Origin of the sequence: Desulfobaculum bizertense DSM 18034 (assembly GCF_900167065.1) — a bacterium.
Lineage (GTDB): Bacteria > Desulfobacterota > Desulfovibrionia > Desulfovibrionales > Desulfovibrionaceae > Desulfobaculum > Desulfobaculum bizertense.
Window position 1 is genome coordinate 1 of the sequence record NZ_FUYA01000012.1, and the last position, 55,620, is coordinate 55,620.

General features: G+C 45.1%; 47 protein-coding genes. 12 read left to right on the top strand and 35 right to left on the bottom strand.

Features of this window, described 5'->3' with window-relative positions; translation table 11 throughout:
• Nucleotides 1-76: 76 nt before the first annotated feature.
• Nucleotides 77-1,609, bottom strand: coding sequence for a hypothetical protein (locus B5D23_RS13815; RefSeq protein ID WP_078686045.1), 1,533 nt, complete (start codon nucleotides 1,607-1,609; stop codon nucleotides 77-79).
• A 3-nt stretch (nucleotides 1,610-1,612) separates the two neighbouring features.
• Complete coding sequence (locus tag B5D23_RS13820) at nucleotides 1,613-2,425, bottom strand: ParA family protein (protein WP_159446015.1); 813 nt, start codon at nucleotides 2,423-2,425, stop codon at nucleotides 1,613-1,615.
• Between the two features lie 326 nt (nucleotides 2,426-2,751).
• On the opposite strand from B5D23_RS13820, the gene B5D23_RS13825 reads away from it, so the two are divergent.
• The 4 genes from B5D23_RS13825 (at nucleotide 2,752) to B5D23_RS13840 (ending at nucleotide 6,722) form a co-directional block, all read left to right on the top strand.
• Nucleotides 2,752-3,249: a GNAT family N-acetyltransferase gene (locus tag B5D23_RS13825; RefSeq protein ID WP_078686047.1), complete on the top strand. Its 498-nt coding sequence runs from the start codon at nucleotides 2,752-2,754 to the stop codon at nucleotides 3,247-3,249.
• 693 nt (nucleotides 3,250-3,942) lie between these two features.
• Entirely contained in the window at nucleotides 3,943-4,605 is a 663-nt protein-coding gene (locus tag B5D23_RS13830; RefSeq protein WP_144012633.1) for a hypothetical protein, read from the top strand.
• Between the two features lie 6 nt (nucleotides 4,606-4,611).
• Entirely contained in the window at nucleotides 4,612-5,283 is a 672-nt protein-coding gene (locus B5D23_RS13835; protein ID WP_078686049.1) for an RluA family pseudouridine synthase, read from the top strand.
• Between the two features lie 224 nt (nucleotides 5,284-5,507).
• Nucleotides 5,508-6,722, top strand: a complete 1,215-nt coding sequence (locus B5D23_RS13840) for a dicarboxylate/amino acid:cation symporter (protein ID WP_200803676.1) — start codon at nucleotides 5,508-5,510, stop codon at nucleotides 6,720-6,722.
• Nucleotides 6,723-6,822: 100 nt separating this feature from the next.
• On the opposite strand, the gene B5D23_RS13845 is transcribed toward B5D23_RS13840, so the two are convergent.
• Complete coding sequence (locus tag B5D23_RS13845) at nucleotides 6,823-8,238, bottom strand: multiheme c-type cytochrome (protein ID WP_078686051.1); 1,416 nt, start codon at nucleotides 8,236-8,238, stop codon at nucleotides 6,823-6,825.
• A gap of 24 nt (nucleotides 8,239-8,262) precedes the next feature.
• Nucleotides 8,263-8,820: a cytochrome c3 family protein gene (locus tag B5D23_RS13850; protein WP_078686052.1), complete on the bottom strand. Its 558-nt coding sequence runs from the start codon at nucleotides 8,818-8,820 to the stop codon at nucleotides 8,263-8,265.
• Nucleotides 8,821-8,918: 98 nt separating this feature from the next.
• Here B5D23_RS13850 and B5D23_RS13855 point away from each other — a divergent pair, with 98 nt between their 5' ends.
• A complete protein-coding gene (locus tag B5D23_RS13855) occupies nucleotides 8,919-9,308 on the top strand; it encodes a prenylated flavin chaperone LpdD (protein ID WP_078686053.1) in 390 nt (129 codons plus the stop codon).
• A 109-nt stretch (nucleotides 9,309-9,417) separates the two neighbouring features.
• Here the strand turns inward: B5D23_RS13855 and B5D23_RS13860 are convergent, their stop codons facing one another.
• From B5D23_RS13860 to B5D23_RS13945, 18 genes are all read right to left on the bottom strand, one after another.
• On the bottom strand, nucleotides 9,418-10,944 hold the full coding sequence (locus B5D23_RS13860; protein ID WP_078686054.1) for a lipid II flippase MurJ: 1,527 nt from the start codon (nucleotides 10,942-10,944) through the stop codon (nucleotides 9,418-9,420).
• Nucleotides 10,925-12,019, bottom strand: a complete 1,095-nt coding sequence (locus tag B5D23_RS13865; RefSeq protein WP_078686055.1) for a glycosyltransferase family 2 protein — start codon at nucleotides 12,017-12,019, stop codon at nucleotides 10,925-10,927. The genes B5D23_RS13860 and B5D23_RS13865 overlap by 20 nt, the downstream gene beginning before the upstream one ends.
• A 37-nt stretch (nucleotides 12,020-12,056) precedes the next feature.
• Nucleotides 12,057-13,007, bottom strand: coding sequence for a glycosyltransferase family 2 protein (locus B5D23_RS13870; RefSeq protein ID WP_078686056.1), 951 nt, complete (start codon nucleotides 13,005-13,007; stop codon nucleotides 12,057-12,059).
• 3 nt (nucleotides 13,008-13,010) lie between these two features.
• Nucleotides 13,011-15,749 carry a hypothetical protein gene (locus tag B5D23_RS13875; protein WP_078686057.1) on the bottom strand — a complete coding sequence of 913 codons (2,739 nt, stop codon included), beginning with the start codon at nucleotides 15,747-15,749 and terminating at the stop codon, nucleotides 13,011-13,013.
• A 2-nt stretch (nucleotides 15,750-15,751) separates the two neighbouring features.
• Entirely contained in the window at nucleotides 15,752-16,936 is a 1,185-nt protein-coding gene (gene neuC / locus B5D23_RS13880) for a UDP-N-acetylglucosamine 2-epimerase (RefSeq protein WP_078686058.1), read from the bottom strand.
• Entirely contained in the window at nucleotides 16,933-18,084 is a 1,152-nt protein-coding gene (locus tag B5D23_RS13885; RefSeq protein ID WP_078686059.1) for a LegC family aminotransferase, read from the bottom strand. Before B5D23_RS13885 ends, neuC begins: the two co-directional genes overlap by 4 nt.
• A gap of 20 nt (nucleotides 18,085-18,104) precedes the next feature.
• Nucleotides 18,105-19,100 (bottom strand): NAD-dependent epimerase/dehydratase family protein, encoded by a 996-nt coding sequence (locus tag B5D23_RS13890; protein ID WP_078686060.1) that lies wholly within the window; start codon nucleotides 19,098-19,100, stop codon nucleotides 18,105-18,107.
• Nucleotides 19,101-19,130: 30 nt separating this feature from the next.
• Complete coding sequence (locus tag B5D23_RS13895) at nucleotides 19,131-20,540, bottom strand: nucleotide sugar dehydrogenase (RefSeq protein ID WP_078686061.1); 1,410 nt, start codon at nucleotides 20,538-20,540, stop codon at nucleotides 19,131-19,133.
• Between the two features lie 47 nt (nucleotides 20,541-20,587).
• Nucleotides 20,588-22,372: a thiamine pyrophosphate-binding protein gene (locus tag B5D23_RS13900; protein ID WP_078686062.1), complete on the bottom strand. Its 1,785-nt coding sequence runs from the start codon at nucleotides 22,370-22,372 to the stop codon at nucleotides 20,588-20,590.
• A gap of 22 nt (nucleotides 22,373-22,394) precedes the next feature.
• Nucleotides 22,395-23,414, bottom strand: coding sequence for an N-acetylneuraminate synthase (gene neuB / locus B5D23_RS13905; RefSeq protein ID WP_078686063.1), 1,020 nt, complete (start codon nucleotides 23,412-23,414; stop codon nucleotides 22,395-22,397).
• A gap of 11 nt (nucleotides 23,415-23,425) precedes the next feature.
• Entirely contained in the window at nucleotides 23,426-24,058 is a 633-nt protein-coding gene (locus tag B5D23_RS13910) for an acetyltransferase (RefSeq protein WP_159446016.1), read from the bottom strand.
• Entirely contained in the window at nucleotides 24,051-25,115 is a 1,065-nt protein-coding gene (locus tag B5D23_RS13915; RefSeq protein ID WP_078686065.1) for a sugar phosphate nucleotidyltransferase, read from the bottom strand. The genes B5D23_RS13910 and B5D23_RS13915 overlap by 8 nt, the downstream gene beginning before the upstream one ends.
• A gap of 24 nt (nucleotides 25,116-25,139) precedes the next feature.
• The gene (locus B5D23_RS13920; protein WP_078686066.1) at nucleotides 25,140-26,207 is read right to left on the bottom strand and encodes an NAD-dependent epimerase/dehydratase family protein; all 1,068 of its coding nucleotides are present in this window, start codon (nucleotides 26,205-26,207) and stop codon (nucleotides 25,140-25,142) included.
• Nucleotides 26,204-26,647 (bottom strand): GtrA family protein, encoded by a 444-nt coding sequence (locus B5D23_RS13925; RefSeq protein ID WP_078686067.1) that lies wholly within the window; start codon nucleotides 26,645-26,647, stop codon nucleotides 26,204-26,206. Before B5D23_RS13925 ends, B5D23_RS13920 begins: the two co-directional genes overlap by 4 nt.
• A 6-nt stretch (nucleotides 26,648-26,653) precedes the next feature.
• Nucleotides 26,654-27,958, bottom strand: a complete 1,305-nt coding sequence (gene rfbH / locus B5D23_RS13930) for a lipopolysaccharide biosynthesis protein RfbH (RefSeq protein WP_078686068.1) — start codon at nucleotides 27,956-27,958, stop codon at nucleotides 26,654-26,656.
• A gap of 2 nt (nucleotides 27,959-27,960) precedes the next feature.
• On the bottom strand, nucleotides 27,961-29,073 hold the full coding sequence (gene rfbG / locus B5D23_RS13935) for a CDP-glucose 4,6-dehydratase (RefSeq protein WP_078686069.1): 1,113 nt from the start codon (nucleotides 29,071-29,073) through the stop codon (nucleotides 27,961-27,963).
• Nucleotides 29,074-29,123: 50 nt separating this feature from the next.
• On the bottom strand, nucleotides 29,124-29,906 hold the full coding sequence (gene rfbF / locus B5D23_RS13940; protein ID WP_078686070.1) for a glucose-1-phosphate cytidylyltransferase: 783 nt from the start codon (nucleotides 29,904-29,906) through the stop codon (nucleotides 29,124-29,126).
• Nucleotides 29,907-30,133: 227 nt separating this feature from the next.
• Nucleotides 30,134-30,562: a DUF4234 domain-containing protein gene (locus B5D23_RS13945; RefSeq protein ID WP_078686071.1), complete on the bottom strand. Its 429-nt coding sequence runs from the start codon at nucleotides 30,560-30,562 to the stop codon at nucleotides 30,134-30,136.
• A gap of 300 nt (nucleotides 30,563-30,862) precedes the next feature.
• On the opposite strand from B5D23_RS13945, the gene B5D23_RS13950 reads away from it, so the two are divergent.
• Complete coding sequence (locus B5D23_RS13950; protein ID WP_078686072.1) at nucleotides 30,863-31,999, top strand: DUF3825 domain-containing protein; 1,137 nt, start codon at nucleotides 30,863-30,865, stop codon at nucleotides 31,997-31,999.
• A 48-nt stretch (nucleotides 32,000-32,047) separates the two neighbouring features.
• On the opposite strand, the gene B5D23_RS13955 is transcribed toward B5D23_RS13950, so the two are convergent.
• The 6 genes from B5D23_RS13955 to fdhF form a co-directional block, all read right to left on the bottom strand.
• The gene (locus B5D23_RS13955) at nucleotides 32,048-33,460 is read right to left on the bottom strand and encodes a sigma-54-dependent transcriptional regulator (RefSeq protein WP_078686073.1); all 1,413 of its coding nucleotides are present in this window, start codon (nucleotides 33,458-33,460) and stop codon (nucleotides 32,048-32,050) included.
• 9 nt (nucleotides 33,461-33,469) lie between these two features.
• Complete coding sequence (locus B5D23_RS13960) at nucleotides 33,470-34,744, bottom strand: PAS domain-containing sensor histidine kinase (protein ID WP_159446017.1); 1,275 nt, start codon at nucleotides 34,742-34,744, stop codon at nucleotides 33,470-33,472.
• A 144-nt stretch (nucleotides 34,745-34,888) separates the two neighbouring features.
• Nucleotides 34,889-35,446 carry a 4Fe-4S dicluster domain-containing protein gene (locus B5D23_RS13965; protein ID WP_078686075.1) on the bottom strand — a complete coding sequence of 186 codons (558 nt, stop codon included), beginning with the start codon at nucleotides 35,444-35,446 and terminating at the stop codon, nucleotides 34,889-34,891.
• Nucleotides 35,439-36,824 (bottom strand): [FeFe] hydrogenase, group A, encoded by a 1,386-nt coding sequence (locus B5D23_RS13970; protein WP_200803677.1) that lies wholly within the window; start codon nucleotides 36,822-36,824, stop codon nucleotides 35,439-35,441. The genes B5D23_RS13965 and B5D23_RS13970 overlap by 8 nt, the downstream gene beginning before the upstream one ends.
• An 11-nt stretch (nucleotides 36,825-36,835) precedes the next feature.
• On the bottom strand, nucleotides 36,836-37,423 hold the full coding sequence (locus B5D23_RS13975) for a 4Fe-4S dicluster domain-containing protein (protein WP_078686076.1): 588 nt from the start codon (nucleotides 37,421-37,423) through the stop codon (nucleotides 36,836-36,838).
• Between the two features lie 11 nt (nucleotides 37,424-37,434).
• On the bottom strand, nucleotides 37,435-39,504 hold the full coding sequence (gene fdhF / locus B5D23_RS13980; RefSeq protein WP_078686077.1) for a formate dehydrogenase subunit alpha: 2,070 nt from the start codon (nucleotides 39,502-39,504) through the stop codon (nucleotides 37,435-37,437).
• A gap of 266 nt (nucleotides 39,505-39,770) precedes the next feature.
• Between fdhF and B5D23_RS13985 the strand changes: the two genes are divergently transcribed.
• On the top strand, nucleotides 39,771-40,238 hold the full coding sequence (locus B5D23_RS13985) for a CreA family protein (protein WP_078686078.1): 468 nt from the start codon (nucleotides 39,771-39,773) through the stop codon (nucleotides 40,236-40,238).
• Between the two features lie 44 nt (nucleotides 40,239-40,282).
• Here the strand turns inward: B5D23_RS13985 and B5D23_RS13990 are convergent, their stop codons facing one another.
• The 5 genes from B5D23_RS13990 to B5D23_RS14010 all read right to left on the bottom strand — a co-directional run bounded on the left by B5D23_RS13990 (nucleotide 40,283) and on the right by B5D23_RS14010 (nucleotide 45,337).
• Nucleotides 40,283-40,852, bottom strand: a complete 570-nt coding sequence (locus B5D23_RS13990; RefSeq protein ID WP_200803678.1) for a recombinase family protein — start codon at nucleotides 40,850-40,852, stop codon at nucleotides 40,283-40,285.
• Between the two features lie 650 nt (nucleotides 40,853-41,502).
• A complete protein-coding gene (locus B5D23_RS13995; RefSeq protein ID WP_234985104.1) occupies nucleotides 41,503-42,192 on the bottom strand; it encodes a helix-turn-helix transcriptional regulator in 690 nt (229 codons plus the stop codon).
• Between the two features lie 106 nt (nucleotides 42,193-42,298).
• Complete coding sequence (locus B5D23_RS14000) at nucleotides 42,299-43,633, bottom strand: L-cysteine desulfidase family protein (RefSeq protein WP_078686080.1); 1,335 nt, start codon at nucleotides 43,631-43,633, stop codon at nucleotides 42,299-42,301.
• Between the two features lie 18 nt (nucleotides 43,634-43,651).
• Nucleotides 43,652-44,863, bottom strand: a complete 1,212-nt coding sequence (locus tag B5D23_RS14005; RefSeq protein WP_078686081.1) for a dicarboxylate/amino acid:cation symporter — start codon at nucleotides 44,861-44,863, stop codon at nucleotides 43,652-43,654.
• Between the two features lie 93 nt (nucleotides 44,864-44,956).
• Entirely contained in the window at nucleotides 44,957-45,337 is a 381-nt protein-coding gene (locus tag B5D23_RS14010; protein ID WP_078686082.1) for a RidA family protein, read from the bottom strand.
• Between the two features lie 253 nt (nucleotides 45,338-45,590).
• Here B5D23_RS14010 and B5D23_RS14015 point away from each other — a divergent pair, with 253 nt between their 5' ends.
• The 4 genes from B5D23_RS14015 to B5D23_RS14030 all read left to right on the top strand — a co-directional run bounded on the left by B5D23_RS14015 (nucleotide 45,591) and on the right by B5D23_RS14030 (nucleotide 51,134).
• Entirely contained in the window at nucleotides 45,591-46,775 is a 1,185-nt protein-coding gene (locus B5D23_RS14015; protein ID WP_078686083.1) for an efflux RND transporter periplasmic adaptor subunit, read from the top strand.
• 2 nt (nucleotides 46,776-46,777) lie between these two features.
• A complete protein-coding gene (locus B5D23_RS14020) occupies nucleotides 46,778-49,921 on the top strand; it encodes an efflux RND transporter permease subunit (RefSeq protein ID WP_078686084.1) in 3,144 nt (1,047 codons plus the stop codon).
• A 207-nt stretch (nucleotides 49,922-50,128) separates the two neighbouring features.
• Nucleotides 50,129-50,764, top strand: coding sequence for a division plane positioning ATPase MipZ (locus tag B5D23_RS14025; RefSeq protein ID WP_078686085.1), 636 nt, complete (start codon nucleotides 50,129-50,131; stop codon nucleotides 50,762-50,764).
• The gene (locus B5D23_RS14030; RefSeq protein WP_200803679.1) at nucleotides 50,754-51,134 is read left to right on the top strand and encodes a hypothetical protein; all 381 of its coding nucleotides are present in this window, start codon (nucleotides 50,754-50,756) and stop codon (nucleotides 51,132-51,134) included. Before B5D23_RS14025 ends, B5D23_RS14030 begins: the two co-directional genes overlap by 11 nt.
• Before the next feature lie 233 nt (nucleotides 51,135-51,367).
• On the opposite strand, the gene B5D23_RS14035 is transcribed toward B5D23_RS14030, so the two are convergent.
• Both B5D23_RS14035 and B5D23_RS14040 read right to left on the bottom strand, forming a co-directional pair.
• Nucleotides 51,368-52,456: a glycosyltransferase family 4 protein gene (locus B5D23_RS14035; protein WP_078686086.1), complete on the bottom strand. Its 1,089-nt coding sequence runs from the start codon at nucleotides 52,454-52,456 to the stop codon at nucleotides 51,368-51,370.
• A 26-nt stretch (nucleotides 52,457-52,482) separates the two neighbouring features.
• Nucleotides 52,483-53,664, bottom strand: a complete 1,182-nt coding sequence (locus B5D23_RS14040; protein ID WP_078686087.1) for a M20 metallopeptidase family protein — start codon at nucleotides 53,662-53,664, stop codon at nucleotides 52,483-52,485.
• A 264-nt stretch (nucleotides 53,665-53,928) separates the two neighbouring features.
• On the opposite strand from B5D23_RS14040, the gene B5D23_RS14045 reads away from it, so the two are divergent.
• Entirely contained in the window at nucleotides 53,929-55,029 is a 1,101-nt protein-coding gene (locus B5D23_RS14045; RefSeq protein ID WP_159446018.1) for a linear amide C-N hydrolase, read from the top strand.
• Nucleotides 55,030-55,620 lie beyond the last annotated feature (591 nt).

The following is a 55,620-nucleotide window of genomic DNA, read 5'->3' on the forward strand; positions in this document are numbered from 1 at the left end:
CCCCTTGCAGAGCACGAGACGGAGTCTCGTAACCCCATCCTCTCCTCCTCCACGAAGAGCAAAACAAAAAGTAATCTTATTTGCCAAACGAATCATTTCGGCGAGACCATTCACGCAAAATCCAGTGAACATTTGGTTCGTGGCCGCCGCCGGGCTGGGCGTAGAGAATTATTTGCTGCTCATCTTCAGAGAGATCGTGAAACCACTCCATGGCCTTCTTGCTTTTTTGGCTGTAGCCATTCTGCGCAGCCTTTTGCTCATAAGCACGAATGCGCTGAGCTTCTTCAGCCTGCTCCCGGGCAAGTTTTTCTGCGGGGGATTCATAGCCAAGAGGCTTGGCGTAGTAGCCTGTTTTTTTCAGGGCAACAAAAAGCCAGGCTACAGGATCGCTGACAGGCTTCTGTGCTTTGTCCCGAACTTCTCCGTGCTCCTTAAGCTCCCATTCGACGTAGTTGAGAGCCTGCCGGACAATGTCGAATGGAATATCCCGAGCGTCGAAAATTGGTTTGAGCTGACTCAGTTGGCTGCGTCCCCATCCCTTCTGGTGAATCAAAGGCCAGGCTGCGGCAATATTTTTTTCAGTGAGGTCCCATTCACTGGCTGCTTGACCATGGATGGGATGCTGCAGCGTAGAGTCAGTCTTTAGCTCTACGTTATTCTCTTTAGTAAGAGAGTATTCTTTCTTTCTTTCTAAGAGGGCAAATCCAACAGTTGGATCCGACAGTTGGATTTGTGTGTTGGATTCGTGTGTTGGATTTGCAAAATGGGGTATTTTGAGGGTGATTTTGAGCCCCTGTCTCCCGTCGGTATCCGCCCACTTTTTCTTTTCGAGAAAGCCTTCTCTTTCGAACTTCCTGAGTATGTCTCTTACTGTCCCTATGGCAACTCCTGTTTCCTTGTGTATCAAGGCATTCGTGGTGATTTGGTCGCCAAATTTTTCGAGATATGCCCAGACTTTTTTCTGTGATTTTGTCCGGACTATTTTTTTGAAATTGAGGAAGTTTTTAGGGGGATTTTGCTGTGTTGGATTTTCGGTCTCGTGTGTTGGATCTGTGTGTTGGATTCGTGTGTTGGATTCGTGTGTTGGATCCAACACACCCCCTGTTGGATTCGTGTGTTGACTTTTAGAATCCAACACTCTTTTCCAACAGTCCGGTCCAACATACCCCCTGTTGGATTCGTGTGTTGGATCTGTGTGTTGGGTTTGTGTGTTGGATTCGTATGTTGGATTCGTACCTGGTGATGACGAATTCTTCTTGTCCCCCAAGCCTTCCTCGTGGTTAAGAGGGACGCTCGTGAGGTGTCGGCGTGTGGTACTCGAAGTAGCCGATTCCTCACTTTTAGTAGGGGGTGTGTTGGATTCGTATGTTGGATTCGTGTGTTGGATTTGCCTGTTGGACTTTTCCGGTGTGTTGGATCGAAAAAGTGCCTTTTGACTCTCAAATTTATTCTGAAGCGCCTGTTCATATGGGTTGGATTCAAGGTCCGCCAAAAGAGAAGCAGTCATGTCATCTTTAGACTGGGCTGCTGTCTTTTTTTTGCGATTCTTTTCCTGCTCAGCAAGCTTCTGGCCTTGCCGGAGCATTTCCGAATATGCGCCGCCAGCCATGAATTACTCCTGTGCTCCAACTCGTTCGAGGAGTTCGCTCGTTACAGCCTGATAATCCTGCGCGCCGTTTGATTTGGGATCTTCTTCGAATATGGTCCTTTGGTTGGACGTCGCCCGGTTTATGGCTGTGTTGTTCCGAATGGCGTGCTGGAATGTCGCCTCCCGGAAATAACTCGCAATTGCGGTACTCATGGACTCAGAAAGATTTGTCCGGTTGTCCCGCATGGTAATAAGCGCACCAAGGATGTTTAAGTTTTTGTTAAACGACTCCCTGATAAAATGGATATGCGCCTGGAGCTGCTGCATGCCTTTGAGGGCAAACCAGTCTTCGCTCTTGACGGGAATAATATAGTAGTCACTGGCTGCCAGCGCGTTATTCAGCGCAACGTTGATGTTTGGCGGGCAGTCAATCAAAATGAAGTCGAATTTGTCGTGGATTTCTTCGGTCAGCTTGTCTCGAAGTGCAAGGAACGAACTCCTTGGGTCACCACTGCCATCAAGCCCAAACATATCCATATTGCTTGGTATCATGGATATGGTAGGGTACTTCGTCTTTTCCGAGTGCTTTGGGTATTTGGTAGGGTAGATGCACGGTTCAAGACTCAGCTTCTCATCACGTATTACACTTGCAAATGTGAGAGGGTAGTCAAAGGGAGACATTGTCCCGTAGATCAGGGTAGTATTATGCTGCGGGTCAGTATCGATTACCAGAACGCGTTTGCTGTGGTATTTCGCAAGGCAGTGAGCAATATTGATCACGCTCGTTGACTTGGCTACACCACCTTTCTGATTGCAAAAGGAAATGACTGTGGCCATAGTGTAATCCTTAGTTTTGGTGATTATGCCTTGTACTTTACCCCACTTTAGGGGAAAGTCAAGGTGGGTGTGTTTACTTGAACTGAGGAGCATATTGGGGTTGGTTTCTTTGCTTTATAGCGGAAAAACAAAGGGTTATCACTGCCTTGGACTTGGGGAAGTCCCCCTTAGGCCTCTTGCTGAAAGACAAAGAATACAGAAGAATTTTCCTCAGGATGCACGCCAGTTGTGTCTTAGCGCTATCTTCCCCCTTGCTAGGGGGAGAGTAGCTCTTTATACAACTCCGTATGTGATTTTTAATTCTCCGTAAGAACAAGGAGCTTACAATGGGTTTTCGTTTTGAAATTCCCACGGATATACCTGAAATTTCAAAGCTTGTTGAAACTGCGTTTTTGGATTTGGAGATTAGCCAGAACAATGAGCATCGGATTTTGGACGCCCTTCGTGACGCCAATGCCTTGAGCCTTTCCATGATTTATGAAGAAAATGGAGAGATTCTTGGGCATGTCGCGCTTTCTCCTGTAAAAATTTCTTCCGGTGATGGAAGTTGTTTTGGACTTGGGCCTATTGCTGTTAAGCGTGAAGAGCGGCATCGTGGTATTGGCAGTGCGCTCGTTATCCGTTGCCTTGAGATGTTACGCACCTCCAATGCTTCTGCGTGTTTTCTTGTTGGTAATCCCGATTTTTATTCGCATCATGGCTTTGTTGCGGACTCTCGCTACACTCTTCCTGGTGTTCCCCCAGAATTTTTTATGGTGCACACCTTTCGCGATGATCTCCCTGCTGGCGAAGTCAGTTTTCATCCTGCCTTTTTTGTGGAGTAGGGCAGAGGGGGCGAGAGTCGGATGTTTCGTTAGGGAAGGGTGGGGTACGAGACTCTGTCTCGTGCTCTGCAAGGGGCGCTGCCCCTTGACCCCGCCCAAGGACGAGGCCCTTGGGAATCCCGCTTTCGCTGAAAAAGAAGGCTGAATGGGATGAAAGCTTCGCTTTCCTCTCCCTCAGCCTTCTTTTTCAGCTAGGGGCATTTCCCGATCGAGTGTTCTTTTGCCTTGTTTACTCGTTTTTTTTCTGAACGCGAGCGTTTAGAAAAAAAGGTGGTGACACGCAGAAGAGAAAGAGGCTCTTAACGCCTTCTCACCCAAGTTTGAATTTGGTTCACGCAAAGCGTGAAACGAATCCAAACTCGTTGAGGATACGTAAGGGAATCATTCCCTTGCGCGGGGGCTTGGGGGCAGCGCCCCCAAATCTTCCCCCATCCAGCCCTTTCCACTTCCAACACAGGAAAGCTAGGCTTGTGAGGTAAGGCAAAAATTGCCTAAGCAATCTTTACGCTCAGGAAGAGTTAAAGGCAATAGGTTTATAGATATAAAATGAAAGAAAACCCACGCTGGCCACAGGACGATTTTAGGGCGTGTTTTGCCTACTGCGCCTCGTGCAAAGTTGAGCATGAGTTGCGCGTTGGACCTGCACGTCGTGTAGCTCAAATACTGTGCTCACAGCTGGAAACGTCAGGACGTATGGATTTTGAATCTACTCAAGCTCACCCTGATTTTTCACTCGAGTATCTCTGGGGCAGTGCTCGCGGACAAATGCTTGGCGTGATGAGCTATGAAGATGCAGCGGGGAAAAGGGGCTGGGCCAAGGCCTTTTCAGGTCAGTACAACGGCCACTGGGAAATTCCTGGCTGGGTTCCACCTGTTTTAGATCCGGAGAGCTTTTGGGATATAAGTGCCCCGGTTGATGCTCAAATCAAAGCGGTGAGCAGGGTGCTGAGGAATGAAGGAAGTGAAGAGGACTGTGTGCTGACAAAAAAGTTGGTTGGTTGGCCTCTCACTACAGAAAGAAAAACGGAGCTTGCTGCGTACCGGAAGCGTCTTTCTCAAGAATTGATGCACGATATTCAGGATTTGTATGTGTTGCGAAATTTCCGAGGTGAGGAAAGCTTGCTTCGGGACGTATTCCTTGCGAAGGGAATACCTACGGGCGCGGGAGACTGCTGTGCGCCAAAACTACTACAGTACGCCGCAAAACATAAACTTCGCCCTTTGGGGCTTTGTGAGTTTTACTGGGGGCGGGAGAATCGTTCTGGTTCACGCCAGCACGGTCATTTTTATGCTGCCTGTAAAGAAAAATGTCAGCCTCTGCTGGGCTTTATGCTCTGCGGGCTGGGAGATGACTAACGATATATGAAAATTTTGCATTCAGACAAAGATATTATTGTGGTGAACAAGCCGAGCGGCCTGCTTTCGGTCCCCGGCAAGGGACCAGAGAATCAGGACTGCGTAACCGAGCGGGTGAAAGAGCTTTTCCCGGACTGTCACCATTACCCGGCGGCTCACCGGCTGGATATGGATACCTCTGGAGTGATGGTCCTTGGACGAACCGAAGAATCGTATAAGCATCTGTGTGCTCAGTTTCGGGAGCGTCAAACAAGGAAGCGCTATTTTGCAGTGCTCCAGGGAGAGCTGAAAGAGCAGGGTGGTGTTGTGGATTTGCCGATTCGAATGGACCCGCTCAATCGTCCATATCAGGTCTATGATCCTGTTGACGGGAAAAAGAGTATCACGCACTGGGATTTGTTGGGGACGCATGGAGGATTGAGTTTTGTGGAGTTTACACCACATACAGGCCGGAGCCATCAGCTCCGGGTGCACTCCTCTCATGAGCTTGGGCTTGGAGCTCCGATTTTGGGTGATCGGCTTTATGGAAACGGAACAGGCCCGGGGCAGCTCTTTTTGCATGCTCATTATTTGTGCTTTTTTCATCCTCAGACCGGGGAGGAAGTAGAGTTTCATGCTGAAATTCCTCGGCGCTGGAGGCACTGGGGCCTCTTTTTTGAGAAAAAATTCCGAAAATAGCTCTCCACCGTTTTGTCAAAAACTGTGTTTTTGATAAGTTAATTGTTTAGAATTTATAAAGAAGTCTATTTTTAGAACAGTTTTACATCGTAAGTCTTCTAAAAAAATGTGAAAAATAAGATTGCCAATCTTGGATTTCTGATAAATGGTTTTTAATACACTCTTTTTTGCTGCGTTTTTTTGCAGTTTTGTGTATGACCATGAAAAATTTTAGGGAGGACGATGTGAAACTTTGGATGAAAATCCTCATAGGCATGATTGCTGGTGTCATCTTTGGGCTTGTTGCACCAACTGCCTCACTCTGGATCGCCCCATTAGGGACGCTTTTCCTGCGCGGAATCAAACTGCTTATTGTTCCGCTTATTTTTGCAACACTGGTATCGGGCATGACCTCGATGAAGGATCTGAGGACTCTTGGGCGAATGAGTCTGAAAACCTTCATGATCTACATCCTGACCACCATGTGTGCAATTACCATTGGTCTGATGGCCGGCCTGATTTTTGAGCCGGGCGCAGGCATGCACCTTCAGGTGACGGGCGTGCAGGAAGCTGCAAAGCACCAGAGCCTGATCGATACGCTGCTCAATATTGTGCCGACCAACCCGGTTGCCGCCATGACCAACGGTCATATTTTGCAGATTATTTGTTTTGCCATTCTGCTTGGCATTTCTATCAATATTGCTGGCGAAAAGGCTGAGCCGGTCCGCAAGATCTGTGATGGCCTCGCTGAAACCATGTACGCCATGACCAATCTGGTCCTCTCCTTTGCTCCTATTGGTGTTTTTGCCTTGATGGCAAAGCTTATGACCCAGTACGGCATGGCTGCCATTTTGCCCCTGCTCAAGGTTATCGGCCTTGCGTATGGTGCGAGTCTTATCCACATTCTTTTGGTTTATGGTGGTAGCATCGCAGCTGTGGCTGGCCTGAATCCGCTGAAGTTCTTCCGCGGCATTTTGGACGCTCAGCTTGTGGCCTTCTCCACCAGTTCTTCTTCCGGCACCCTGCCTGCAACGATGCGTTGCGCAGAAGAGAACCTTGGTGTGTCTAAGCCTATTGCAAGTTTTGTCCTTCCGCTTGGCGCAACTATTAACATGGACGGCACCGCTATTTATCAGGGCGTCTGCGCAATCTTTATTGCTCAGGCTTACGGTGTTGACCTGAATATGACCGCCTATATGACCATCATTTTGACAGCAACGCTGGCTTCTATTGGTACTGCAGGTATCCCCGGAGCAGGTCTGATTATGCTGTCCCTTATCCTGACTTCCACCAATATCCCGATGGAAGGCCTTGCACTTATCGCTGGTATTGACCGTATCCTTGATATGGCACGTACCACGGTGAACATCAGCGGTGACGCAATGACGTCTCTTCTGGTCGCCAAGAGCGAAAAGCAGCTTGATACGAGCATTTATAATCAGGCCAGCGCCAAGTTCTAACGCTGTTTTGATTTCCCCTTTTGGGGGGCAATGCATATAAAAGAGGTTCCGGCCAGTGGCTGGAACCTCTTTTTTTGTCGCTGTTTGTGTCCTCAGGCAGTTACTTCTTGTCGTTCATTTTGCCAAAGATTTCCTCTGGCTTTGTGGTGTCGCCACCAGTGTTTGGGAAGGTCGGATAGATGTATGCCTTTTCGCCAGTTTTGAGCAGGTGGTTTGCTTCTTCCATAAACGCGTTGAAGCGGTGCTTGCACTCATAGGCGCCGTGCCACCATGCGTAGTCAGGAGCCATCATCATGGCGCCCATGCGTGCGCGACGGCCTTCGTGGTGCCAGAGCTCATAGAACTGCACTTCAAGGTGTTCATCAAAGTATGTGGTCTTGTCGAGCAGACCCTTTTCATAGAGCTTGTCGAGCATGGCCTTGGCTGGCTTGTAGTAGCCTTCGTTGTATTCTTCCACGGTCTTGTCGTAGTCGAAGTAGAAGTCGTTGATCCACGTGTCACCGTGGCACTGGCGGCAGACAGCTTTCATCTTGTCGCGCTCGATTTTCCAGCTTGTTTTGGCCGGGAAGGGCTTGAAGTTTTCAGGCCGTACGGTGAGCGGAGCCTGGGTTTCCCAAGAGATTCGTTCGGTGACGTCGTGGCTGGTCATGATTTTGCCAGAACCAGACATATGACATGCGGAACATGTCGGGGCACGGTAATCAACGCCAGCGGTCCATGTCCCGGGAGAAGAATTCCAGTTGTACTGGTCGCCAAAGGTGTCATAGATGTCGCCGTGTTTGGATTCCGTAAAGATTTCGATCTGCGGATGGTCCGGACCGAGATGGCATTGGCCACAGGCTTCAGGTTTACGAGCTTCCATAACGGAAAAACGGTGGCGGGTATGGCAGCTTGTGCAGCTCCCGAGAGAACCGTCGAGATTCACTCGGCCAACGCCAACGTTGGGCCATGTTGTGGGATCAATCTTGCCGTCTTTCATTTTGATAACAGTACCGTGGCAGTAGTAGCAGCCTGTTTTGCGTTCGTTATCCGTGTTCATGCCTTTGTTCAGCCACGGATCAAGCTTCCACATAATTTCAATGGTGTTGGCGTGCTTGGAACGGCTGTACTGTTTTACCTCGTCAGGATGGCAGCGCGAACAGTCTTTAGGGGTGACAACGCTTGCCACGGGAACACGGTATTCAGCTTTGCCCCACTCATTATCTGAGCGGTCGTATTGCTTGGCGTGTTCTGTACTGACGTCTTTGTCCGTCGGGTCTGCCTGGTGGCAGTCTATGCAGGTAATTCCAGCGTGAGCGTGGCGGCTCTGTGCCCAGTCAGAGAACATTCCGGGGTGTTCTGTGCGGTGGCACATAATGCAGGCCTCTGCCTGTTTTGACATGCTTCGTTCCAGACGGAATTCTCGTTTTAGAGTTTTGTCTGACTGTTTGGCTGGTTCTGTTTCTGCAAAAGCAGGAGCAGAAAGCATGCACAGTCCGAGTATGAGACTTAAAAAAACAATGCCCTGTCTTTTCATATTCCCTCCAACGTTAGCCCCAGTTTAAAGTCCTGCCAGCCCCGCATTCAGGCGGTACTGTTTGTAGTCATAGAAAGGCCTTGGGTTATGAACAAGGTTTCTGTGACAGTCGACACACTTCTTTTCGTATCCCTCGCGAGGGTAGAGCACAGCCCTGTGTGCAAGCATTGCCCCGCGGTTGTTTGGGATGTACAGAATATTCCGATGGCATTTCTGACACTGCTCGTTTTTAAACGTGGCATATGCTTTTTCCCGTTGTTCCGCGTTATCATAGGCTTCTGAGCCTTTGATGATATGTGAGCCAACATCACGGATGCCATGTGCAGTCTTCATGTAAAAGAAATTGACCATATCGTGAGGCGCGGGCAAATGGCAGTCCATACAGTCCGCGACGACTCCTTGGCCATTGTTGACGTGGCTTGAGGTGCGCCAAGTGTTATATGCGAAATGGATTTCGTGGCAGGATGCGCAAAACTGTGGCGTAGAGGTCCTCACCATTGTGTAGAAGAGTAGGCTAAAAATGGGGAATGCTAATATAATACCCAACGCAAGGCACAGTAATGATTTGCATAATTTTTTCATCGCGTGTCCTTTTTGCGGCTTTGATGAAAATTTTGATACAAGTATACTGTATTTTTAGAATAGATCGAAGATATTTTCTTTTAAAAAGGTGATAAAGCATGGGCAATGAATCGCATTTTTGTTTTTTTTCTCAAAAAGAAGAATTTTCACGTGGGAATATAGACATTTCCTGTTTTTCTCTTGGTGCAGATGCCTCTGTGCTTATTTCTGGAGGAGAGACTCCGCACATTGGCGCTCTTGCTCTTGCTTCTCCTCACCCTTCTTTAGCAAATCCTGCAGAAGTCAGCTCGACGTGTTCTGTTCTTGCATTGCCGCAGCATCGCGAGGATCAGCTCGCGAGAAGCATTGCGTTACGACTCGCCGCAGCGTGGAACTGTGTCGTGTCGGTCGCGTGTGGTATTCATATTGATGCTGCTTCATCTGAGGAAATTCAGGAAATTCAGATGGTCGTTGAAAGGCTTGTGACTGACGCTGAAAGAAGTCGCTAGGCGTTGGGTGGCGTGTTTTGTTGGGAAGGTTCCAAAATAAGGAAGACGAGACTTTGTATAGTGCCTACAAGGGGCGCAGCGATGAGAAATAGTGCTTGTTACTGTTCGATTACTCTTGTTGCCTCCCTAAAAGGAGGAATTGAAGTGTGTTTATTTGTTTTGATGTAAATAATTTACAGTACCTAATAGTTTTATAATAGATATAAAAGAAAGCAATAAGAGCAGAGAATAAAAGAACTGTTTGAATGAGTGTGCTATCGTAGATAAAGTCAATTGAAGGAAGGAATAGATTTGTTGAGAATATGAATAAACAAAGTATGACCCATTTTGAAGTCGTACTGCTAATAATTGATTCTTTTTTAGAAAGGTAAAACATAAAAAATAAGAGACTTGTCATACCTCCAAATGCATTGTGAAGAATTATTATTGATACGTTTTTTGTTATCATCCCCGTATAAATGCTAACCCCTGCTGTAATAGCCTGGAGAGTTAAACCAAATCCAGCTATCCGTAAGCTATGATTGATAATTATGTATCGTCCAAAAATTAATGAAAGAGCCTGAGGAATAAGCGTCCAGGCAAGTAATTTTAAAAAAGCTGTAGAAACAATAAGTGCTGTTTTTTCAAAATTTCCACGCATAAAAAGAATTTTTACAATTGGGATATTGAAGAGTGTAAAGGTGAGGGTTGCAAACCCAAGTATGAAAGAAATTATTGTAATTGAGTCAATAAATATTCCCCTTTTGTTCTCTTTAGATGCACTACTCCCCCAATAAGACCATAATGCTCCATGTAAAGAAAATGTAATGATATTTTCTGGAATACTATAAATAGAAAATGCATATTGATATCCAGAAACTGCGTTTGGAGAAAGAGATTGAAGAGCGAAACGAAGGAAAAAGGCGACGCCTTGAGTAAGGAATAAATAAAATACAAATGGCAAGGACGCTGTAAAGAGATAGGAGGGAAGTTTTGGAAGTGAGAAAGGGCGATAGCAAATGCCCTTTTTGTGTAGAGCAACTAAGTTTAAAATTGATGCGCAGAGAGCTGCGATTAGAATTCCCCATGCGATGGCTAAGATACCTAACTCTGCGCCGAGAACAATGACAGAAATTATTGAACCTATGACTCCAAGTATTTTCCCTAGTTGTATGTAAACACTTTCACCATAGAGTGTGAGGGTTGCAGTTAATGATTCATTAATTTGTAATAAAATTATGGCAAAACTGAGTATGGGGATGAGCCTTATAAATAATGTTTGTGCTTCGGAATTGTTAGGTGCTAATGTCGTGCTTATATATAATTTAGTTGTTATAAGTGTTGAAATTATTAAAATAGATGCGAAGAGAAGCGCATTGAAAAGAGAAGAAAAGTATTTGCTTTTTTTTATAGAAGAAGACTCTTTTTTTTGATGTATATCAAGAGAGAATGATTCTTTTATTGCGCAGAGAGGCACTGTTATAAGAAGGATAAAGAAATAACATATCCAATATGTATCAAAATTTGTGGATACACCATATCGCCATGAAAGAATTATTTGATTTATTAGTGAAAGAGGATAAATGAGTATTGAGAGCGTCAGCAGTTTTCCTAAATTTGTTCTAAGGAAAAAAAAGTTATGGGCGCTCTTTTTCATGATTTTTTTTATTCCAAAAGCTTTTAATATACTGTTTAGGGGTTGTCCAAGACTTGTATTGCATTTGCAAGAGAGGTGCAAAAGGTAAGCTTACATAATGTAATATATTCCAAATCCATGAAGGAATACTGTTAATTTTTGATATTCTGTAATTATCTTGATTAACCTGTTTCAAAAGTAATGAAAATTCATTCCATGAGTCTGTTTCCGAGAATATTCGCTGCACTAATAGAATGAGAACATTTTCGCTAACATATCGAGAGGTTTCCCTTGCTGCGCATCTAGAAAGGGCAAGCTGAAGTTTTGGTTCTCGTGGGAAAAGTCGTTTGCTAAGTCTATTGTACTCTCTCAAATCCAAGAGTGCCCGTTGAATAAGATTTTGAAATTTTTTGGAGTCATTTCCTTTTATAGAGTAAATTATACTTTCGGTCAGCAGGGTTATCCGAGCTTGGTTTTTGAGTTGAAAGATTCCTCGATAAGTTTGGGGGAAAGAAGAAGCGCGTTCGAGATCAGGAGGCATAGGGACTGAGCTGGCGAGATCCGTCCGTTGGCAAATGTTTGAGAGAAAACTAAAAGAGCCTGCAAGATTGATAATTCGTTCAAGATAGGCAATGAGCTCATTGTCATTTTTGCATTCAAGGCATGTACCATGAGTGTATGGCGGGGAAAAAATTTTTAACGGATCACCATAAAGACCTGAAGTGTTGTATTTTTGGATACCTAAAAGTATTATGTCAGTTCGATTTTTAGCAATCTCTTCTAAAACATCATGTACGAGATTAGGGGAAGGGATTTCGTCATCTCCAATGATCCAGAGCCATTCACCTCGTGCAGCTTCAAAAATATATTTGTAATTACCATTAAAGCCAATATTTCTGTGATGTCGAATAGCCTTTAGTCGCGGACTTTGATTACAATATTCTCTAATGACTTTAGAGGTATTGTCTTCAGATGCATTGTCAGTAATTAGAACTTCAATTTGATCGTTTATTTGGGGCAATAAGTGTTGGAGCAATATTTCAAGATGAACGGCTCTATTGAACGTTGGAATAGCTATTGTGAGCAACGGCAACATGGGACTCCTTCACTCAAACAAAATTGGAAAGACTTTTTTAATGAGGATTCTCATTAAAATTTATTCTTTTTTCTTCGATTACGAGAGGACGCTTTGTTACATGAGTAACTATGAGACCAATATATTCACCAATGAGTCCTAACAGAAGGAAGAGTAATCCCATTAAGAAAAAGAGCCCAATAATAAGAGGGGCTACACCTGCCTGAAAGCTGTTCCAGGCGAGCAGTTTATGAATCATATAATATAAGCCTGCAAAAAAGCTTCCTCCGCTTACAAAAAGGCCCATAATTGTAGCACAGCGGAGTGGCAGGCGGGAATGATTTACAATTCCTAGGAGAGCTGTATCAAGATAAATCATAAAATTCCCCTTTGTGAAACCTCTCGTTCTCTGAGGTTTAAAAAAAGGAATCTCAGCACGTTTCCATCCCATTTCAGTTATTAAACCCCGTACATATGGGTAAGGCTCGTTTAGAGAGCGAAAGACATCCATTGCGGATTTGTCATAGAGACCAAAGCCTGTAAATCCTGAAATTTGATCGACATCCGAAAGTCGTTTGATAAGCCAATAGTATGCTTTTCTCGCAATCGGGAGGATCCCTTTTTCTTCTGTTCCTGTACGGACTGCTAGAGCTAGCGTATAGCCCTCTTCCCATTTTGATATCATTTGAGGAATAAGTTCTGGTGGATCTTCAAGGTCAGAGGCCATAGCAATAACTGCATCTCCTTTTGCAAGAAGAAATGCATGCCATGGGGATCGAATATGGCCAAAATTTCTGACATTAAAAATTGCTCGAAAATTTTTGAAATTATCACAAATTTTAGAAAGTTCAGCACGAGTTCCATCGGTGGAGCAATTATCAATGCATATAATTTCGTAATCATACTGAGGGAACTGGGACATGGCTTTGCGAATTCTGTTGTTGAGTTCTTTGATATTTCCCTCTTCGTTATAGCAGCCAGTCACAATGCTTATAAGTTTTTTGGACATTGTTTAATCCCCTTTTTTCCTTTTATAGACAGAGATGAGAGGTGTTGATTCTACAAGAGTATATGAGCTGCGTATCGAATTGAATATGGATCGCATTGCTTCAAATGTAGAAGGTTTGAACTGCGTTTCAGCCCTAAGCCAAGGGTTTGATGTGTAACCATTGTAAAGAGGTATTATATCAAGCTGATATGGTGAATCGATATCTGAATCGACAAAAATGAATTGAGGTTTTTCTTTTAGAAGTTGTTCCGTTACAAATTTTACTTCCTTCTGGGTGATGAGAAAATCAATAAGTGAAAAGAAGGGGTAAGCTCCATTTTTCTTTGAAAGATAAGTTAAAAAGAAATCATACTGTGAGATAGTATAAATTCTTTTTTGTTTTTTGGGTGTGTACTTTTTAATGAGTTGGATGGGCTTTACAAAAAATTGTGGATTCATTGTAGATACAAAATTAGTTTCCCAACTTTTCCACGTATAGAGGACATGAGAGTGAACGTTTCTATAGTATCTTTCTTTTCCCATCTTGTAGTTTTCATATTTTTCTATTCCCAAAGAGAAAAGAAGTACTAAGATGAGACCATAACATGCAGTTTGTACCCAATCCTTTTTATTTTTTTCATTAAGTATGAAATAAAAATATATAATGAGTGGGATCGAATGGATAAAGATATACATTAAGAAATGAGTTTTGATCCCAGACCATGTATAATAGAGTCCTATTTCCATTGATACAAAAATGGAAAAAAGTAGTGGGGGTGTTAGTTTAGATTTATTTTTTCTCATATGGATGAAAATAAATATATCAATTGTGAAAATAAAGTATAAAAAATAGGACTTCCAAGGTTTCATGGGAATACTGAGCAACCCCTGCAAGTAATAATTGCTAATAGTGTGTTCTCCAATTCTTGAAATGGGATAAATGATCAAAATTAATAAAGACGTCAGTGCTAACCCAATTAGAGATTTCTGTATTCTATACTCACCACTTAAAGTGAGGGTAATTAATACACCACACCATGCGATTGAAAGCATTAACCCAAATTCAAAATTGATAAGGAGTGACAACGCTAGAAAGATAAGAGTTATTACGTGGGCAAGGATTGGATATCGTTTCCAATAATATATAGAGCATAGTAATGGTGCAAAAAAGAGAACTCGAAGTTCTTCAAGACCACGGTAGACAATGAAAATTCCAAATCCTGTCGTTATTTTGCAGATGATCCAATATATACTGCATATTGAAACAATTTTTATATCCTTAAAAAGAATGAGGAGTGAGATTATTGTTATACAAAAACTGAGCAGAGCGATACTGGGCATCATCCTACAAGCGACTCCCCAGTTGAATTTATGTGTAGGTGAAAAGAGACTCACTATTTTTGATCCTAAAACAGTGAATCCAACACCATACTCATGTGTCATTCTTTGAAGTGGTTTGCCATTTTGATACTCAAACATTGGAAGAAAGTGATAAAGTTGATGCGCTAATTCTCCTCCACGAAGAGCCTGTGCTGTAATTTCAAAATTAGCGTTGCGTAAAAATTCTTGTGCAAGGCCCTCAGAAGGGATTTCATCATATTTTGAAGCGAGCTGCTTTGAAGTTTTAGAGAGTTGAGCTTTTCGAAGCTGTTTAAACTCGAGTGATCTTTTTTGGCGATATCTTTGTCGCAGACGATCCAAGGGAGTTTTCTGAGATTTATATGGGGTGGTAAGAGTCTTGAATTCTGAAAGTCTTTCCAGAAGATTCATGTTCATTGCGTAGGCTTTGTTGTTACCTGAATTAAAACCCTCTGCCCAGACTACGATAAATTTGTCATCTTTATAAAAAAGTTGAGGAGGAAAGACAGCAAGGCGAGTTGTTACTTCCCAGATTGAACGCTTTGGTATTGTTTTTTTGTTATAATTTTGAACAAATTCATTGAGAGCCTTGTTGTTTGGCGGGACATCAATACTAGAAGGGAAACTGTTCCACTTATGATGGTTGAATATGTCTATTTTTTTTCGAATTCCGTGCAAGTGCAGCTTGTTAATTAGTTCTGTGGTATTTATTGTTGTGTCTGGAATGTCAAATGTTGGTTCCTTTTTTGATAAGTCTAGAAATCGTTCATTTTCGTCATATCCAATTTTATACATTTCAGGGATTCGCTGAAATGTATTTAAAATTATTACAGGCTCTTTCCAAAGTAATTTGCTATATATCTTTAATGTTACTCCTAATGATGCAGTAAGTATCAAAACAGATATAAGAATCATAACCCGTTTGTTTTTTTGTGTAAGATTTATCTGTTTGAGGTATTCTGCACACGTAAGAGTAATGTCTTCATTCGTATTTTTTTTAAAACTAAAAAAGAGAAGAATAAAAAAAGTGAAAGGAATTAAGCCTGACCATATAGAGTGAACAAAGCATGAACCTAAGCTCAAGAAAGAAACAATAATTATAGTTTCGAATAAAGGATATTTAAAACTGTATTTATATTTGATTAAGAGCTTGCTGGTTAAAAGAGAAAGGCCAATAAAAAAACATGAAATAATGTAAAAATATAATCTTGGATGAAGTGAATTGAAGTGAAAAGCCCCAAGAGCAAGGAATTGTATATCTTGAGCGGTTGTTTGGCTTGACTTTAAAAAAGTAAAAAAACTGCTAGATAACCCTATACCGATGCAGACAAATATCCAAAAGAGGGAAAGCTCATATATTAAAGAAGGATTTATTTTTATTTTTTCTAACAGTTTTTTTATCATGTTTAATCCGTTTCGCTAAAGGTGAAATTCCAATCATAAAATTGAGATTTAAGAATTTTATCTAACGGATATGTAGCTAGAGTATGCGCAATATTTTGAGCAGATCCCTTTTTATCATAAGGGTTGCTTGTGATTTTGGCGAGTTTAGCGGTTTCTGGTTGTAAAATAGTGTGAATTCCTCTTGTAATGCTTTCGATGTCTGTACCACAGTGGATAACCGCAGAAGATCTGTAACGCCCCTTTTGTCTTTCTCCGATGTCTAAGACAGGAATACCCAAACTCGGTATTTCGATAATACCACTTGAAGAATTACCGAGTACGCCAAGCGCATAGCGTGAAGCGCTGTGATAGCGATAGACTCCAAGGGACATGAAAAATTTGAAACGAGTATGAGTTGCTGCCCGTTTTTGCAATATGGAGTTTATTTTGTTTCCACCAGCATCAGCATTAGCCCCTGTGAATATAACGTATATGTTGGGGAATTTTTCTAATGCACTGAGAATATGATTTATCTGAGATTCTTCTGTACATTTTTCTTTTGTTACAGGGTGATATGTTGCAATAATGTATTGTGCATCTTTAGGGATATTGAGTTCTTTTCGGATATTATCAGGAGGCATTAATGAACTTTTTTGAATGTTTTCAACCCCAAGTGCTCCAACGTTCCATACATTTTTTGGATTTTCTCCCATCTGAATAACACGTTTTCGATGTTCCTCACATGACGTAAAATGAAGTTGTGCCATTTTGGTAATGGCGTGACGGTAGGCTTCATCTATAGCTCCAAGTGTTGTCTCACCTCCATGAAGATGTGCAAGTGGAACACCGGACGTTACTGAAGCTGTGGCCATGCAAAGTGTTTCATATCGATCACCAAGTACTACAACAAGATTTGGTGAAACTTTTTGAATTATATCTGCATATTTAATAATGGCTTCCCCCATGCTGTGACAAACCCCTAACGGGGTATTGTCACTGAGATCTATGGGGGCATAATGATATTGTATGGAGTCACTTTGTGATAACTCAGATACAGTTGCTCCGTATGCTTGATCAAGATGGGTTCCACTAATGAGCAAATGCGGTTCAATTTGAAATTTGATCAATTCATTAAGAACAGGCCGAAGTAATCCATACTCAGCACGAGTTCCTGTAAAAACAAGAATACGTCGCTGTTTTACTATCATGAAATTCCACCTTCTACGCCACTGGGTAAATTTACCAATCGGTTTGCTATATCCACGGTAATATCAAGTGAGCCTTTAGGAGTGTCCGTATACATGGGCAACGTGTGCAATGGAGCCCAAGCTGGCCTTGTCATAAGCTTTGCATCGTTACTTGCTGCGAGGAAATTGTCTCGTTCTGTCTTATTTTGAGTTAACACAGCACAAAGCCAGTAGTTTGACAGGGTATCGGGGAGTTCCGTTACAAACTCCCATGGTGAATTCATAAAAATATGATCGTATATTTCAGCTCTTTTTCTCTTTATGTTGAGTATTTGAGGAAGCTGCTCTAGCTGAGCACAACCGAGGGCTGCATTTACATTAGGCATCCTGAAATTCCACCCTGCGTAGTCATGGAAGTATTCCCACCGATGCGGTAGTTTTGCGGTGGTTGTAAGATGTTTTGCTAAGTCCCCGATTTTTTCATCGTTGGTGAGTATCGCGCCACCACCACCTGTGGTCACTGTTTTGTTGCCGTTAAAAGAAAGAGCTCCAAGCAACCCCATAGTCCCACAATGTTGACCTTTGTAGCTGCTACCAAGTGCTTCTGCTGCATCCTCAACAATCGGCACATTCCATTCTTTGCATATTTCTTGAAGCTCATTCATCCGGCATGAAAGTCCAAAGCTATGCATTGGAACACATGCTGAAATCTTTTGTCCGGACTCTTTAAGGAAGGTTCCATGTCCTTTTTTGATACAAAAAGATTCAAAAAAAGCCTGGACGGCATGAGGAGAAAGACCAAGCGTACTTCGTTCGATATCGGCAAATGCGGGCGTAGCTCCGATATGTGCAATTGCATTTGCCGTTGCGACAAATGATAAAGACTGGGTTAATACGATGTCCCCAGGCTTGGTTCCTGCGAGCCGGAGGCACATTTCAAGAGCAGACGTTCCATTTACACAAAGTACGGCTTTTTTTGCTCCTGTAATTTCTTGGAGCATTTTTTCCATGCGGTTTACGTATTCACCAACGCTGGAAACGAAAGTAGAATCGATGGTATCGAGTAAATATTGCTTTTCTTTGCCATGAAAAACAGGAGCATGAAGTGGAATAAATTGATCCCCGAAGTGTTGCTTTTGGCGAATTTCAGCAAGAAGATCTTCAAACATTTTTTTCCCTTTTTATAAATTTAGCTTGCACTCTTCTGGAAGCCGGAAAAAATTTTGTCTTTATACCAAGAATATGTTTGGGCAATTCCTTGCTCAAGAGAAACTAGTGCATCAGGATATCCAACAAGTGAAAATGCTTTGTGCATGGAGGGACAACGTCGGGCAGGAGAACCGCTGTTCATGTCTTTATACACAAAATGAACTTTTTTACCTATGGTCTCTGCAACAATTTCAACGACTTTTTTGATTTTAACTTCGGGGGATTCATTACCGATATTGAAGACTTCACCAGTGCTTTTTGAATTTTCTGTAAGGAGTTGGATGAGGTTAACCGCATCTGAAATATAGCAAAAAGTACGTTGATGCTCTGGGGTATATACCGTTACGTCAGAGAATTCTTTTGCAGAATTAATTTTATTAAGCTGCTGTGGAATCACATGGGCCATTCCCATACGAGGACCATATATATTGTGTGGTCGAATAATCATTATAGGAAGGTCGCTTTGGTTAAGCATCGCTTCACCATAAATTTTTGATAACATATATGATGTTCTGGGAGACTGGAGGTCTAGAGTTGCCAGAGGTGTTTGCTCTGGCGTCGGTATTGCCATTTCAAAATATTTAAGAGTCCCTGCGTATACTTCACTTGTTGAAGCAAACACAAATTTCTCAAGTTGTGATTGTTTCTCGGCAAGATGAATCATATTGTCAAGAAGCCTTAAATTAAGAGTTAAAACATCAAATGGTCTTTTTAAGACATGTTCAACACCGACAATGGCAGCGAGATGGTAAATATATGTGTAGTCTTTATCCAAGGTATTCAAAAACTGGGAGTCAAGAATATCTCCATTAAGCAGTTGGAGATTTCTTGAATTGATTGCGTCTTCAATCTCTGGGTCACGAACTCCTCGAGAAAAATTATCTAACAGGTCTACTTGATACCCGCTTTGAGCGAGCTTTTTACCAAGGTGGAAACCGATAAATCCTGCTCCGCCAGTAATCAGAACTTTTTTCATTTTATTTTTCCCCTCTTGAAAGGAATAAATTTATCCACGCCCAATCATTTTGAGAGGGCAACCGTAAGCTTGGATTGTTGCTATTTGTTTTTCAGTGAGGACGTTGTTGGCATCAAAAATAAGTGGTTTGGCTCCATTAAGCCATTTGGGAATATCTATGTCTTGATACGCCTTGTGCCCGACGGTGAAAAGCAGTGTGTCAAATTCTTTTGGCTCTGGATAAGTCTGAATGACTTCTGTTTTCAACTCAGGCCAGAATGTAACAAGGGGATCATGAAAGACGAGTTCAGCTCCGCTACTGATTGCTTTGAGTGCAAAAATTTCGGTAGGAGAATATCTCGTATCACCGACATCCTGCCGATAGCTTACCCCCAGTACGAGTATTTTGCGCCCGGCAAGGCCTCCTAAAGCCTTTTCTAGGGCATCTAAGGTTACTAAGGGCATCTTTTTGTTGAGAGAAACAGCCTTAGTACAAAAAGGAAAATCCAAGTTATTAAGACCAAATAAGTCTTTTGCAGCGAGTTTTGCAAAGTATGGATCTTTTGTGAGGCAGTACCCACCTACACCGAAGCCTGGTTGGCGAATGTTCGAATGAGTTGGGCGCATACGAATTGCGTTAATGACCTCAAAAATATCTATACCAACCTGTTCTGCAAACCTTCCCCATTCTTCCATGAAAGCGATGTTTGCTGCTCGATACGAGTTTTCTAATACTTTTGCTGTTTCGCTTGCTGTTGTTGTTTTCAGCCTAGTAAGAGGAAAGTTGTCTGTGTGTATGAAGGATCGGAGAAATTTTTCGCATAAATCTGCGGAAGCTTTGTTAATTCCAGAGTAAACACGCCAAAAATTAATGATAGAGTTATAGTATTGCTTCCCCGGCATAACTCGTTCATAGCTGTGTGCTATATTAGGAGTAGAATTTATGCCTCGTTTCTTGAACTCTTTGTCGATGATAGGCAATACGACTTTCTCACATGTCCCTGGGGGAACTGTTGTTTCGACAACGATTAGGGCATCAGGTTTCATATTTTCCCCGATGCTTGAGACTGCTTCTTTGAAGGCAGAGAGGTCTAAATATGGAGTCCCATCGTTTTGATATTGAATATCTAAATTGATATCCACTACGATGTAGTCTGCTTCAGCAATCAAGAGATGCGATGTAGCGCAATAAATATTTCCATATTTATGAGCTTTTGAAATTGCATTTTTTAGTTCTATATCTGTTGTTTCAAAAGGAAATATTCCATTGTTTATCGAGTTTACTCTTTTCTTCCCTAACTCTGTGGGCCTATCTATACCGATAACGTCATAGATAGGGATATTTCTTTTTGATGCATTTGAAACCGCAGCTGCCATTGCTGCTCCAACAAAACCTAACCCAAGGATTGCAACTTTTTTACGAAGGGCGTCAAACGTATCAGGCAAAAGGTGGTTTTTCATAATGTCCTCAAGGAAATTAAAAGCAAAAGATATTGGTAAGTTCTTTTTTAGTTGAAAATATTCATATTTTCTTCAATTTCTTCAGGAGGTAGAAGAGGGGTCATGTCTTCCAAAGAGCGAGAAGCCAAGCTCCCGTCTTCTTTTTGATATGAACCAACTTTAAAATATTGCTGGTTCTGTGATGTTTTAATTTCACAGATCCATGGTTCTGTATCTGAAAAGATTTTTGAAATAGCCTCTCGAATTTGTTCATTATTTTCGAGAAAAATGTATTTTAAACCAAAAGCTTTAGCTAGAGCTTTAAAATTTGGATTAGCAACGCCAGACTTCTTGGTTGCCGCAACATAATTTCCCTTAAAAAAGCGGTCTTGTGTTTTTATAATACCCATATATCCGTCATTGTTACTAATGAATATTTTGGCATTACATTTATGAAATCCTAAAAAAAGGAGTTCATGTATATTGAACATGATGCTCCCATCCCCTGTTGTGAGTATAGATCGTCGATTTGGCGAAGCAACGCAGGCTCCAACAAGGGCCGGCAAATCCCATCCCATAGCTCCATAACAAAAATTGATGAGACTTCGTTGCTGTGACTTGAATTTGTGATTTTGAAATTGAATAAGCCCCCCATCATGCGAATTGCCTCCGACCAAAATATCTGTTTTATCCATTTGCTGAGAGAGTTCTTCAGAAAATGAAAACATATCAACACAACATTTTTGCCTGAGCTGATGAGGTAAAGATGGTGGATATTTTTCTTTCCACATTGTGCAGGTCTTTTTCCAGCAATGGGAAATTTTAATTTTAGCTGTATTGATTTCCGCCATGAGCTTTTTCATAAACGTATCAACGTCTGTTAATACTTTGTGATCTATTGAAATATTTTTTTTGTCTAAATCTCCAGCGTCAATATTTACAAGAATTTTGTACGCGTGTGGCGCGACCCCTTGAGCAAAGCCAAGTGAAGAGATGGAAAGGCTTGCTCCAAGTCCCAAAACAAGATCTGCATTTTGCAATGCAAAGTTAGCTCGGCGTTGCCCCGCAGGGCCTAGTCTACCTTGGAAAAGAGGATCATTTTCATCCAATAAATCCATTGCACTCATTGTAAGCAGTGTTGGAATTTCTGTTCTATGTACTATAGATTGAAATGTTTTTCTTGCATGAGCTAGAATTATTCCGCTTCCGCCAATAATGACGGGACGTGTTGCTTTATAAAGTTGCTCAATGACTTTTGAAATATCGGTATTTATGAGAGATGGGCAAAGGTTGCTTGAAGGAACATACCCAACAAGTTCATCTGTTTCGATTAGTGAAGACTGTATATCGAGTGGAATATTGATCCAGGCAGGGCCTGGCCGACCATTTTGTGCAAGATAAAGGGCCTTTTCTAGTTCATATCGAATACTCAAAGGATCCATTACTGTTATAGCATATTTAGTAACCGGCTTTGCCATCGGAATGATGTTAATTTCTTGAGGTCCAACCTGTCGTTGTGTTTTATAGTCGGCCAATACCCCAGTTCTGACTTGTCCTGAAATGACAAGTAAAGGGATTGAATCTACCCATGCTCCAGCAACACCAGACAGGGCGTTAGTGCTTCCTGGACCAGTCGTAACAAGGCATACTCCAATATTTTCTGTTGTCCGCGAGTAGGCTTCTGCTGCGATAGCACAGGCTTGTTCATTATAATTGCACCAGTATTTGAGTTCCTTGTTTTTTCCAAGTGCCTCGCAGAGAAACATTATCCCTCCACCAGACACCATGAAGATATCTTTTACTCCTTCAGCCGCAACGCGTGAAAAAACATAATCAGAAACGGTGGTTTTCATGTATGTATCCACTAATAATTATTTAGAGTAATTCGTCTTTTTTAAAATTCCGAGGAGCTGCTGTTCCAATAATGTCATCCCAACACATGGGAGAAATTCCATTCCCAGGGCGTTTTGTTGTTAAATTTTCTTCTGTTAAAAGCTCACCAGCCAGAATGTCCCGTGCAGCTACAATGCTTTTTCGGGCCACAGTCCTATTGGGTATTTCAGATGGGGCAGGTTCCTTGATCCCATTTCCAAGACTTGAAGACACATCTCGAATTGCTTGCACCATTTGTTTTAATTCATGAGGCTCCAGACTTGCTTTGTGGTCAGGTCCATCCATCTTCTTATCAAGCGTAAAGTGTTTTTCAATTACTGTAGCTCCTAGAGAAGCGGCGGCAATAGGGATTGTTATTCCTTTTGTATGATCAGAATATCCAATACCAGCAATATTTGAAAATTTATCTTTTAGTGTAAGCATTGCTCTGAGGTTCACATCTTGAACTGGGGCAGGATACTCTGTTGTGCAGTGAAAAAGTGTTATACTTGATTCCTTCACTCCTGATTTAATTAATGCATTAAGAGCATTTTGAACTTCATCCAAAGAACTCATTCCTGTTGAAAGAAAAATATCCCACTTAAATTCTGCTATGCGGCGAAGGTATGGAAGGTTTGTAATTTCTCCAGATCCTATTTTAACAGTATTCAATTTCATTTTTTGTAAAAATGAAATTGATTCAAGATCAAAAGGAGTTGAAAGAAATTGAATTCCTTTTTCTTTTGCGTGCTGAGCAAGCGTATAAAAATCATCAAGCGGAAGTTCTAATTTTTGGAGCATCGCTTGTTGGGTATTTTGGGTTTGAGTATTTATCTCTTGGTACTTTGCCATTGGAGCATTTTCGGTCGTCAGGGAAGATGTTTTGAACGTTTGAAATTTGACGATATCTGCTCCAGATTCAGCAGCGGCATCAATTAGTTCTATGGCAAGTGACACGTTGCCATTGTGGTTGACTCCGGCTTCAGCGATTACTCGGACATATGGGGCAGGTTGATATAACATGATGCGCCTTTTTATGTCAGTGGTGAAAGGACATTGGATTTGATCGTTTTATGTGGGGGGATATCAAAAAGGATTCGTAGACCACATCCAATGACGGCATTTTCGCCGATATGGATTCCTTCACGACATACCGATCCCGCGCCAATAAAAGCTCCATCTCCGATGCTAACGTTTCCGCAAAGAACTGAACCTATCGAAATATGGCAGTGGTTTCCGATTTGGCATCCATGTTCAACAATCGAGCCTGTATTTATTATTGAATTATCACCAATCGTGACATTACGATTAATACATACATTATGCATAATGATAGTTCCTTCACCAACCTTTGTGCGCTGAGATATTGTAGAACATGGTGAAATTACTGTAGCAAGATCATAATTATTTTTCTTAAGAAGAGTATAGAGACGTTTTCGTATTGTAGGTGTTTTTATTTGCCCAACTGTTATGAGAGCTAAATTATATTTTCCCCTAAGTGCTGGAATATTGTCATCGTAACCTAAAGGCGGGTAGCCACAGATATATTCTAAGGGCTGGTCAGGACCATGTATGATTCCAGCAATACTGATGCCTGCTGACTCTAATACATCTAATGTTGCGATACAATGTCCTCCTCCACCTACGAGAAGAAGAGGACTATTCATTATCTTCTCCATAAAGCTGGACCGATTGTGCTTCTGCATAATCGCCTTGCCGGCCTACATCCATCCAAGTTTCGCAAATCGGATATACAAGAATATCTTTATTTTTGTGTTGTGCTTGCTGGATAAGAGTTGGCATATCTATGAAAGTATCTTTAGGGACAAATTGAAGAAGATCAGGCTCAATAATATAGCATCCTGAATTGATAAACCATGAGTTTACAGGTTTTTCTTCAAAGCCCATAAGTTTATTTTCTGAATAGTTTACAACTCCGTAAGGATTCTGAAAAGTAAACTCTGCGATCCCCATGGTCGCAAATGCTCGGTTATAATTATGAAAAGAAAGCATGTGGCGGAAATTAACATCTGTAAGAACGTCCCCGTTCATAACAATAATTGGAGATTTAGGCTGCTCAGGGATAAGACTTAAAGCACCTCCCGTTCCTAAACGTTGCTGCTCTCGAAGGTATTGAATTTCTACGCCCCATTGGGAGCCATCTCCAAAATGTTTTTCAATTATTTCATGGAGATAATTCACAGCAAAATAAAATTTAGAAATCCCATTTCGCATTAGGTTTTCTAAAATTCTTTCTAACATTGGCTTGCCACCGACCGGTAACATTGGCTTGGGGCAATTTTTTGTCAGGCATCCCATTCTTGTTCCAAGCCCACCACACATTATGACGGCAGAGGTCGATGCCGTCTGCACAGGAAGAAAGGCTTGTTCAATTTCTAGTCCTGCAAGGTGCCCTGTTGAATCAAGTATAGGTAAGTGTCTTATTTTCCCAGATTTCATCCGAGCAAAGCGAGAGCGTGGGGACTCGTTTGTATATCCAACAACTGCATTTTTTTGCATAGCTTGGTAGATAGGATCGGAGATGCGAATTCCTTGCAAAAAAGCTCTGCGAATATCTCCATCTGTCAATGTCCCTAAAAAGACCCCATTTTTATCTGTTACAAGAAGCGTTGGGAGAAAATACTCATTAAACAGATGCATACAGGAAATAATAGAATTATCTCCTATAACAGTTATCCGTTGTATTTCATTTTCAAATGACATGATCTTGAATCCTTTCGTTAAAGATCACACATGAGAACTTCGGAGACTATTCCATATCATAGTTCTTCGAATCCCTTCCTCTAAATCTATTAGAGACTGGAGCCCCAGTTCGGTTTGAGCTCGACTGACATCTGGCAAATAAGCAGAAGGAAAAGCTTTAATCTGAGGTTTTTCCAATATATTAACTTCTGAATTTTGCGGAGAAATATTGGAAACTATTTCTGCAAGTTTTTTAATAGAGACAGCTTTATTCCCACCTACGTTGTAGACTTTTTTGTCTTTTCCTTGAGTGAGGATAGTTAGAATCCAGATAACAAGATCTGATAGGTATTGATATGTCCTTAGAGGAGATCCATCACCTGTAACAGTAATTGGTTTTCCTTCAAGGGCATTTTTTATAAAATTGCCCACAGCGTAATTCGCATCAAGCTTTAACCAAGGGCCAACAAAAGCAAAACAACGAGCAGCAACAGCATTCCAGGTCGCATTATGGCTTCGAGAAAATGCAAGTAGCTCCATAAAGCGTTTCCCTTCACCATATACTGATTGCTTTGAAAGACATTCTTCGGCACAGCTCCAAGGTTCAACCCATTCATGGTGAATATTTTGATTGACTGCACCAAGGTATGCCCCCCCAGACGAGGTGATCAAAACGGATTTTGAATTCGAAAAATCTGCAAAATCGCATATTCTTCGTGTTCCAAAGCATGCAGACTCAAGATGATGAGATGGATTTAAAAGAGAAGAGGATGCGGCATGAATGATGTAAGAGCATGGTGGCGGGAATTTGAAATTAATAATATCACCATGTAATATCTGAAGACCATCTCTTTTATAGAACAAATTATCTGTGCGTTTCATCCAACTTGCTGGATTCCGGCTCAATGCAAATATTTCTATATCGAGATTAAGCTGATCCCGTGCCCAAAGTAAATTTTCCAAAATCCATTGGCCAAAAAGTCCACTTGCACCAGAAATAAAAACACGACCATGTTGAAGCAATCTTAAGCTAGATTCAGCATGTTCAAGCACATGGTTGAGATCTTTTTGAAACAAAGAATACCCTTTGGGTATTAACCATGAATTACTCATCTGCTTTTCCTAGTTGCTTCTGCGAGAGCATGTTTTTTTGAAATACGAAAAGTAAAAAGGTCATGGCCAAAAAAAGAAATAAAGACACTCAATCCCATCATAGCAAGTGATGCGAACCAAAAATAAATATGTAAAAGATCAACAAGGACCCAAAGTCCCAATATGCTTACTAAGGCACTCCCTCCATAAACAATGTAGCAACGTAAATATTCAGCCAAAAAATTGCCTTTTGTTTTGAATACAAAAAACTTATATGTAGCAAATGACATTGTAATACATATAATATTTGAAATTATACATATCGTGACAATATGCAGCCTTCTTTCCAAAGAATAGTACAACAAGAGACCTACAATATACCCAAAAAGAGTATTGAATCCCCCTGCGATTACATATCGAATGCCTTTTTCTTTGATGGCGGATAAAGCTGTATCTAACATTTCTTTTTATCTAATTTTCGTATGGAAACATTGATGCAAAACATTCGCTGTAAATTCGAGCATTTCTCGAGTGAGTCCAGGCCAAATGCCAAGCCACATTCCTTGGTTCATAAAAATATCTGTGTTCGAGAGATTGCCAACAACTCGATATGATTTCGTTTTCATAAATGGCTGGCGGGTAGCATTCCCCGCAAACAAAAGACGGCTTCCAATGTTGTGTTCATCAAGTTTTTTTAAAAGCTCAACACGAGAAAGTGGTGACTGGGGGTCAAGTAACAGTGGAAAACCAAACCAAGAGGGATCTGATTTAGACGAAAGCTTGGGGAATTGGATATTGGGAATATCATCGAGGAGTTGTTTTAGATACAAATAATTTTGTTTTCTTAAAGAAATAAATTCAGGGAGCCTTTCTAGCTGGACAAGGCCACAAGCTGCTTGGATATCTGTTGTTTTAAGGTTGTACCCCGCATGTGAGTATACGTATTTGTGGTCATAACCGATAGGCAGGTCTCCATATTTCCCATCAAAACGATGCCCACAGGAGTTATCTTGACCTGGGCGGCAATGACAATGGCGGCCCCAATCTCGGAATGAAGTAGCGAGACGTGCAAGTTTTGACTGCTTTGTAAATACAGCACCACCCTCTCCGGTTGTAATATGGTGCGCAGGATAAAAGCTTAATGTTGCAATATCTCCAAAATTACCAACAAGAGTGTCATTCCATTTAGAGCCTAAGGCGTCACAGCAATCTTCAATGAACCAAAGTCCATTTTTTTTACAAAAGTAGGCTACTTTTTCTGCATCATACGGAATTCCAAGTGTGTGTGCTAAAATAACAGCCTTTGTTTTTGATGTTATAGCTTTCTTTAATATAGAGAGATCAGCATTCCATGTTTGTATATCAACATCGATGAATACTGGCACTGCCCCAATTTGAAGGATAGGTGCTATTGTTGTAGGAAATCCTGCAGCTACAGTAATGACTTCATCATTGGGTTTGATAGATCTTTTACCCAACTCTGGGGAAGTCAGCGTTGCTAAAGCAATAAGATTTGCCGACGAACCTGAGTTAACAGTCAATACGTTATCAACTCCAAGAAATTGGCTCAAAGATTTTTCAAAACTATCGTTGAATCTTCCCGTCGTGAGCCAGCCATCGAGTACAGCCTCAGTCATAAGAGCTAACTCGTCATTACCAATACATTTTCCTGATACGGGAACATGAGTCTCATTTGGCACAAAAGGAGAAGCTTGATGAGTATTATTTTGAATCAGTTCCACAATTTTTTTGCGCAAATCTGCATCAAACATGGCTACTCTTCTCCTGTTTCGTTCTCATCTAAAAGATAATCTTCAATTTGACGTTTACAAATTCTCTGTATTGATTTTGCTGATCGATCTCTCAGCCATGATTCGTACCATTGTATTGTCTTTTCAATCGATTTTTCGACATTCCAACGGGGTCTCCAACCGAGCTTAAAGTAAGCTTTTGAAGCATCAAGACTCAACATTGAGGCTTCATGTGGATGAATTCCCGCTTGAATTTTGTAAGTTCCATCCTCCCAGAGTTCACAAATCTTTTGGACAACTTTTTTTACAGGCCAAATATCCCCCCTATCCAAGGGCGCAAAATTCCATCCTCCACTGAACTCAGGACCTTCTCTTAAAAGTTGATCTCCTAATAATAAATATCCATTAAGTAATTCTAAAACATGCTGCCAAGGGCGAATTGCATGTGGCGAACGAATTGAAACAGCTTCATTTTTTGATAAGGCCCGAATACAGTCTGGGATAATTCGATCTGTTGCCCAGTCCCCACCGCCAATGACATTACCTCCTCGTGCACTTGCGATTGCCACATGGTGTTTTTTCCCAAACTCTTTTGGAGAAAAAAAAGAATTTACATATGAGCTTGTGACGAGTTCCGCGCATCCTTTACTCACGCTATAAGGGTCAAATCCCCCCATAGGTTCATTTTCGCGATAGCCCCAGAGCCATTCCTGGTTCTTATAGCATTTATCGCTTGTAATAATGACGACACCCCGTATTGAAGGTATATATCGGCATACTTCAAGAATATTAGCTGTACCTAAAATATTCGTATTCAGGGTATCCAAAGGATGTGAATAGGACTCGCGAACTAAAGCTTGAGCAGCTAAATGAAAAACAATATCCGGCTGTACTTTCTCGAAAACTTTGCGAACCTCAGAAATTTTACGAATATCAATCCGAAAATCTTGAATAAGTTTTCCAAGTTCCAATTCTGAATAAAGAGAGGGGCTACTAGGAGGCTCTAGTGAAAGGCCTGTGACTTGTGCATTAAGTTGGTGTAGCCAAAAGCTCATCCAGCTCCCTTTGAACCCTGTATGCCCTGTAACCAAGACTTTTCGCCCTGCATAATGCGGCAAAATATCAAGTAGATTCATTCGAACCCATACCCTTAATTAAATTTGAATTTTGGATAAAATACAGGCGATTATAACCATTTGGCCCAAGGGGCTTGGTGAGCTTTCCATAAATCCGTTAGTTCATTTTTATCTTTTAATGTATCCATTGGATGCCAAAATTGTTTATGGAAATATGCATCCAATTCTCCTGCGCTTGCAAGATTACGAAGAGGATCTTGTTCAAATGGGATTTTGTCACAGTTGGACGGAAGGTATTCAAAAATTTGAGGTTCACAAACCATAAACCCACCATTAATCCATTTACCATCACCTTGTGGCTTCTCTTGAAATGTATGGACACAGCAATCGTCGGTGTTAACGCCTAAAGCTCCAAATTTTCCTTCAGGTTGAACTGCTGTTAAAGTACAAATTTTCCCTTTCTCCTCATGATGCTTCAGCAACTCATGAATATTCACATCAGCGACACCGTCTCCATAAGTCAGGAAAAACCTTTCATTTTTCAGATACTCTTTTGCTTTTTGTAATCTACCAGCGGTCATCGTTTCTTCGCCTGTGTAGAGCATTGTCACCTGCCAAGGCTCTTCACGGGATTCATGGAGTGTTACAGAATGTTGACGCATATCCACAGTAATATCTGAATATCGTGTATAATAATTTATAAAATAATCTTTGATTACGTGGGAAAGATGTCCTGTAAGAATAATGAACTCGGTAACACCATAGAATGAATAAATTTTCATTATATGCCAGAGGATAGGTTTCCCACCAATTTCTACCATTGGTTTTGGGCGCAAGCCTGTTTCTTCAGAAAGTCGTGTACCTAACCCTCCCGCAAAGATAACTGCTTTCATTGGCGAATCCTCTCGTTTTGCGGGCAGCAATCAAGCCCCGCCCCTATGCTATAAGATGGCTTTTTTTCTTAATAAAAAAACAAACTATTTGATTTACATAGCAAACTTTTTTTAAAAAAGACAAATGATTTTTAATAATTTGAATATTTATTATATAAAAAAGAAACTCAATATAACATAAAAACAAAGAACCTATCAGCACAAGGGCTTAATAGGTTCTTTGCCGTTTATCGGTTGATTTCTTCAGGGAGAGCGTTAACGCAGTAGTTGATGTGATAGACGTTAAAGAGGAGGGTCCAGAGCCAAAACATTTTGAAGTCGTGCCTGAATTCGCGCTGGGCATATTCGCGCAGGGCGGAGCGCATTTTAAAGCACCAGACCCAGAGAAGAATAATACCAACAAGGCCAAAGAGACCTGCATAGGGCTGAATGCTCTCAGGCTGCCCGTGAGCGACTCCTGATCCCCAGACTGTCATAACGGCAATCCATATTGCATATGATGCAGGGAGTATTTTTTTGCCAAATTCTTTGTTAAATTCAGGAGTATATTTGTAAATCCACATAGTTGGGTATACTCCTGCAGTAACAGCACCAATAAGAAAAAAATATAACGTTTTGAGATTTATCACCTTTTTTAGTGTATCTGCCTGAGCCATAAAGACCTCCAGAATGTTAGGACGTGATACGGTTGACGTGATTGTATCCTTTTCTGGATGATATTTGCATAGCAAAAGAGGATTAATATCATAAGCAGATGGATAACATTTTGAAAATATGAATATTATTTATGTAATATTAGCAATGTCATCATATATTTTTTTATAAAATGAGAAAAAAACAGGCGCTTTACAAGCGCCGAGAAAAGTTTAATATTTACATGGTCAACAAGTATGAGCAGATTATGTCTTTTAACTAGAAGTTTTCTTTTTTGTTTTTTTGTTTATATAGGAGATTAGATGAAATATTGTGATAGCCTTATGGATTTTGCGTACCTAGGACGTATTGAGAGCAAGCGTCTTTTTTTTAAAAACTTAGCGTATCTGAAGGACTGGCGTTTTGAGGGGGAAGATCCCTTTTACAGTCCACGCAATTTTATCAATTTTTTAGATAGTGCATATTATAAGGCTCTTCATTCCAATTCTCTGCTCATTTCACCAGACAGAACAGAAGCGGCATTTAAACTCCCGATGATTCCAACCTCCTACGGGCAGGTTTGGGCACATTTTATTCTCAACACAGGTGGTGGGGAACAGGAGTTTTTTCTGAATCGCCTGATCGAGTGCGACAAACCGTATTTTGGACATGTCTCTCGGCAGCAGCGTTCCTTGATGTATGAATATGCATATTTTACGGACAGAAATACATGGTGGCAGGATCTTGCAGATAAAGCAGAGCCTGAACCTTGGGACTATGTGGCGTACCCCGACCAAAAAGGAATGCTCAAAAGTTATTTAATGTATACCTTTGAGCGTCTGGTGCACGAGCGGAAGATTGTCTGGTCGAGCAATGCAGGCAGGATCTCAGCTTTTAATACTGGTCTGCTTTCTCGAGATTATCAGCAGCCAATCTATGGTGTCTTTGAACGCACCAACAGACAGCCGATGTTTAAAGGCTGGTTCCAGGATGGGCACCCGATATTGTCGCCGTTGCCATACAGCCCTCTTATGGCGGATTACACAGAAGATTTGAAAGAATTTTCAATGGATACGAGCAAAGATTTCAAAATCAACGCTCACCATATTTTTGAAGACAATCAGCATCGGATTATTGATATTTTTCCTGGAGGGGCGGCGACTATTCCGCTCAATGTTATGATCGAAGGGACTATTAGCTACCTGAAACGGCGTATCGAGCGTAACCCTCGCTTTCCAATTCCTCAGCTCTACCACAATAAAGTCCAGTACCTGCTTCCTTTTCAAATGAACCGGGAAATGCCCCCTCAGATGGTGCTTATATTTGACGATGATGGGAATAGTTACACTGCTCGCACGTGCATCACTCTTGATATGGCCTATGCAAATGCCCGATTGCTTATGTCTCAGCAAGATTCGTGGCTCGATCCAAATCCATTGGAAGCGTTAGAAATTGTGTAGGATATATCAAAAAAAGCCCCCTGCGTTGCAGGGGGCTTTTTTGCGTCTTTAGCTCGCCATTTTGTCAAGGCGATAATATAATGTTCGTAGGGCAATCCCTAAAAGCTGCGAGGCCTTGGTTTTGTTCCCTCCGCATTCCTCAAGAGCCGCAAGAATATCCGCGTTGGAAACTGGCCGCTTGCGCTCCACACGCTTTTTTTCTGGCGTGGAAAAACAAGGTTTCTGTGGGCTGAGTTGTTTCACAAAATGCTTTTCGAGAAGCTCCGTTCCATCGTGCATGAAGCTGACCCATTCCATTAGATTCTTGAGTTCGCGAACATTTCCAGGCCAGTGATATGACACGAGGCGCTTTTCTGCCTGAGGGTGAATGCTTTCAAACTGCTTTCCGCGTTTTTTTGAAAATTTGCGAAGAAAGAGCAACGCAAGCCCGGCAATATCTTCTTGGCGTTCGCGAAGCGGGGGAATCGTAATGTGCCCCACTTTAAGCCGGTAATAGAGATCCTTTCGAAAGAGTCCTTCCTGAATCCGTTTTTCAAAATCCAGATTGGTTGCCGCAATGATGCGAATATCTGTTTTGTTTTTACGGAGACCTCCAACCCGATAAAACTGGCGCTCCTCAATGACGCGCAAAAGCTTTGCCTGAAGTTCAACAGGGATTTCTGCGATTTCATCAAGAAAAAGTGTTCCTCCCATTGCCATATCAAGCTTGCCTTTTTTGCCCTGCCGGACGCCACCTGTGAAAGCTCCAGACTCGTAGCCAAAGAGTTCACTTTCAAAAAGCGTTGGGGAAATCGCGGTGCAGTTGATATCAACAAACGGGAGAGAGCTGTGCTCAGTGCCATAGTGGATAATTTTGGCGATGATTTCCTTGCCGACTCCTGTTTCTCCCTGAATGAGGACAGGCATAGACCGGTCGGTGTGATACTGCTCGGCCTGATGCACCACATCCCACATCTTTTCAGAAAAGATCCCAATTCGTTCCACGCCTGCAAGGCGAGAGAACATATCCTGCACTTCCTGAAGATGCTCTTCCTTGCGCTGGAAGCTGCTTTTGTGTCGATGCTTGTGCCCATGATCTGGAGCTGAAAGACGAATATTCTGATGCGCTGCAACCCGTTCCAGAATAGACGTGAGTTCATCCAGTTTGATGGGCTTGGTCATGTAATCAAAGGCCCCGGCACGCAGGGCATCAATGGCAAGCTGCAAGTCCACGTGGCCGGTGTAGAGCACGATGTCTGGACGATGCTCCAGAGCTTTCGCCTGGAGTGCATAAATCAAATCAATGCCGGATTTCTCTGGCATGGCAATGTCTGACAGAACAAGTTCAAAAGAATGCTCTTCTGTGATGCGCAAGGCACTGTCCACAGAGTCTGCGGGCGTTACAAGATGTCCAAGCAGTTGCAGGTATTCTGCAAGAAAAGAGCGTCCCTGTGCGTCGTCATCAACAAGAAGAATATGCATAACCTGTACTTACTTTTTGGAAAAACCAAGGTTCTGAGGAACGGGGTCCCACATGCCCCCTTTGCCGGATTTGTCTAGAGACTCAGGAAAGACAACATGGAAAACTGCGCCACCACCAGAGGCGTTGCGAGCTTCAATGTGGCCATGACAGGTGGAAAGGACGGCTTTGACAATTGATAGGCCGAGTCCCATTGCATTGCCATCTTCATGTGTCGTAAAAAATGGTTCAAATATGGAGTTTTGAATCTCAGGAGCCAGCCCCGGGCCATTGTCTCGAATTTCAAAATGTGCGCCTCGATCTGCCCAGGTGCGGAGGCGTATTTTTGCGCCTTTTCTGCCTTTGAGTTCCTGAACGGCATTAAGGAGAAGATTGAGAATAAGCTCTTCAAAACGAATTCGCACACCGTACACAGCAGGAAGCCCTGCTTCAAGCTCCTTGGTCATATGAATTTCTTCGGCCTGAATCCGTTCCTGAACCATTCTCAGTGAGCTTTCTACACAATCGTTCAGGTCACAGGGATGAGCAGGAGAGGTCTGGTTTGTCCGCAAAAATTCGCGCAAATGCGTAATGATTTGATCAATCCGGTCGACCTGCGAGGAGATGTCTTGCAGATTCTTTTGAATGCGTTCAAGGGGGACAGGGTTCATTTTATCCAGCATGTACAGGCCTGAGCCTGCCAAAATACGAATAGAGCTTAGGGGCTGACTGATTTCATGGGCAATGCCTCCACCAATAACAGCAAGGGTCGCCATGCGCTGAGCGCGGTTGACAGCGGCCCGGGTCTCTTCGACCTCCAGCTCAGCTTTTTTTTGTGCGGTGATGTCTCGACCAATGGACTGATACTCAATGACATCTCCCTGCGCATTAAAAATGGCGTGGGTGACGTACTCCAGCCAGTAGGTATGCCCATCGTGGCGAACATAGCGCGGAGCCGTGGTTACGGTAGGGTTATCAGGGGTGAGCGAAAAAATCGCTTCAGAAATTTGTTCGACTTCGTCGTGCGATAAAAGTTCGGCAAAATTGCGCCCAAGGGCTTCTTCCTCGCGGAGCTGATAAAAAGAACAAAAGGCAGCGTTGACAAAAGTCAGAGTGCCGTCTGGACGAAAGCGGCGAATCAGGTCTACCTGATCGTCAATAATAGCCCTGTAGCGGCGTTCAAGAAGTTTATGCGCGGCAGGAGAGCTGGAGGGCTGTTCTGTCCCCCGGCCTCGCAGCCGGGATAATCCAAAGGTGCGGGTGGGGCGTCGCCGTCCCTGCGTGAGGCGCTTTCGCTGTTTCCTCAAGTGATACTCCTGTTCCCACAAAGGGGGTCATCACAAAAAGAAAAGGCGACAGGCAAGCCTGTGCTTTTCCTGTCGCCACAAAATACAAAAAGAGACAGACGAAACAGGTTGGAGTTTAAGCCGTGGAGCTGTTTCGTCCGTTTTTTAGATACGTGTAAAGCTGGGCATTCTATCGACTGCTGCTTTTCTCCGGTCCCGTACGGAATGAATCATACGGTCTGGGCTAACAAGCTGGAGAGCCTGCGCTGGGCAGACCTGAACACAGGCCGGACCATTTTCGCGCTGCGTGCACAGGTCACATTTCTGCGCAACATAGGGCAACTTGTCGGCAACTTCAAGATTCCCCTGTCCCTGCTGCGCTTCATTTTCTGGGCGGGGCGCAACACGCATTGCTCCGAAGGGGCAAACATACATGCACAGTTTGCAGCCAACGCAAAGCTCAGACTCAATCTGAACTGAACCATTCTTAAAGGAAATGGCGTTTTCCGGGCAGGCTTTGGCACAGGGAGCACCTTCACACTGGCGACACTGCACGGGCATGGTAACTTCTGGGGTATAGACCAGCGTGACGCGAGGCGTAAACGGGGTATCGCAACGCTGGGCGTCAAGAATTTCACCATCAAGATGAGCTGCTGCGCAGGCGATAACACAGGCTCCGCATCCAATACATTTGTGGTGGTCGCCAACAACAAAGCTATTCATGAGAGTGCTCTCCTCGCTCAATGTGAAGCAGGTGATGAGAGGTGTGTCCAAGTGGCTCACCAAGGAAATTCTTGTAGAGCTTCTGGATATCCGGATTCTCATGAGACTTGCGGGATGTGGATGTGCTGTCGATAGCGTAGAGACCTGCACGGCGAAGCTGGTTGGCTTTTTCACGCTGGGCAGGGAGCAGGACCTTGGGCTGTCCTCCGCCACTAACGCAGCCCGTAGGGCAACACATGACTTCCATAAACTGAAAATCAGCACGGCCCGCCTTTATGTCTTCCATGACAGAGGGCAAGTGCTCAACGCCAGCAACAATGCAGACACTGATGGTCTGTCCATTGATGTCAACGCTTGCCTTGCGCACACCATCAAGCCCACGTACAGCTTCAAATTCAAGCTTTTTAAGCTTTTCGCCAGAGATGCTTTCGACCGCAGTACGAAGGGCAGCTTCCATGACGCCACCAGTGGTGCCAAAGATGTTGCCTGCACCAGTGTAGCAGCCAAGGGGAGAATCCACGTCCTGATCTGCAAGGTTCAGGAAATCGATACCCATATGCTTGATAAGCTGAGCCAGTTCGCGAGTGGTCAGAACCACATCGACATCCTGCTCGCCGCTGGCGTTCATTTCTGGGCGCTCGCACTCAAACTTTTTGCAGGTACAAGGCATAATAGCCACGCTCACGATCTTTTTGGGATCAACCTTGTCGATTTTCGCGCCATAGGTTTTGAACATGGAGCCAGCCATCTGCTGCGGGGAGCGACAGCTGGACAGGTGGTCAATCAGCTCTGGGTACTGGTCTTCAAGATATTTGACCCACGCCGGACAGCATGAGGTAAACATGGGCAGGGTACCGCCATTCTGAATGCGGTGCACGAGTTCTGCAGCTTCTTCCATGATGGTCAGGTCAGCAGCAAAGTTGGTGTCATAGACCCGGTCAAAGCCCAGTTCACGCAGAGCTGCGATGAGCTTTCCCTGACACATGGAACCGTATTCAAGACCAAATTCTTCGCCGAGAGCAACACGGATCGCCGGAGCGCACTGCACCATTGTGTAGGCGTTAGGATCGGCGAGCACGTCCATGACTTTTTTAATGTCACTTCGGAAATGAGCAGCAAAAAGGGGTTCCTTGGTACTGGGAAGCATGCCGCGCATGGCAAGACGCTCAGCGTGGCTGTGCTCATATTCTTCAAGACTGGAATCATATGCGCTGCATTCCTGCACGCACTGACCACAGAGCACACATTTGTCTGTATCAATGGTGTGGGGTTGGTGAAGGGTGCCGGAGATGGCGTCCACCGGGCAAATTTCTGCACAGCGGCCACAGCCCGTACACAGCTCCGGGTCAATCGCAATAATGTCTTTCATTGTGGACATGGCAAAATCCTTTATGCGGGAAGGTAACGAATGGCAGAGAGCATGCTCAGAGCCGCTTCGTAGTTACGGCGGGCGCGCAGATCAACAGGGCGAACAATCTGGAGTGCTTCACGGGGGCACACGTCAACGCAGGCCGGGCCATGTCCTGTGCCGCGGCACATATCGCATTTGCGGGCAACATAGGACTGACAGGGAACGGTTTTTTCGCCGTCATTTGACTTGAGAGTGCGCTGCATAACAGGCTCACCCTTTTTGAATACGGGCATAAGTTCCATAGCCCCAAAAGGACAGGCAACCATGCAGGTCTTGCATCCCATGCACACGTCTTCGTTCACGATAACAGAGCCGTCCACAATCTGGATGGCATCGACGGGACAGACATTGGCGCAGGGAGCGTCTTCGCAGTGTCGGCACTGAACTGGAGACGCGACCTTATCATTTCTCACCATATACAGGCGGGGCTGAACAGGAGTTTCAATCATGCCAACAGTGTTGGCATGTGTATCTGCATGTGCATCAGCACAGGCCACCTCGCAGAGGCGGCAGCCAATACACTTTGAAGAGTCGGCAATGACAAAGTTATTCAGGGAAACAGACATCTTCTTTCCTTTTATGCTGACGCGTTACATACAGCTGGCTGCACAGAATATTTCTTGATGCGGGCTGCACAAACCTTGAGTTCTGCTGTTTCTGTGACCGGGTCTGCTGCACTGGTTGTGAGCATGTTTCCCGGGCTTTCCGTAAAGTGGAAGGTGATAAACAGTAGCCCCCGAGGGACGCGGGTCGTTGTCTGAATACGGGTGACAACTTCTCCTCGGCGGGTAGCAACAACAACTCTGTCGCCATACGCCAGTCCATACTCTGCGGCATCCTCAGGATGGATTTCCAGCATTTCTTCTGGACTCAGGCCATTAAGCCCCCAGCATTTTCTGGTCATGGTTGCGGTGTGGTAATGCGCCACAACGCGGCCCGTGGTCAGCATAAAGGGGTATTCATCATCCGGTAGTTCAGCCGGATCTTTGTGCTCAATGGCAGAGAATTTGCCAAGGCCATTCATGCAGGTATCAACATGCAGAATTGGTGTTCCTGGGTGATCTTCTGTCGGGCAGGGCCACTGAATTCCGCCTTTTTCAAGCCGTTCGTATGTAATACCGGCATAAGACGGAGTGAGGGACCGCATTTCGTCAAAAATCTCTTCTGGAGAGCTGTAATTTACGTCACAGCCCATCACTTGCATGAGTTCTGTCAGTATCTTCCAGTCTGGCTTACTCTTGCCAACCGGTTGGACCGCCTCCCGAATACGCTGTACGCGTCGTTCAGTACTTGTAAATGTGCCGTTTTTTTCTGCAAAAGTTGCTCCCGGCAGAACAACATCAGCCATCTTGGCTGTTTCTGTCAGGAAAATATCTTGCACAAGAAGGAAGTCCAGATGCTCAAGGCAGTGTTTGACGTGTGAAATGTCCGGATCGCTTCGCATTGGGTTTTCACCAAAGACAAAGAGCGCCTTCACCTTGTCTTCGCTGATGCCATCAAGCACGCGAGGGATAGTCAGTCCCTTGTGCCCCGGAATTGTGACACCCCATGCTTTTTCAAAACGGGCACGGACTTTTTTGTCAGCAACAGGCAAGTAATCAGTCAGTTTGTCAGGTAGTGCGCCCATGTCACAGGAACCCTGTACATTGTTTTGGCCTCGCAGCGGGTTCACGCCACCCTTGGGTTTGCCAATATTACCAGTCAGCATAGAAAGGTTGGCAGTGGACAAGACATTGTCAACGCCACTGGTGTGCTGAGTGATGCCCATGGTGTAATAGAGCGCCATGTTGCTTGAGCGGCCAATAATTCGTGCTGCTTCACGAATTTTTGCAGCAGGAACAGTTGTAATGGCTTCAACGACTTCCGGGGTATAGGCCAGAACTGTTGCCTGGAATGCGTCAAAATTTTCAGTGCGTTTTGCAATGAACTCTTTGTCGATGAGTCCTTCCTGAATAAGCACATGGGAAATGCCGTTGATGAGTGCGGCGTCAGTTCCGGGCTTGAGGCGAAGCCACAGAGTAGCGTGCTGAGTCAGAGTAATGGCCCGTGGGTCAGCCACAATGAGCTGCGCTCCACGCTCGGCAGCGCGGACCATACCAAGTCCGATAATTGGGTGGCACTCGGTGGTGTTGGTGCCGATAGCAAGAATGCAGTCTCGGGAACCCATGTCGTCGAGTTCGCCGATAGAGTTTGTCATAGACCCGTTACCAAAAGCGGTGGCCAGACCGGCCACAGTTGGAGCGTGTCAGAGACGCGCGCAGTGGTCGACATTGTTGGTGCCGATAGCTGCGCGCATAAATTTTTGCATGAGGAAATTTTCTTCGTTGGAGCAGCGGGCAGAGCTGAATCCCGCGATGCTGTCAGGACCGAAGTCTTTCTTTATGGCTCCAAGACGCTTGGCAATGACGGCATAGGCTTCTTCCCAGCTTGCCTCGACAAGCTTTCCGTTTTTGCGAACAAGCGGAGTCTTGAGGCGGCTCTTGTGGTGGACGAAGTCATATCCAAAATGGCCTTTGCAACACAGAGAACCATTGTTGACAGAATTCTCCTTGTTTGGCTCCACGCCTCTGATGGTGCCGTCTTCGACCAACAGATAAAACGTGCAGCCTGAGCCACAGTACGGGCAGGTGGTAAGAACTTTTTTCATGATCAATCCTTTTGACAGTTTTGACTGCCCACCGTGCAAAAAACACGAGCAGGCAGCTAACGGCCTTTCAGCAAGGACGATGCCATGAGATAAAATTTTTAATACATTGTTTTTATTGAATTATTTTTTGATATGCTGTGCAAAACATGCGAAATCATGCAATTGCATGCATGCAAAAAATCACTGCCAGGAGATGCAAAATCTTGTGTTCTGGAATGGATCATGTTCATGTCTCAAGACTTTTTAGACAAGAACAAAGAGGTGTTATGCGCAAGAATATATGTATTTTTATGGTGCTGGTTTTTCTCTGCTTTCCTGCAATGAGTTTAGCTCAAGAAACCAGAACCATTGGGGAAGTCTCCACAGAATGGAAATTCCTTGGTCCAAATCATAAAATCAAAATATTTGCTTTTGATGATCCAGATATCCCACAAATTACATGCTATTTATCTCGTGCGGTAAAAGGAGGCATCAAGGGGGCTCTGGGTGTAGAAGAAGATAAAGCAAGTTCTTCAATTACCTGCGTACTTACAGGGCAGGTTAATGAAAACGAACTTCGGAAGCTCAAGCAGGGAGCCGAAGTCTTCCGCCAACGGGCATCCTTTCTGTTTAAAAGTGTAAAGGTTGTTCGTTTTATAGACTTTGAAAAAGGGGTCATCACCTACCTGACGTACAGCAGAAAAATTATAAGTGGTTCACACAAAAATTCTGTTGCAGCTGTCTGCTACAAATAATTGATAGCGTCCAATTTTTTCGAAGAGGGATGACACACTTTTCCTCATCCCTCTTCCCTCCCCTCTTCCGTAAGTATTCTATACACAGTCTGTCGGCTGACGCCGTACTCTTCCGCTAGTGCGGCTTTTTTTTCTCCATCTGCGCAGCGCCTTTTCAGCTCTTCCTTTTGCTTGGCTGAAAGTTTAGGGCGGCGGCCACAATGCTTTCCCGATGCCTGCGCCTTCGCGATCCCTTCTCTTTGGCGCTCTCGGATAATTTCTCGCTCGAACTGTGCTACAGCCCCAATGATTTGAAGCTGGAGGGTCTGGAATGGACTCTCGCCAGTATCAAAGCGCAAGTGTTCTTTATGGAATTCAACTGTCACCTGTTTTTTCAGCAATAGCTCGAGCACGTGGAGCAGATCCCCAAGGTTTCTCGCCAGCCGGTCAATAGAATGGACGTGTAGCGTGTCTCCCTTACGCACGTATCGAAGGCATTCCTCCAGTTTCGGGCGATGCCTTGTCGTTGCGCTCGCTTTCTCCTCAAAAAGTTCATCCAATTCTAGTCCATCAAGCTGGCGAGCAGTGTTCTGTCCTACAGTGCTCACCCTGACGTATCCAATTTCAGCCATCATTCGACCCCACTGTCACTAAAGCCTTAGAGCTTTCAAGAATAATGTTACAAAATACCATTTAGGACCTTTTGCAACAGCATAGCACAGCCTGTGTCGTTGAACCAATTTTTTCTCAAAAGGTATAGGTTTTGTGAAAATCATAGAGGGAAAGAGTGGAAGAAGATTGGGGGCCAGCCCCCAAGCCCCCGCGTAAGGGAATGATTCCCTTACGTATCCTCATCGAGTTTAAAAGCCGTTCAAGCTTCGCTTGCACGGCTTTTAAACTTAATGGGGCTGCCTAAAGCGGCTTCTTTCTCTTTCCCGTGTGTTCGTTCGCCACCATTTTTTTCTGAACGCGGGCGTTCAGAAAGAAAGGGTTGGAGCGCAAAGAAAAAGAACACACGTCCAGTTAATTAGGCCGAAAAAAAGGGGCCGAAATGGAGAGGAGAGCGTAGCTCTCATCACATTTCGGCCCCTTTTTTTCGGGCGAAAGCGGGATTCCCAAGGGCCTCGTCCTTGGGCGGGGTCAAGGGGCAGCGCCCCTTGCGGGGTTTGGGGCGGCGCCCCAATAGAAGAAAAAACCGCCTACCCTTGCGCCCCGTGCAGAGCACGAGACGGAGTCTTGTAGTAACCCAAGCACCCCACCCCAAAAAAACTTTTTCCTGCCTCGCCTATGCATCCTGTGTTTTCTGCATGTAGCGATACACAGTTGCCTCGGAGCTTGCGAGATACTTCGCAACGACGGAGACACTTCCTTTGATCAAAAAGACACCACGCCGGTTCAGCTCGCCGACAATCTCAAGCTTCTCTTCTGAAGTCAGACGATCAGCGGGAATGCTGTACTGACTGATAACGGCCTGAATAATGTTTTCAGTCAGTTCCTCAATGTTGTCATGAAAACTTTCAGCCTGGCCGACATGGTCGACGGGGTCTTCTGGCGCAAAGACGCGCTCATACCCACCATTCCCAATCACAAGATTCAAAAGCTCTCGAGCCTTAAATTGCTTGGTCACGTCCATATTCAAACAAATCATTCCAAGCAATTCCCCCTCAGGATCTTTGATAAAATACGTCGCAGAATGCAGCCGCTTTCCATCGCGCGAAACGGTGTCGTATTCCATAATATACGTCGAATCGACATACTTCTTTTCTCGCACGATGCTCAGCGCAAGGTCGGTAAGCGGAGCACCAACAGTCCGACCACTGATATGACCGTTGGCAATAGCAAGAACAGAGCGCTCCACACGTGAGGTGTCGTGCAAAACAACTTCACAATCCTTGCCCAAAAAATTCCCCAAAAAATCAACGAGAGGAATGTAGTCCTGAATCGACTGGCCCTGTGTGATGGTGTTCTGTTCCACAAAAAGTCCTTTTTTCAAAAGAAGATAAATAAAACAATGCTCTAGCACAAAAAAGGGGCGGTCTCCGTATGAGAACCGCCCCTATTCATGCAAGGAGAAGTCTGTCCTAGTGGACGAACTCTTCAGTTCCTAGCTCTGGAGTTCTCTCTGGAGCGGGCTTAGCGTTTTTTTTTGAAACCATAGTATCAAGGATAACCCGATCAGTCTCACGCATTCCCTCGGCGCCAAGGCGCCCAAGGTTCTGAATAGTCTGCTCAATGTCATCCGAAACGATACCTTCGCGCCCTGTGATTGTGTGTCCCTCAAGGGCAAGCATGGCGGCACGAAGTCCAGAGTCAACGGCGGAAGCGACCTTCAGGGCGCAACCATTTTTTGCTCCGTCGCAAATCATGCCAGCAATACTTCCAACCATGTTGTTGATAGTCATCACAACCTGATCAAAGCTACCACCAAGAAGATACACAATACCACATGCCGAAGCGGTTCCAGCCACGGTTGCACCACACAAGGCAGAGAGTCTGCCCAGGTTGTGCTTGATGTGGATGCTGGTGAGGTGGCTCAAAATAAGCGCACGAGTCAAACGCTCTTCAGAAACCTTAAGCCGATGCGCACAGGCAACAACAGGCATGGTACAGGTCAGTCCCTGGTTTCCACTCCCGGAGTTACTCATAACAGGCATCTGCACACCATGCATTCTGGCGTCTGCCGCAGCACTGGTGAGTTTGACTGCCTCATTCAGCAAATCGTCACCAAGAATATGCTTCTTGATGTTTTTTTCAATGGTTTTGCCAACCTGCAGCCCATAGTCTCCAAGAAGTCCTTCCTTGGCAACTGCTTCATTCATGCGAGCAGCTTCCAGAATGAAAGAAATTTCAGAGAAGGGAGCAGTTTCCGCAAATTCCACAATTTTTTTCATGCTCAGGGGCCACTCAGCCTGATGCCCAGCGTCTTCCCTGTGCGTGTCTACATGCTCAAGCACCTGTCCATTTTTTTCAACATGGACGATACCTGTATGTTCATCCTGCAAAACAACACGAGCGGTGTCGTCACCATTCTTTACAATAATTTCGCAGTAGAGCAGTGCATCGGTATTGGCAACATCAATATGCACCTTCCCGGCCTTGAGCATGGCATTTGCCTGCTCTACATGCTGTGGTGACAGGTCCTTGAGAACCTCCAGCATGGCCTCGGATTTTCCTCCAAGCGCTCCAACAGCCGCGGCAATATCAAGACCCCGCTGCCCGGTACCCGGAACACCAACGCCCATGCCATTTTTCAGCAAATTTCCAGAAATGTTTGCTTCAATGCTTTCTGGAGTCGCGCCTAAGGTCTCTGCGGCCTTTGCCGCTGCAAGAGCAATGGCAATAGGTTCAGTACACCCAAGAGCGGGAACAACTTCCCTGTGGAGGAGTTCGATAAACTGAGTCCATTCTGACGTCATGGTTCTCAACCTCGATGTTTACTTTCCGTCAATATGAAGAGGCTCTGCGCCGTGTTCGGCGAGTTCACCATGTTTGTTGAACATGCCTTCGAGCATCAGAGTAATTGCGCCGTCGCCTGTAACGTTACAGGCAGTACCAAAGCTGTCCTGAAGGGCAAAGATGGCGACAAGCAGCGCGACACCAGCGGGGTCAAACTGCAGAACACCAACAACAATACCCAGAGAAGCCATAACTGTTCCACCGGGAACACCGGGAGCACCAATGGCGAAAACGCCAAACAGGATGATGAACAGGAACATGGTGCTCATTGCAGGCATATGCCCGTAGAGCATAAGCGAAATCGTCATGGCAAAGAAGGTCTCAGTCAGCACGGAACCACAAAGGTGGATCGTCGCGCCAAGCGGAACCATAAATTCAGCAGTTTCCTTGCTCAGCACAGAAGACTGCTTTGCACAACTCAGGGCAACAGGAAGCGTTGCAGCGCTGGACATGGTACCAACAGCAGTCAGATACGCAGGTCCATAGTGCTTCACAACTTCCAAAGGATTTTTGCCGGAAATAAAACCAGCAATGGAATACAGGACGGTCAGCCAGATAGCGTGACCAGCCAATACCAAAACAATAATCTTCAGGAAGACCGGGAGCTGCTTTGTCAGGCTGCCCTCATACGCCAGACCAGCAAAGGTCGCAGCGATAAACAGAGGCAAAACCGGAATAACCATCTTCTGGATAACCTTGAGCATAATCGCTTCAAATTCCAGAACGGCTTTTTCAAAAAGCTCGGCCTTAGTCCAGAGAATAGTAACACCCAAAATAATAGCTGTGACAAGTGCAGTCATCACAGACATGATGGGCGGAATATTCAACTGGAACGTCACCTCTGGGAGCGCACGAAGTCCCTCAACGGAAGTTGGAACAGAAAGGTGAGGAATAATAATGTAACCAGCAATGCAAGCCATTGTAGCTGCGCCAACAGCTGAAAGGTAGGCAATTGAAATGCCAGCGCTAAGCATTTTGTTGGCGTTATTTTTCAGCTTGGTAATTGCCGGAGCAATAAATGCAATGATGACAAGAGGCACAGTGTAGAAAATAAACTGACCAAGGACGTGTTTAATGGAGCACACAACTTCCATGACTGAGGCATTGGCCAAAAGACCAATCACCACGCCAGCAGCCATGCCCATAAGAAGCTGTCCTATAAAGCCCCATTCACTTTTCTTTTTACTCATTGAAATCCCCTCTTCACGTAAAAAATTGACTCGAGTCCCGAAGCGACATTTCGGGACAGGCCACTCATCAGCGTGGCCCTTGCCCTCGCCAGCTTATGTTTCGGAGGTGGCAACAACTTCGATTTCGACAAGTGCATCCTTTGGCAGCCGGGCAACCTCAAAGCAGCTGCGAGCTGGGAAAGGCTCCTCAAAGAACGAAGAATAGACTTCGTTCATCGGGGCAAAGTTTGCCAAATCACTCAAAAAAACAGTTGTCTTGACCACCTGCTTCATGGATACACCAGCAGATTCCAAAATGGTTTTCACATTCAAAAGCGACTGTTTTGTCTGCTCCTGAATGCTCTGCGGCATTTCACCTGTACTAGGGCTAAGGGGTAACTGTCCGGAGGTAAAGATAAAATTGCCTACCTTCATCGCCTGGGAATACGGACCAATAGCAGCCGGGGCTGCAGATGTGTTGATGACATCGGACATTTTAAGAAATTCTCCTCTCAATATATGTTTACCTTTTTTTTAAATAAATCAGCTGCCTTAAATTTTCAATAAATTTTTATTAACGAGAGAAAAATTTATCATCAAAGAGCATAATTCATCGCATTTGCAGGGGCTTCTCCATATTTACTTTATAAAAAAACGTAGCGCAAAACAGGCTTTCTTCTTCCCTGAAAGCACGCATTAATGCTATAGGATTTAGTATACATATCTTTTTTCCTGGGAAGGAGCCTGTATGAAAGCGCATCTGAAATGTATCATTGGCGTGCTCTGTGTTTTTCTGAGCGCTTGCGGAGGGGGAGACAACGAGAACAAGGCGGCCATGCAGGCCGTTCCTGTAACAGCTGTTACAGTGGAAACACGAGATGTCCCCATCTACATGCAATGGTCAGGACAGATTGTTGCAAAGAATGCCGTTGATGTTCAAGCACGGGTAGAAGGGTACCTGCAAGACAGGCTCTTTAAGGAAGGCTCACAGGTCACTGAAGGTGACATGCTCTTTCACATAGACCCGCAACCCTTTGAGGAAGAACTGGCGCAAACAAAGGCAAATCTTGAAAGCAGCAAGGCAGAGCTGGCGCGGGCAACAGCAGATCTGCGGCGCTACCAAGAGCTCATTCGCCAGGACGTTATCAGCCGCTCCCAGTTTGACTCTGTGCGCACTGAGCAAGCGACTTTGCGAGCTGAGGTAAAACGAAATACGGCGGCGGTGGAAACTGCCAAAATCAATCTGGGCTACACGCGAATCGCTGCGCCCATCACCGGGAAAATTGGTGAATCCATGTATGATGTTGGAGCCCTTGTTGGCCCTCCATCCAATACGGTTTTGGCAAAAATTACGGCACTTGATTCGGTCTATGTCAAATTTGCCCTGAGCGAAAAAGAGTACCTGCTCTACACCCAGATTTGCGAAGACCAACACAGAAATCATGAAGGGCAAATCTTTAATCTTATCCTCGGAAACAGCCGCGAATACCCGCTGGCAGGCCGTGTAGACATGGCCGATCCGGAAATCAATCCCAAGACAGGCACCCTCGGGGTACGCCTCGAATTTGATAATCCAAACAACATTCTTTTGCCCGGGCAGTTTGCCACGGTGCGTGCGTTAATCCATACAAGCAAAAATGCTGTTGTCGTCCCAGCGCGAGCGCTTCTTGACATTCAGGGCAGCAAAAGCGTTTACCTCGTAAAAGACGGTAAAGCCATTGCCCACAGCGTTGAAGAAGGGCTGACAGTTGGCAAAATCGTCATCATTGAAAAAGGTCTTTCCAAGGGGGATAAAGTCATTCTTGGAGGACTCCAGCTCGTCCGCCCCAATGCGCCTGTTCAGGCCAAAGACGCATCTTACCCAGACAAAGAAGAGCCTAAAAAGCAAAAAGAAAGCGCTCCAGCGTTCCCACATCAGAGTGAGGAGGGCTAGCCGTGCTGGTTCATTTCTTTATTGATCGGCCCATTTTTTCGTCTGTTATTTCCATCATTATCACCTTGGTCGGTGCGCTGTGTCTCGTCTCTCTCCCCATTGCGCAGTACCCGGAAATTACGCCGCCATCTGTCATGGTCACAGCGACATACAACGGAGCCAACGCCTCTGTTATGGAAGAAACCGTTGCAGCACCCATTGAGGAGCAGGTCAACGGCGCGGAAGACATGCTGTACATGAATTCCATTTCTTCCAACAACGGCGCATACTCCCTGACTGTCACTTTTGATATTGGCACTGACCTTGATATCGCAACAGTTGACGTACAGAACCGCGTTGGTCTTGCCCAGCCCCAGCTCCCTGCCGATGTTATCAGCAACGGTATTTCCGTAAAAAAGCAGTCGTCGACCATTCTTATGGTTATGAACCTGACCAGCCCAGACGATTCGCGGGATTCCCTTTTCCTGGACAACTACGCCAAAATCAATATTGCCGACGTACTGGCACGCGTGCCGGGCGTTGGTAATGTTACGGTTTTTGGTGACAAAGACTACTCCATGCGTGTTTGGCTCAACCCTCAAAAGATGTCCAAACTTGGGTTAACTGTTGGGGACATTGCCCAAAGCATTCAGGAGCAGAACATTCAGGCGCCAGCTGGCCAGATTGGACAGCCGCCGACAAAAAACAAGCTTGAATTCCAGTATTCTGTCCAGGTGAAAGGCCGTCTTGAGGATCCGCGGGAATTCGAAAACATCATCTTGCGCACAAATTCAGATGGGACGTATCTGCGACTCAAAGACGTTGCCCGAGTGGAAGTCGGAGCCAAAAGCTACAGTAATTTTACCCGCAAAACGAACAAGGACTGTACATCAATCCTTATTTATCAGCTTCCTGACGCCAATGCGCTGGATGTGTCTGAGCGCGTCAGGGCGACAATGAAGGAGCTGGCGACCTACTTCCCAGAAGGTGTAGAGTATTCAATCCCTCATGACTCGACAGATTTTGTTATGACATCCATTGATGAGGTCATGCTCACACTGTACGAGGCCATGTTTCTTGTTTTCCTGATTATCTTTATTTTTCTTCAAAGCTGGCGAGCGACTATCATTCCAATGGTAACCGTACCTGTTTCTCTTATCGGTACTTTTATCATGTTCCAGGTCTTAGGATTTTCCATCAATACCCTCACCCTCTTTGCTCTTGTTTTGGCCATTGGTCTAGTCGTTGACGATGCGATTGTTGTTGTTGAAGCGGTGCAGCGACACATTGATGAAGACAACATGGAACCAAAAGCAGCGGCAAAGCTTGCAATGAGTGAGGTCACGTCACCTATTATCGCGACATCACTTGTTTTGATTGCCGTTTTTGTCCCTGTTGCCTTTATGGGTGGCATCACAGGTCGACTCTACCAGCAATTTGCACTGACCCTGTCCGTGTCAGTAGGCTTTTCAACCATCAACGCACTCACTCTCTCCCCTGCCCTGTCTGCGCTTCTTTTGCATAAGACGGAAGAAGGACATGGGCCGCTGGGGAAATTCTACATGGCGTTTAACCGCGTTTTTGACAAAGTCACAAAGCATTATGTCGCCGCAGTCCGCAAAACAGTGAGTAAACTTCCCATTGTTATTGCATTTATGACTATTGTCTGCATTCTGTGCTTTATGCTCATCAAAGTTTTGCCAACGGGTTTTGTTCCGGAAGAAGACCAAGGATATTTTGTTATTTCTGTAATGATGCCTGAGGGCACATCTTTGGAACGAAATGACCAGTTTATGCAAAAGGTTGAAAAATATCTAACAAAGGCAGATGGGATACGTGAATTTGTCACGCTGGGTGGCATGAACATCCTGACAGGTGGCACAAGCTCCTATACTTCAGCCATGTTTGTCATGCTAACGGACTGGAGCGAACGAGGCAGCGATGAACTGGCTTTGTCGAGCATCATGGCTAAAGCGCAACAGTACTTTATGACGCTTGGCGACGGGCTGGCGATCTGCTTTAACCCACCACCGATCAACGGATTGGGTGTTACTGGCGGCTTTCAGTATGAATTCCAGGACAGAGCAGGCCGAGGCATCACTGAAATGGAAGAGGCAGCCAAGCTCTTTATGCAAAAGGCTGGACAGAACCCGGACCTTGGACGCTTGTCCACGACCTTTTCTAACACGGTTCCCCAGATCAAGCTGGATCTGAACCGAGACAAGGCAAAAAACCTGCAAGTTCCTATCGATTCAGTTTTTCAGGCTCTGCAAGCGTTCCTTGGCGGCTATTACGTCAATGACTACAATAAATATGGCCGAACATATCGAGTCATGTTGCAGGCAGAGTCTCAATATCGGGAACAACCGCAAGACATAAACGAATTTTATGTACGCACAGCCAGTGCAGACATGTTGCCGCTTGGCACGCTGGTCGAGATTCACAAAATCACGGGACCGGAGTATATCCAGCGCTATAACATGTACCGAACCATTGAAATCAATGGTGGTCCTGCTCCGGGGAAAAGCTCAGGTCAGGCCCTTGCGGCAATGGCAAAAGAGTCCACATCTCTGGCACAGGGCTACGGCTACGACTGGACAGGCATGGCCTATCAGGAAATCCTTTCAGGCAGTCAGGCTGGCTTTATTTTCGCGCTGGCATTTATCGCCTGTACACTTTTCCTTGCGGCACAGTATGAGTCATGGACCATACCTTTTGCCGTTATTCTGGCCATCCCGCTTGGCGTCATGGGCGCCATGCTCTTCCAGTTCGCACGAGGACTGGAAAACAATGTCTATGCCCAGATCGGTCTGGTCATGCTCATTGGTCTAGTTGCCAAGAATGCAATCCTGATCGTCGAGTTTGCTAAAATGCGCTACGAGAGTGGCGATGTGAATGCCACAGAAGCAGCTGTAGAGGCAGCGCACCTCCGCTTCCGGCCAATTCTGATGACAGCATTCTCATTCATCCTTGGCGTTCTCCCGCTGGTCATTGCTTCCGGCGCAGGCGCGGCAAGCCGCCACTCACTTGGCACCTCGGTCTTCGGCGGAATGCTCATCGCAACGGTTTGCGGATGTTTTGTGACTCCAGCGCTCTATGTCATTTTTAACCGGCTTGGCGAATGGGGCAGCAAAAAAATAAAGAGGGGAAAAGTAAAAAAGGCATAGGCAAATCTCCCTTCAATTGAACACTCCACCGCTCCTCTGGAAACAGGGGAGCGGTTTTTTTCTGAGCTCTACTCTGCCATCGACTTGCGGACATGCGCGCGAGCAGATAGGCTTTTGGTACCAAAACGGTACATAATTAGTGCTGTTTTGGTACTAAAAGAGTCCACAACTGGTACCATTTTGGTACACAAACCCTGCTGAGGTTCTATGATTCTTCTTGTTGGGAGCCAAAAAGGTGGCTGTGGGAAATCAACGATGGCCGTAAACATCTGTGCCGCGCTGGTGTGCTCTGGCCATGACGTTGTCCTAGTCGATGCAGACCGTCAGGGAACAGCGGCCACATGGGCACAGGACCGCTCGGAAAACACAGACTTGCCTCCGGTGCACTGCGTTCAGCGCTATGAAAACATCCGCGAAACGCTTCTCGACCTTGGCAAGCGCTACGAGCATGTCGTTGTTGATGCTGCTGGTCGTGACAGCCGGGAGCTGCGTACAGGCATGACTGCGGCCGATGTGCTGCTGGTGCCCTTCCGCCCGTCCCAGCCCGATCTCGACACCCTTCCCGCGCTGCAGGACATCATTGTCCAGGCAACGGACCTGAACCCCAAACTGACGGCCAAAGGTCTGCTCACAATGGCCCCCACAAACCCGGTGGTGCAAGAAACCCAGCAAGCTCAAGATTACCTCCACGACTTCCCGGAAATAGACCTGCTCCAAAGCATCGTAGGTGACCGCAAAGCCTTTCGCGATGCCATGAGTGAAGGGAAAGGTGTGGTGGAAATGCACAATAGCAAGGCCAAGGCAGAAGTCGAAGCCGTTCTCCTGGAGGTCTATGGTGATTAAGCGAAGAACAACGCATAAGACACCCACAGCAGAAGAAATAGAACGCTTCGCAGCTGGAGCAGACACACTCCCCAACACAGCGACCAAAGCCACAACTCCACGCACGGCGAAGGCGAGACAGCCTGTGGCAGATAAAAAACCAAAGCTCACCCCGACAGACAAGGAGCAAACCGCGCAACAGAGAGGTGCGCATCTCCCCACCCTCCAGCCTCATGCCAAACGCGACTTCAAGGCTATCCGCGTCCCGTTCAACGAATTCGAATTCACACAGCTGGAGCAGATCGCCACAAAAACCGGCCGCTCAAAACTCAATTGCATCCGATGGGCACTCTCAAAGCTCGCAGAACAGCTCAAGGAAGACGACGCATAAATGGTACCAATATGGTACTATTTTGGTACCCCAATAACACTAAATAAAGTACTATATTAGTACCGTTTTGGTACCAAAACGGTACATATTTCCGATTCGACGAAAAGCCTAAGGACTTCGACCTCGAATCCTTCTAAAGGATATACTTGCTCCCGCACTTTTCCCATTGCCCACAAAAAAAGACCGCACAACGGCGGCCTTTTTCGTCAGTCAGTATATTCACGAGTCATGCATCACAACGAAAGACAACTCGCGATCTTCTCGCGCATCTGGGTCAGAAAACGCTCCCGTGAAAAGCCCTCGGCGTGTGCACGGCAACGCTCTGAAGAAAAGTCCTGAATCCGACTCTCAAATGAAAGAACAACCTCTTTCAGCGCCCCCACGCTTTGCTCGTGGAAGAACAGCCCTGTTTCACCATCCTTCACGGTCTCAAGTGCCCCACCCTTGCCATAAGCAAGAACAGGTGCACCTGCCGCCATTGCCTCCACGGGAACAATTCCAAAATCTTCAAGCCCAGGGAACACAAGTGCCTTACAGCGCTCAAGGTGATCCACAACCGCCTCCTGTGGCTGCCGCCCAAGAAAGCGAACAGAAGGACCAGCCATCGCGCGCAAGGCTTTCTCTTCTTTTCCACCACCAATCACCACCAGCGGCCGACCGAGTTCACTCAGAGCCTGCACGGCCAGATCCGGGCGCTTATACTCTGTTAGCTCACCAAGCATGAGATAAAAATCATCCCGGGGACGCGTTGCCGAAAACTGCTCCACATCGACAGGAGGATGAACAACATCAGCCTCCCGGCGGTAGTGCTTCTGAATGCGCTTTGCCACAAAAGCAGAATTCGCAACAAAGTGATCCACCCGGTCCGCACTCAGACGATCCCAAAGCCGCATGTAGTGCAGCATCGGTGCAGCCAGCAGCCGCTTCCATTTCGAAATGCTCGCCATGTATTCAGGATACATGTCCCAGACATAACGCATGGGAGAATGGCAATAGCACACATGCGTCGTTTCAGGACCAGTAATAACGCCCTTGGCCGGGCCTGATTCACTGGAAATCACCAAATCATAGCCCCGCAAATCAAACTGCTCCAGTGCAAGCGGCATAAAAGGCAAATAATACTGGTAGTACTTTCTCGCCCCTGGAAACTTTTGGATAAAAGATGTCTGAATTCTATGCCGCAGCAAGTCAGGCTGCATTTCCTCTGGAGCAAAGACATGCGTAAAGATGTCCGCCTCCGGAAAAAGCTCAGCCAAGGCTTCGAGCACACGCTCTCCACCCCGACGGTGCACCAGCCAGTAATGAACAAGGGCAACTTTCATAGATCCTCTTTCGTCCTGTCCGTGATTTATTTTTGGGCCAATGCGCGCAGTATATCCAGAGCTGCCTGAGAAAGATAGGCGGCACCAATGGGAAGAGCGTCCTCGTCAACGACCATCTTGGCGTTATGCATAGGAATTGCCTCAGTTCCAGGCTTATGCGTCCCAAGAAAAGCAAATGCAGAGGGTACCCGCTGGGCAATAAAAGCAAAGTCCTCACCGCCCATCGAGGGCATGTCAGCGATAACCGCATCCGCTCCTGCAACCTTGCGAGCTGCTTCCTGCGCAAGCGCGGTCATTCTCTCATCGTTATAGGTCACAGGAATGTCCAGCGTCACTGTGAAATCAATCTTTGCTCCGTGCGCAGCCGCAACGCCAGCACATCGCTGTTCAATCAGCTCATGGATACGCTTGTGCACGCCTTCATCAAGCGCACGGATGTTCCCCGTGATCCTGACCGTATCGGCCACAATATTCGGAGCATCTCCCCCTTCAATGGTTCCGATACTGATGACGGCCGTCTGCTGGGGAGAAATATTTCTAGCGACCACAGTATTCAGCGTCTGCACCAGTTCACTGGCAACAAGAATGGCATCAATGCCCTTTTCTGGCATTGCCCCGCCATGCGCAGCCTTGCCGTGCACAACAATTTCAAAAAGATCTGTGGCTGCAAACGCGGCTTTTGGAGTCAGAACAATCTTGCCTGTTGGAACGACCGAAAGCTGGTGCAAACCAAGAGCGGCGTCAACGCCCTGCAGCAGTCCCTCAGCACAGGCGCGTCTTGCCCCAGAAAAGCCATCAGGATCATCGTAGTTTCCCTCTTCCGAAGGCTGGAAAAAGAAACGGAATGTTCCAGAAAACTCCTCATCTCTCAAAAGCTTTACCACGCCAAGCAGCACCGCGGTGTGCACATCATGCCCGCAAGCGTGCATACAGCCCGGAACCTGCGACGCAAAGGGCAAATCCGTTTCTTCCTGAACAGGAAGTGCGTCCATATCAGCGCGGACCAATACAGTCGGTCCCTCACCTTTTTTCAAGTCGGCCACAAGACCAGTACGAGCGATGCCAGTACAGCTCAGACCAAGCTTTTCCAGTTCCTCCCGGACGCGAGCCGAAGTTTTGAATTCCCGGTACCCCATTTCCGGAAACTGATGGAAATGTCGGCGTAAGCTCGTCATTTCGTCTTTGATGGCTAATGCCTTGTTTTTCATATTTTTCCTCACTTATACGAAGTTTTTATGAGAGCTACGCCTCTCCCTGCCTTGAATCAAGTATGCCCACTTTTTTCTCGGGCGTTTTTTTCATACGCAAAGGAGGCTAAAAGCGCCTGTTGGAAAATATCCTTTCAAAACCATATGATTACAGAAAAATCCAACATACCATCTGGCAAAAATAAAGCTCTACAAGCAAGAATGTGGATTCTGTACCCCAAAGGCAAACTCATGGTACTTTGCTCCCCAAAAAGGAGAACGACTATGTTCAAATTTTTCATCATGTGCGCACTCTGTGCACTGGGGATCATACTGCCAGTTCAGGCGCATGCCTGCACAGGAATTAGCCTCCAGGCTGACGATGGTGGGATCTGCTATGGCCGAACCATGGAGTGGGGAAGTTTTGACCTCGAATCCAACGTCACGCTTATACCAAAGGGCACGGAGTTACATGCCCTGAGCCCCGAACAAAACGCCAAGGGAATGTCTTTTCGGGCGAAGTACAACGTCATGGGCATTAATGCCATTGGAAAACTTTTTCTCGTGGATGGGATAAACGAAAAAGGCTTGGCAGGAGGCTTGTTTTATCATCCTGATTTTATCGAATATGCCGAGTATTCGGCAAAGAATGCCAGTAGCACCCTTTCCAGTCAGGACGTGATGAATTTTGTTTTAGCAACCTGTCAGAGTGTGGCCGAGCTTAAAGAAATCATGGCCCCCATGAAGGTCATTGCGGTGACCGAGCCAAGGATACAGGGACCAGTTCCTGCGCACTGGATGTTTTGCGACAGCACAGGAGCGCGGGTCGTCGTTGAAATAAAAAACGGCATATGCAAATTTTTTGATGCTCCGCTGGGAGTTATCACCAATGCACCGACATATGACTGGCACATTATCAACCTGCGGAACTACATCAATCTTTCCCCGGTTTCAGTTCCCACCAAAAAATTGACAGAACTCGACTTTTCCCCTCTTGGGGGAGGAAGTGGCATGCATGGCCTTCCCGGTGACTTCACCCCACCCTCTCGCTTTATTCGCGCTGTTGCCTGGACTCAAAGCGCAAGAGCTTTGCACTCGGTCACAGAAGCTGAGTACGAAACTTTTCGCATTTTGGATAATTTTAACGTGCCTCTTGGCAGTGCCGAAGGAACAGGTGCAAAGCCGGACATCAAAGGCATGCGCAGCTCAACGCTGTGGACAAGTTGTTACGATCTTGGACACCGCATTTTGCTTTATCACACCCAGAACAATCGGCGTGTTCGCCGCCTCAAAATGGATGCCGTTGATTTTTCCAAGCTCTCCGAAATCACCTACATTCCACTCGACAGCACACCAGAACAGGATATTCTCGACATCACGCCATAGCACAAGCAGGCCCCCTAAAGCGGGGGCCTTTTTCATGCATTCACCAATTTTACCGGGGCTTTTTTTATGGCTTAGACTTTCTTGAGAGTTTTTCTTGTCTGCTCAGCACCCTCTATTTCGAACAGAATTGCCGTTTAAATCAATCCGAGAACAACTCTGTGAGGCATTCATCACACAGGGAGCCCCGATGCGTTACAGGGCAATTTTACCGTTTTATGGCTTTAAAAAATTATGTGCGAGGAAGAGAGGGCTGGGTGGATGGGTGGGTGGATGGGGAAGATTGGGGGCGCTGCCCCCAAGCCCCCGCGCAAGGGAATGATTCCCTTACGTATCCTCATCGAGTTTGAATTCCCTCCACGCTTCGCGTGAATGAAATTCAAACTTGGGTGAGAAAACGAAAAGAACCTCGTTCTCTTTCCCGTGAGTTGCCACCATTTTCTTTCTGAACGCTCGCGTTCAGAAAGAAAGGGTTGGAGCGCAAAGAAAAAGAATACACGCCCAGTTAACTAGGCCGAAAAAAAGGGTCCGGATGAGTGAAAGCCTCTGGCTTTCCCCTTCATCCGGACCCTTTTTTTCGGACGAAAGCGGGAT

Excerpts from the sequence above, each read along its gene's own strand:
- B5D23_RS14015 (WP_078686083.1), top strand. The coding sequence starts at position 45,591 with ATGAAAGCGCATCTGAAATGTATCATTGGCGTGCTCTGTGTTTTTCTG.
- B5D23_RS13835 (WP_078686049.1), top strand. The coding sequence starts at position 4,612 with ATGAAAATTTTGCATTCAGACAAAGATATTATTGTGGTGAACAAGCCG.
- B5D23_RS13945 (WP_078686071.1), bottom strand. The coding sequence starts at position 30,562 with ATGGCTCAGGCAGATACACTAAAAAAGGTGATAAATCTCAAAACGTTA.
- B5D23_RS13965 (WP_078686075.1), bottom strand. The coding sequence starts at position 35,446 with ATGAATAGCTTTGTTGTTGGCGACCACCACAAATGTATTGGATGCGGA.
- B5D23_RS13975 (WP_078686076.1), bottom strand. The coding sequence starts at position 37,423 with ATGTCTGTTTCCCTGAATAACTTTGTCATTGCCGACTCTTCAAAGTGT.
- rfbG (WP_078686069.1), bottom strand. The coding sequence starts at position 29,073 with ATGAATCTACTTGATATTTTGCCGCATTATGCAGGGCGAAAAGTCTTG.
- B5D23_RS13830 (WP_144012633.1), top strand. The coding sequence starts at position 3,943 with ATGGATTTTGAATCTACTCAAGCTCACCCTGATTTTTCACTCGAGTAT.
- B5D23_RS13850 (WP_078686052.1), bottom strand. The coding sequence starts at position 8,820 with ATGAAAAAATTATGCAAATCATTACTGTGCCTTGCGTTGGGTATTATA.
- B5D23_RS13825 (WP_078686047.1), top strand. The coding sequence starts at position 2,752 with ATGGGTTTTCGTTTTGAAATTCCCACGGATATACCTGAAATTTCAAAG.
- B5D23_RS13865 (WP_078686055.1), bottom strand. The coding sequence starts at position 12,019 with ATGTTGCCGTTGCTCACAATAGCTATTCCAACGTTCAATAGAGCCGTT.
- B5D23_RS14045 (WP_159446018.1), top strand. The coding sequence starts at position 53,929 with ATGTTCAAATTTTTCATCATGTGCGCACTCTGTGCACTGGGGATCATA.
- B5D23_RS13970 (WP_200803677.1), bottom strand. The coding sequence starts at position 36,824 with ATGTCCACAATGAAAGACATTATTGCGATTGACCCGGAGCTGTGTACG.
- B5D23_RS14005 (WP_078686081.1), bottom strand. The coding sequence starts at position 44,863 with ATGAGTAAAAAGAAAAGTGAATGGGGCTTTATAGGACAGCTTCTTATG.
- B5D23_RS13910 (WP_159446016.1), bottom strand. The coding sequence starts at position 24,058 with ATGAATAGTCCTCTTCTTCTCGTAGGTGGAGGAGGACATTGTATCGCA.
- B5D23_RS14025 (WP_078686085.1), top strand. The coding sequence starts at position 50,129 with ATGATTCTTCTTGTTGGGAGCCAAAAAGGTGGCTGTGGGAAATCAACG.
- rfbF (WP_078686070.1), bottom strand. The coding sequence starts at position 29,906 with ATGAAAGCAGTTATCTTTGCGGGAGGGTTAGGTACACGACTTTCTGAA.
- B5D23_RS14035 (WP_078686086.1), bottom strand. The coding sequence starts at position 52,456 with ATGAAAGTTGCCCTTGTTCATTACTGGCTGGTGCACCGTCGGGGTGGA.
- B5D23_RS13860 (WP_078686054.1), bottom strand. The coding sequence starts at position 10,944 with ATGAAAAAGAGCGCCCATAACTTTTTTTTCCTTAGAACAAATTTAGGA.
- B5D23_RS13890 (WP_078686060.1), bottom strand. The coding sequence starts at position 19,100 with ATGAAAAAAGTTCTGATTACTGGCGGAGCAGGATTTATCGGTTTCCAC.
- B5D23_RS13855 (WP_078686053.1), top strand. The coding sequence starts at position 8,919 with ATGGGCAATGAATCGCATTTTTGTTTTTTTTCTCAAAAAGAAGAATTT.
- B5D23_RS13955 (WP_078686073.1), bottom strand. The coding sequence starts at position 33,460 with ATGCATATTCTTCTTGTTGATGACGACGCACAGGGACGCTCTTTTCTT.
- B5D23_RS13885 (WP_078686059.1), bottom strand. The coding sequence starts at position 18,084 with ATGTTTGAAGATCTTCTTGCTGAAATTCGCCAAAAGCAACACTTCGGG.
- B5D23_RS13915 (WP_078686065.1), bottom strand. The coding sequence starts at position 25,115 with ATGTCATTTGAAAATGAAATACAACGGATAACTGTTATAGGAGATAAT.
- B5D23_RS13900 (WP_078686062.1), bottom strand. The coding sequence starts at position 22,372 with ATGAAAACCACCGTTTCTGATTATGTTTTTTCACGCGTTGCGGCTGAA.
- B5D23_RS13815 (WP_078686045.1), bottom strand. The coding sequence starts at position 1,609 with ATGGCTGGCGGCGCATATTCGGAAATGCTCCGGCAAGGCCAGAAGCTT.
- B5D23_RS13870 (WP_078686056.1), bottom strand. The coding sequence starts at position 13,007 with ATGTCCAAAAAACTTATAAGCATTGTGACTGGCTGCTATAACGAAGAG.
- B5D23_RS13950 (WP_078686072.1), top strand. The coding sequence starts at position 30,863 with ATGAAATATTGTGATAGCCTTATGGATTTTGCGTACCTAGGACGTATT.
- B5D23_RS13920 (WP_078686066.1), bottom strand. The coding sequence starts at position 26,207 with ATGAGTAATTCATGGTTAATACCCAAAGGGTATTCTTTGTTTCAAAAA.
- B5D23_RS13820 (WP_159446015.1), bottom strand. The coding sequence starts at position 2,425 with ATGGCCACAGTCATTTCCTTTTGCAATCAGAAAGGTGGTGTAGCCAAG.
- B5D23_RS13990 (WP_200803678.1), bottom strand. The coding sequence starts at position 40,852 with ATGATGGCTGAAATTGGATACGTCAGGGTGAGCACTGTAGGACAGAAC.
- B5D23_RS13895 (WP_078686061.1), bottom strand. The coding sequence starts at position 20,540 with ATGAAAAACCACCTTTTGCCTGATACGTTTGACGCCCTTCGTAAAAAA.
- rfbH (WP_078686068.1), bottom strand. The coding sequence starts at position 27,958 with ATGTTTGATGCAGATTTGCGCAAAAAAATTGTGGAACTGATTCAAAAT.
- B5D23_RS13985 (WP_078686078.1), top strand. The coding sequence starts at position 39,771 with ATGCGCAAGAATATATGTATTTTTATGGTGCTGGTTTTTCTCTGCTTT.
- B5D23_RS14030 (WP_200803679.1), top strand. The coding sequence starts at position 50,754 with ATGGTGATTAAGCGAAGAACAACGCATAAGACACCCACAGCAGAAGAA.
- B5D23_RS13875 (WP_078686057.1), bottom strand. The coding sequence starts at position 15,749 with ATGATAAAAAAACTGTTAGAAAAAATAAAAATAAATCCTTCTTTAATA.
- B5D23_RS13925 (WP_078686067.1), bottom strand. The coding sequence starts at position 26,647 with ATGTTAGATACAGCTTTATCCGCCATCAAAGAAAAAGGCATTCGATAT.
- neuC (WP_078686058.1), bottom strand. The coding sequence starts at position 16,936 with ATGATAGTAAAACAGCGACGTATTCTTGTTTTTACAGGAACTCGTGCT.
- neuB (WP_078686063.1), bottom strand. The coding sequence starts at position 23,414 with ATGTTATATCAACCTGCCCCATATGTCCGAGTAATCGCTGAAGCCGGA.
- B5D23_RS13845 (WP_078686051.1), bottom strand. The coding sequence starts at position 8,238 with ATGAAAAGACAGGGCATTGTTTTTTTAAGTCTCATACTCGGACTGTGC.
- B5D23_RS14010 (WP_078686082.1), bottom strand. The coding sequence starts at position 45,337 with ATGTCCGATGTCATCAACACATCTGCAGCCCCGGCTGCTATTGGTCCG.
- B5D23_RS14040 (WP_078686087.1), bottom strand. The coding sequence starts at position 53,664 with ATGAAAAACAAGGCATTAGCCATCAAAGACGAAATGACGAGCTTACGC.
- B5D23_RS14000 (WP_078686080.1), bottom strand. The coding sequence starts at position 43,633 with ATGACGTCAGAATGGACTCAGTTTATCGAACTCCTCCACAGGGAAGTT.